54 protein-coding genes (1 of these 54 running past the window's edge) are annotated in these 56,579 nt (G+C 66.3%); 34 read left to right on the top strand and 20 right to left on the bottom strand.

Annotation, left to right across the window (positions count from 1 at the left end; genetic code table 11):
• On the bottom strand, positions 1–219 hold the 5' end (the start) of the coding sequence (locus ABNS06_RS06275) for a LysM domain-containing protein (protein WP_348673285.1). 552 nt of this gene lie to the left of the window's left edge; 219 of the gene's 771 nt are visible here — the first part of the coding sequence; the start codon lies at positions 217–219; the stop codon falls past the left edge of the window.
• 53 nt (positions 220–272) lie between these two features.
• Here ABNS06_RS06275 and wrbA point away from each other — a divergent pair, with 53 nt between their 5' ends.
• Together wrbA and ABNS06_RS06265 are read left to right on the top strand one after the other, a co-directional pair.
• Complete coding sequence (gene wrbA, locus ABNS06_RS06270; protein WP_348673284.1) at positions 273–869, top strand: NAD(P)H:quinone oxidoreductase; 597 nt, start codon at positions 273–275, stop codon at positions 867–869.
• Positions 866–1,261, top strand: a complete 396-nt coding sequence (locus ABNS06_RS06265; protein ID WP_348673282.1) for a DUF2069 domain-containing protein — start codon at positions 866–868, stop codon at positions 1,259–1,261. The genes wrbA and ABNS06_RS06265 overlap by 4 nt, the downstream gene beginning before the upstream one ends.
• Here the strand turns inward: ABNS06_RS06265 and ABNS06_RS06260 are convergent.
• The 3 genes from ABNS06_RS06260 to ABNS06_RS06250 are packed head-to-tail and all read right to left on the bottom strand — an operon-like array spanning position 1,224 to position 4,086.
• Positions 1,224–1,892: a DnaA regulatory inactivator Hda gene (locus ABNS06_RS06260; RefSeq protein WP_348673281.1), complete on the bottom strand. Its 669-nt coding sequence runs from the start codon at positions 1,890–1,892 to the stop codon at positions 1,224–1,226. The two genes, ABNS06_RS06265 and ABNS06_RS06260, sit on opposite strands and share 38 nt — an antisense overlap.
• Entirely contained in the window at positions 1,889–2,947 is a 1,059-nt protein-coding gene (locus tag ABNS06_RS06255; RefSeq protein WP_348673279.1) for an AI-2E family transporter, read from the bottom strand. The genes ABNS06_RS06260 and ABNS06_RS06255 overlap by 4 nt, the downstream gene beginning before the upstream one ends.
• Complete coding sequence (locus ABNS06_RS06250) at positions 2,944–4,086, bottom strand: DUF2066 domain-containing protein (protein ID WP_348673278.1); 1,143 nt, start codon at positions 4,084–4,086, stop codon at positions 2,944–2,946. Before ABNS06_RS06250 ends, ABNS06_RS06255 begins: the two co-directional genes overlap by 4 nt.
• 112 nt (positions 4,087–4,198) lie before the next feature.
• Between ABNS06_RS06250 and purM the strand changes: the two genes are divergently transcribed.
• The 4 genes from purM to ABNS06_RS06230 are packed head-to-tail and all read left to right on the top strand — an operon-like array spanning position 4,199 to position 7,851.
• Entirely contained in the window at positions 4,199–5,230 is a 1,032-nt protein-coding gene (purM, locus tag ABNS06_RS06245; protein WP_348673277.1) for a phosphoribosylformylglycinamidine cyclo-ligase, read from the top strand.
• Entirely contained in the window at positions 5,227–5,913 is a 687-nt protein-coding gene (gene purN / locus ABNS06_RS06240; protein ID WP_348673276.1) for a phosphoribosylglycinamide formyltransferase, read from the top strand. Before purM ends, purN begins: the two co-directional genes overlap by 4 nt.
• Positions 5,914–5,931: 18 nt before the next feature.
• The gene (locus tag ABNS06_RS06235; RefSeq protein WP_348673275.1) at positions 5,932–6,693 is read left to right on the top strand and encodes a DUF3108 domain-containing protein; all 762 of its coding nucleotides are present in this window, start codon (positions 5,932–5,934) and stop codon (positions 6,691–6,693) included.
• Positions 6,694–6,705: 12 nt separating this feature from the next.
• Entirely contained in the window at positions 6,706–7,851 is a 1,146-nt protein-coding gene (locus ABNS06_RS06230; protein ID WP_348673274.1) for an L-dopachrome tautomerase-related protein, read from the top strand.
• 23 nt (positions 7,852–7,874) lie between these two features.
• Here the strand turns inward: ABNS06_RS06230 and ABNS06_RS06225 are convergent, their stop codons facing one another.
• On the bottom strand, positions 7,875–8,171 hold the full coding sequence (locus ABNS06_RS06225; RefSeq protein WP_348673273.1) for a helix-turn-helix domain-containing protein: 297 nt from the start codon (positions 8,169–8,171) through the stop codon (positions 7,875–7,877).
• A gap of 89 nt (positions 8,172–8,260) precedes the next feature.
• Between ABNS06_RS06225 and ABNS06_RS06220 the strand changes: the two genes are divergently transcribed.
• A complete protein-coding gene (locus ABNS06_RS06220; protein ID WP_348673272.1) occupies positions 8,261–8,806 on the top strand; it encodes a carboxymuconolactone decarboxylase family protein in 546 nt (181 codons plus the stop codon).
• Here ABNS06_RS06220 and dcd read toward each other — a convergent pair.
• Together dcd and apbC are read right to left on the bottom strand one after the other, a co-directional pair.
• Positions 8,803–9,369 (bottom strand): dCTP deaminase, encoded by a 567-nt coding sequence (gene dcd, locus ABNS06_RS06215; RefSeq protein WP_348673271.1) that lies wholly within the window; start codon positions 9,367–9,369, stop codon positions 8,803–8,805. The genes ABNS06_RS06220 and dcd overlap by 4 nt on opposite strands.
• 45 nt (positions 9,370–9,414) lie before the next feature.
• The gene (gene apbC / locus ABNS06_RS06210; RefSeq protein ID WP_348673270.1) at positions 9,415–10,488 is read right to left on the bottom strand and encodes an iron-sulfur cluster carrier protein ApbC; all 1,074 of its coding nucleotides are present in this window, start codon (positions 10,486–10,488) and stop codon (positions 9,415–9,417) included.
• A gap of 176 nt (positions 10,489–10,664) precedes the next feature.
• Here apbC and ABNS06_RS06205 point away from each other — a divergent pair, with 176 nt between their 5' ends.
• From ABNS06_RS06205 to ABNS06_RS06190, 4 genes are read left to right on the top strand one after another with little or no spacing between them, the layout of a single operon-like run.
• On the top strand, positions 10,665–12,083 hold the full coding sequence (locus ABNS06_RS06205; RefSeq protein ID WP_348673269.1) for a HAMP domain-containing sensor histidine kinase: 1,419 nt from the start codon (positions 10,665–10,667) through the stop codon (positions 12,081–12,083).
• Positions 12,080–12,655 carry a hypothetical protein gene (locus ABNS06_RS06200; protein ID WP_348673268.1) on the top strand — a complete coding sequence of 192 codons (576 nt, stop codon included), beginning with the start codon at positions 12,080–12,082 and terminating at the stop codon, positions 12,653–12,655. The genes ABNS06_RS06205 and ABNS06_RS06200 overlap by 4 nt, the downstream gene beginning before the upstream one ends.
• Positions 12,652–13,974, top strand: a complete 1,323-nt coding sequence (locus ABNS06_RS06195) for a sigma 54-interacting transcriptional regulator (RefSeq protein WP_348673267.1) — start codon at positions 12,652–12,654, stop codon at positions 13,972–13,974. Before ABNS06_RS06200 ends, ABNS06_RS06195 begins: the two co-directional genes overlap by 4 nt.
• On the top strand, positions 13,971–14,933 hold the full coding sequence (locus ABNS06_RS06190) for a L,D-transpeptidase family protein (RefSeq protein WP_348673265.1): 963 nt from the start codon (positions 13,971–13,973) through the stop codon (positions 14,931–14,933). The genes ABNS06_RS06195 and ABNS06_RS06190 overlap by 4 nt, the downstream gene beginning before the upstream one ends.
• A 247-nt stretch (positions 14,934–15,180) precedes the next feature.
• Here ABNS06_RS06190 and ABNS06_RS06185 read toward each other — a convergent pair whose 3' ends face one another.
• The 4 genes from ABNS06_RS06185 to ABNS06_RS06170 form a co-directional block, all read right to left on the bottom strand.
• Positions 15,181–15,666 carry a hypothetical protein gene (locus ABNS06_RS06185; RefSeq protein WP_348673263.1) on the bottom strand — a complete coding sequence of 162 codons (486 nt, stop codon included), beginning with the start codon at positions 15,664–15,666 and terminating at the stop codon, positions 15,181–15,183.
• 2 nt (positions 15,667–15,668) lie between these two features.
• The gene (locus tag ABNS06_RS06180; RefSeq protein ID WP_348673261.1) at positions 15,669–16,205 is read right to left on the bottom strand and encodes a hypothetical protein; all 537 of its coding nucleotides are present in this window, start codon (positions 16,203–16,205) and stop codon (positions 15,669–15,671) included.
• Positions 16,206–16,286: 81 nt separating this feature from the next.
• Positions 16,287–16,565, bottom strand: a complete 279-nt coding sequence (locus ABNS06_RS06175) for an Lpp/OprI family alanine-zipper lipoprotein (protein ID WP_348673260.1) — start codon at positions 16,563–16,565, stop codon at positions 16,287–16,289.
• 114 nt (positions 16,566–16,679) lie between these two features.
• Positions 16,680–17,168: a glycine zipper 2TM domain-containing protein gene (locus ABNS06_RS06170; RefSeq protein ID WP_348673258.1), complete on the bottom strand. Its 489-nt coding sequence runs from the start codon at positions 17,166–17,168 to the stop codon at positions 16,680–16,682.
• A gap of 404 nt (positions 17,169–17,572) precedes the next feature.
• Here ABNS06_RS06170 and metG point away from each other — a divergent pair, with 404 nt between their 5' ends.
• From metG to ABNS06_RS06080, 18 genes are all read left to right on the top strand, one after another.
• Positions 17,573–19,582, top strand: a complete 2,010-nt coding sequence (gene metG / locus ABNS06_RS06165) for a methionine--tRNA ligase (RefSeq protein WP_348673257.1) — start codon at positions 17,573–17,575, stop codon at positions 19,580–19,582.
• A gap of 67 nt (positions 19,583–19,649) precedes the next feature.
• Positions 19,650–20,225 (top strand): electron transport complex subunit RsxA, encoded by a 576-nt coding sequence (gene rsxA, locus ABNS06_RS06160; RefSeq protein ID WP_348673255.1) that lies wholly within the window; start codon positions 19,650–19,652, stop codon positions 20,223–20,225.
• Positions 20,222–20,776, top strand: coding sequence for an electron transport complex subunit RsxB (gene rsxB, locus ABNS06_RS06155; protein WP_348673253.1), 555 nt, complete (start codon positions 20,222–20,224; stop codon positions 20,774–20,776). The genes rsxA and rsxB overlap by 4 nt, the downstream gene beginning before the upstream one ends.
• Positions 20,773–22,365: an electron transport complex subunit RsxC gene (gene rsxC, locus ABNS06_RS06150; protein ID WP_348673252.1), complete on the top strand. Its 1,593-nt coding sequence runs from the start codon at positions 20,773–20,775 to the stop codon at positions 22,363–22,365. Before rsxB ends, rsxC begins: the two co-directional genes overlap by 4 nt.
• Positions 22,362–23,348: an RnfABCDGE type electron transport complex subunit D gene (locus ABNS06_RS06145; RefSeq protein WP_348673251.1), complete on the top strand. Its 987-nt coding sequence runs from the start codon at positions 22,362–22,364 to the stop codon at positions 23,346–23,348. Before rsxC ends, ABNS06_RS06145 begins: the two co-directional genes overlap by 4 nt.
• 11 nt (positions 23,349–23,359) lie before the next feature.
• Positions 23,360–23,992 carry an electron transport complex subunit RsxG gene (rsxG, locus tag ABNS06_RS06140; protein ID WP_348673250.1) on the top strand — a complete coding sequence of 211 codons (633 nt, stop codon included), beginning with the start codon at positions 23,360–23,362 and terminating at the stop codon, positions 23,990–23,992.
• The gene (locus ABNS06_RS06135; RefSeq protein WP_348673249.1) at positions 23,989–24,672 is read left to right on the top strand and encodes an electron transport complex subunit E; all 684 of its coding nucleotides are present in this window, start codon (positions 23,989–23,991) and stop codon (positions 24,670–24,672) included. The genes rsxG and ABNS06_RS06135 overlap by 4 nt, the downstream gene beginning before the upstream one ends.
• 25 nt (positions 24,673–24,697) lie before the next feature.
• Positions 24,698–25,336: an endonuclease III gene (gene nth / locus ABNS06_RS06130; protein ID WP_348673248.1), complete on the top strand. Its 639-nt coding sequence runs from the start codon at positions 24,698–24,700 to the stop codon at positions 25,334–25,336.
• Complete coding sequence (locus ABNS06_RS06125; protein ID WP_348673247.1) at positions 25,333–25,785, top strand: GNAT family N-acetyltransferase; 453 nt, start codon at positions 25,333–25,335, stop codon at positions 25,783–25,785. Before nth ends, ABNS06_RS06125 begins: the two co-directional genes overlap by 4 nt.
• A 185-nt stretch (positions 25,786–25,970) precedes the next feature.
• A complete protein-coding gene (ggpS, locus tag ABNS06_RS06120) occupies positions 25,971–28,307 on the top strand; it encodes a glucosylglycerol-phosphate synthase (protein ID WP_348673245.1) in 2,337 nt (778 codons plus the stop codon).
• Positions 28,308–28,631: 324 nt separating this feature from the next.
• Positions 28,632–30,290, top strand: a complete 1,659-nt coding sequence (locus ABNS06_RS06115; RefSeq protein ID WP_348673244.1) for a phosphoenolpyruvate carboxykinase (ATP) — start codon at positions 28,632–28,634, stop codon at positions 30,288–30,290.
• 81 nt (positions 30,291–30,371) lie between these two features.
• Positions 30,372–31,016 carry a fumarylacetoacetate hydrolase family protein gene (locus tag ABNS06_RS06110; protein WP_348673242.1) on the top strand — a complete coding sequence of 215 codons (645 nt, stop codon included), beginning with the start codon at positions 30,372–30,374 and terminating at the stop codon, positions 31,014–31,016.
• Positions 31,017–31,058: 42 nt separating this feature from the next.
• Positions 31,059–32,519 (top strand): OmpA family protein, encoded by a 1,461-nt coding sequence (locus ABNS06_RS06105; RefSeq protein WP_348673241.1) that lies wholly within the window; start codon positions 31,059–31,061, stop codon positions 32,517–32,519.
• A gap of 57 nt (positions 32,520–32,576) precedes the next feature.
• Positions 32,577–33,467 (top strand): LysR substrate-binding domain-containing protein, encoded by an 891-nt coding sequence (locus ABNS06_RS06100; protein ID WP_348673240.1) that lies wholly within the window; start codon positions 32,577–32,579, stop codon positions 33,465–33,467.
• Positions 33,468–33,537: 70 nt separating this feature from the next.
• On the top strand, positions 33,538–34,410 hold the full coding sequence (locus tag ABNS06_RS06095) for an alpha/beta fold hydrolase (protein WP_348673239.1): 873 nt from the start codon (positions 33,538–33,540) through the stop codon (positions 34,408–34,410).
• Positions 34,411–34,420: 10 nt separating this feature from the next.
• A complete protein-coding gene (locus ABNS06_RS06090; RefSeq protein WP_348673237.1) occupies positions 34,421–34,903 on the top strand; it encodes a hotdog fold domain-containing protein in 483 nt (160 codons plus the stop codon).
• An 81-nt stretch (positions 34,904–34,984) separates the two neighbouring features.
• Positions 34,985–35,788 carry an outer membrane lipoprotein-sorting protein gene (locus tag ABNS06_RS06085; protein WP_348673236.1) on the top strand — a complete coding sequence of 268 codons (804 nt, stop codon included), beginning with the start codon at positions 34,985–34,987 and terminating at the stop codon, positions 35,786–35,788.
• On the top strand, positions 35,785–38,478 hold the full coding sequence (locus tag ABNS06_RS06080) for an efflux RND transporter permease subunit (protein WP_348673235.1): 2,694 nt from the start codon (positions 35,785–35,787) through the stop codon (positions 38,476–38,478). Before ABNS06_RS06085 ends, ABNS06_RS06080 begins: the two co-directional genes overlap by 4 nt.
• Here ABNS06_RS06080 and ABNS06_RS06075 read toward each other — a convergent pair.
• Positions 38,475–39,386 (bottom strand): acetyltransferase, encoded by a 912-nt coding sequence (locus ABNS06_RS06075; RefSeq protein ID WP_348673234.1) that lies wholly within the window; start codon positions 39,384–39,386, stop codon positions 38,475–38,477. The two genes, ABNS06_RS06080 and ABNS06_RS06075, sit on opposite strands and share 4 nt — an antisense overlap.
• A 112-nt stretch (positions 39,387–39,498) precedes the next feature.
• Positions 39,499–40,002 carry a protease complex subunit PrcB family protein gene (locus tag ABNS06_RS06070; RefSeq protein WP_348673232.1) on the bottom strand — a complete coding sequence of 168 codons (504 nt, stop codon included), beginning with the start codon at positions 40,000–40,002 and terminating at the stop codon, positions 39,499–39,501.
• Between the two features lie 135 nt (positions 40,003–40,137).
• Here ABNS06_RS06070 and ABNS06_RS06065 point away from each other — a divergent pair, with 135 nt between their 5' ends.
• Positions 40,138–41,931 carry a GspE/PulE family protein gene (locus tag ABNS06_RS06065; protein ID WP_348673231.1) on the top strand — a complete coding sequence of 598 codons (1,794 nt, stop codon included), beginning with the start codon at positions 40,138–40,140 and terminating at the stop codon, positions 41,929–41,931.
• Between the two features lie 19 nt (positions 41,932–41,950).
• On the opposite strand, the gene ABNS06_RS06060 is transcribed toward ABNS06_RS06065, so the two are convergent.
• From ABNS06_RS06060 to ABNS06_RS06050, 3 genes are all read right to left on the bottom strand, one after another.
• Complete coding sequence (locus ABNS06_RS06060; protein WP_348673230.1) at positions 41,951–43,006, bottom strand: Glu/Leu/Phe/Val dehydrogenase dimerization domain-containing protein; 1,056 nt, start codon at positions 43,004–43,006, stop codon at positions 41,951–41,953.
• A gap of 86 nt (positions 43,007–43,092) precedes the next feature.
• A complete protein-coding gene (locus ABNS06_RS06055; RefSeq protein ID WP_348673228.1) occupies positions 43,093–44,034 on the bottom strand; it encodes a hypothetical protein in 942 nt (313 codons plus the stop codon).
• Positions 44,034–45,182: a putative zinc-binding metallopeptidase gene (locus ABNS06_RS06050; RefSeq protein WP_348673227.1), complete on the bottom strand. Its 1,149-nt coding sequence runs from the start codon at positions 45,180–45,182 to the stop codon at positions 44,034–44,036. Before ABNS06_RS06050 ends, ABNS06_RS06055 begins: the two co-directional genes overlap by 1 nt.
• Positions 45,183–45,256: 74 nt before the next feature.
• On the opposite strand from ABNS06_RS06050, the gene ABNS06_RS06045 reads away from it, so the two are divergent.
• Positions 45,257–48,556: a transglutaminase family protein gene (locus tag ABNS06_RS06045; protein WP_348673226.1), complete on the top strand. Its 3,300-nt coding sequence runs from the start codon at positions 45,257–45,259 to the stop codon at positions 48,554–48,556.
• Here the strand turns inward: ABNS06_RS06045 and ABNS06_RS06040 are convergent.
• From ABNS06_RS06040 to ABNS06_RS06030, 3 genes are all read right to left on the bottom strand, one after another.
• On the bottom strand, positions 48,551–50,953 hold the full coding sequence (locus ABNS06_RS06040; protein ID WP_348673225.1) for an MMPL family transporter: 2,403 nt from the start codon (positions 50,951–50,953) through the stop codon (positions 48,551–48,553). The genes ABNS06_RS06045 and ABNS06_RS06040 overlap by 6 nt on opposite strands.
• Positions 50,950–51,798 (bottom strand): VacJ family lipoprotein, encoded by an 849-nt coding sequence (locus tag ABNS06_RS06035; protein WP_348673223.1) that lies wholly within the window; start codon positions 51,796–51,798, stop codon positions 50,950–50,952. The genes ABNS06_RS06040 and ABNS06_RS06035 overlap by 4 nt, the downstream gene beginning before the upstream one ends.
• Before the next feature lie 84 nt (positions 51,799–51,882).
• Positions 51,883–52,917, bottom strand: coding sequence for a phospholipase A (locus tag ABNS06_RS06030; RefSeq protein ID WP_348673222.1), 1,035 nt, complete (start codon positions 52,915–52,917; stop codon positions 51,883–51,885).
• A 157-nt stretch (positions 52,918–53,074) separates the two neighbouring features.
• Between ABNS06_RS06030 and ABNS06_RS06025 the strand changes: the two genes are divergently transcribed.
• Positions 53,075–53,926, top strand: a complete 852-nt coding sequence (locus ABNS06_RS06025; RefSeq protein WP_348673221.1) for a mechanosensitive ion channel domain-containing protein — start codon at positions 53,075–53,077, stop codon at positions 53,924–53,926.
• A gap of 25 nt (positions 53,927–53,951) precedes the next feature.
• Here ABNS06_RS06025 and ABNS06_RS06020 read toward each other — a convergent pair whose 3' ends face one another.
• Positions 53,952–55,169, bottom strand: a complete 1,218-nt coding sequence (locus ABNS06_RS06020) for an argininosuccinate synthase (RefSeq protein WP_348673219.1) — start codon at positions 55,167–55,169, stop codon at positions 53,952–53,954.
• 113 nt (positions 55,170–55,282) lie between these two features.
• Here ABNS06_RS06020 and rnt point away from each other — a divergent pair, with 113 nt between their 5' ends.
• Both rnt and ABNS06_RS06010 read left to right on the top strand, forming a co-directional pair.
• Positions 55,283–55,954, top strand: coding sequence for a ribonuclease T (gene rnt, locus ABNS06_RS06015; RefSeq protein WP_348673218.1), 672 nt, complete (start codon positions 55,283–55,285; stop codon positions 55,952–55,954).
• A gap of 131 nt (positions 55,955–56,085) precedes the next feature.
• Positions 56,086–56,579 (top strand): GNAT family N-acetyltransferase (locus ABNS06_RS06010; RefSeq protein WP_348673217.1); only part of this gene is annotated, 494 nt, incomplete at its 3' end.

Below are 56,579 nucleotides of genomic sequence, written 5' to 3'. Positions count from 1 at the left end.
CTCCGCATCACGCAGCGTGGCTTCCCGCACCGCGCGATGCGCCGCCGTCAGCGCGCCCCCGGCCTCCACCGACTGCACCGGGACGACAGCCGGTGCGGCCGGCTCGGGCGATACGACGGGCGCCGGCTGGCGCTGCCCGACACAGCCGGCCAGCAGCCCGCAGATCGCCAGGTGACGCAGCACTGTCGTGGACAGGATTCCGATTTGAGTTACCCGCATGGGCGGGTATTCTGCCGCACCCACGCCCTTGCCACCCCGTCCGCGCCGCTGCCATGAGCACCCGAATCCTGATTCTCTACTACTCCCGCCACGGCGCGACGGCCGCGATGGCCCGACACATCGCCCGCGGCGTGGACTCGGTGACCGGTTGCGAGTCCGTGCTGCGCACCGTTCCGAAGGTGTCCCCCGATTTCGACCCGTCAGCCGACGACCTCCCTGCCGACGGGCCGCCCTATGTCGACCCCGAGGATCTTGCCGACTGCGACGGCCTGCTGCTGGGCTCGCCAACCCGCTTCGGCAACATGGCGGCACCGCTCAAGTATTTTCTGGACACGACATCGGGCGACTGGCTGTCCGGCACGCTGGCCGGCAAGCCGGCGGGCGTGTTCACCTCGACCAGTTCACTGCACGGCGGTCAGGAAAGCACCCTGCTCGCGATGATGCTGCCACTGCTGCATCACGGCATGCTGATCTGCGGCATTCCCTACCAGGAGCCAGGCCTGACCCGAACAACCTCCGGCGGCACGCCCTACGGCGCCACGCATGTCGCCGGGGCCCAGGGCGACCGCAGCGTCGACGACATCGAAGCGGAACTGTGCCGCGCGCAGGGCCGTCGGATCGCCGAGCTGGCCAGGACGCTGGCCCGATGATGCGCTGGAGTCCGCTTGCCCGCGCCCTCGCCCTGCTCGGCTGGGCCGCGACGATTCTGACCCTGCTGCTGTGGTTCGGCTGGCTCTCGACCATGCCCTACGGCTGGGGCATCGCCATCGTGCTTTGTCTGCCGCTGTTCGCGGCCGGGCCGGGATTGTGGAAACGCCGCGGCTACACCTACGCCTGGTGCAGCCTGCTGTCGCTGGCGTACATGGCGCTGGGCCTGATGGAAGTGTTCGCGACATCGGTCGGGCGTACACCGGCGATGGCGCATCTGCTGGCCGCGGTGGCGCTGTTCCTGGGCTGCGTGCTGTACCCGCGATTGAGCAATCGCGAGCAGGGACCGGCGTCGGCTACCGCTCCAGAAGATCCCGCACCAGGGGAATCGTGACCTCGCGCTGCGCCGCCAGGCTGGCGACGTCGATCGCCTCGACCAGCGCGACGACGGCGGGCGCCGATCGCGAGACGCGACGCAGCACGTAGCGGGTCACCGACGCGGGGCAACGCAAGCCGCGGACCGCCAGGCGTTGTTCAAACAACGCGCCCAATCCGGTCTCGTCCAGCGATTCCAGCCGATGCAAGGCCGCCCAGCGCAGGCGCGAACGCAGATCGGGCGTGGCGAACTCCACCGCATCGGGATGCCGTGACAGGCTCGCCACCCAGCGCCCGGACTCGACCCTCGCCTGGTCGATCAGGCGCAGCAATGCCAGCTCCCAGTCCCGCTCGCCCGCCACCGCGTCCACGTCGTCCAGGCCGACGAAGTCCAGACCACCGAAGGCGTCGAGCATGTCCGGGCCATGGTCGATGAGCTGACGCATCGGCAACCAGGCCCGGCGACCGGGCTGGCGGCTGGCGGCCTGCAGCAGATGGGTCTTGCCGCTGCCGGGCGGGCCGACCAGCACCAGCGGCTGATCACCCTGGCGCAGCGCGTCGACCACGGCGGCATTGGCGCCGGGAACAAAGCTGGCGAACTCGGTAGCCTCGGCGAGTTGCAGACCCAGCGGAAGCTGGGGCGTGTTCATCCGTCGCCGCGATAAAGGCTGCTGGTGAGCCACTGCCGAGTCGCGAATCGGACCACGACCGCGATCGCGGCCGCCGCGGGCAACGCCAGCAACACGCCGACAAACCCGAACAACTGCCCACCGGCGAGCACGGCGAAGATCACCGCCACCGGGTGCAGGCCAATCCGGTCACCAACCAGCAGCGGGGTGAACACCGTCGACTCCAGCAGCTGCCCGACGCCGAACACGACCGCGACACCGACCAGCGGCAGCCATTCCGCGGATTCGATCAGCGAGGCCAGCACCGCCAGCAGAATCCCGACGATGAAACCGAGGTACGGCACGAAGCTGACCAGGCCCGCGATCAAACCGATCAGCAGCGCCAGATCCAGCCCGACGATCCACAGGCCGACGATGTAGACCACCGCCAGACACAGCATGACCAGCAGCTGTCCGCGGATGAAGGCCGACAGCACGTCATCGGTTTCCACCGCCAGCTCGCGCACCGTCGGCATCCAGCGGCGCGGAATCAGCTCGGCGATCCGCTCGATCAGGCGATCCCAATCGCGCAGCAGGTAGAAGGTGACGACCGGTATCAGCGCCAGATTGCCGATCAGCGCGATCGCCGCACCGCCCGACTTCGTCAGCGATCCCCAGAGCCCTGCCGCCATACCGCCAGCCTGGCTCCAGTGCTCGGTCACGAACTGGCGCAGACTGTTGATATCGAAACGGAAATCTTCCGGCAGCGTAATGCCCATCGCCGGCAGCCAGCGATTCTGGATCGCGTCGATCAGGTCCGGCACGCGCCGGCTCACGGTCACGATCTGCTCCTGCAGCATGGGCACCAGCAACAGCGCGAGAATCACCGCGGCCAGCGTCAACGAGGCGAACACGATCGCGACACCGGCCGTGCGCGGAATCCGCACCGCCTCCAGCCGGTCGACCAGCGGGTCGCCCAGATAGGCGAGCCCGGCGCCGAACACGAACGGCGTCAGAATCGGGCTGAGCAGCCAGACGCCGACCAGCACCCCGAGCAGGGCGCCGAATCCGACCATCATCCGAATCCGGGGCGTCATCGGTTGAGCGCGTAGCGCATCGGGGCACCGGGACCGAGCAGGTCATCATCCGGCGCGACGTAGTCGTCGGCGACCAGCACCCGACCGAGATCGATGGACTGCCGGAGCTGCTCGCGCGTGGCCGTGGTGTGCAGGCGGTAGATGATGCCGCCGGCACCGGCCTCGACCAGCGTGACGGCGGTCACCGGCGGCAGGTCGGTGAGGAAATTCAACACCCGCCCGTAGTCGTCCAGGGAACGCACACCGGTGACCGCCAGCTCCACACGGCTGTCGACACCATCCGCGGTCCCGCCGCCAATGCCGTATTGCGCCAGCAGCCGCCGGCCGAGCGTGCGCGCCCCACCGGCCAGCAGCGCTTCCAGCGAAGCGTCGGTTTCCTGCCAGCTCGTGGACTGCGAGCCGGCATCCAGCATCGCCCAGCGCGCCGACCACAGGCTGCCCTCGCGTTCCACCCGGCCGACCAGGACCTTGGCGGGGTCGTAGCGCCCGGAGGCCCGCATGATCTCGTCGGTGAACAGGCCCTGAATGTCAGCCGGCCGGATCGCCCGCTGATCGGACAAGTCCATGCTCGGGAACACTAGGGGCAGTCCCAACCTGCCGGCTTCCGACACGAAGGCCTCGGCCTGATCGCGCTGCTCGCCGCTGACGATCTCGCCACGATCCAGCGTCAGCCAGATCAGGGTCAGCGGACGCCGCGACGGCCACGGCGTGAATCCGGCGTCGCGCAGCAGCATCTGCACGGCGCGCGGATCGAAACGGGCGATGAAGCGATAGCGGGTCGGCGGCGGTTCCGCGGGCACCGGGTTCGTGATGGCGGCTTCCGGCGTCTCGGCGTCATCCTGCGTTTCCGGCTCCGGCATCTCCACCGGAATCGGCTCGAAGCGATAAAGCGTGACCAGTTCCTGAGCGCGGTCCAGCAGCAATTCCGACTGCGGCGACTGCATGACGCCGTCCGAGCCCATGGTCTTGACCAGCACCTTGGCGAACACCTGACGCAACGCGGCCTGGCGCGTGGCTTCGTCGCGGTCGGTGGTCACGACTTCGCCCTCGTAGAGATCGGGCACGACGACGGAAGCCGCGGGAGCGGCCATCGGAAGAGCCAGCCCCAGGGCCAGCACGGTCAGATAGATCAGGCGCATGGTTTACAATTGTACCCACTCCCCGCCGCGGACAGGCGCGTTGGTCGCGGATTCTCCGGCTCGCGACCATGCCGTCCGGCGGGTTCATCGTTTTGCTCACGAGAACCCTCCCATGTCAGGACTGACCTACCGCGACGCTGGCGTTGACATCGATGCCGGCAACGCCCTTGTCGACGCGATCAAACCGGCCGTGGCGGCCACGCAGCGTCCCGGCGTGCTGGGCGGCCTGGGCGGATTCGGCGCGTTGTTCGAACTGCCGGTGGACCGCTACCGCCGGCCGGTGCTGGTCTCCGGCACCGACGGCGTCGGCACCAAGCTCAAGCTCGCCATCGAACTGGGCGACGTGTCCGGCGTGGGCGTCGATCTCGTCGCGATGTGCGTCAACGACATCCTCGTCGGCGGTGCCGAACCGCTGTTCTTCCTGGACTACTACGCAACCGGCAAGCTGGACACCGAGCAGGCGGCCACGGTCATCCGCGGCATCGCCAGGGGCTGCGAGCTGGCCGGCTGCGCGCTGGTCGGCGGCGAGACGGCGGAAATGCCGGGCATGTATGCCGCCGGCGATTTCGACCTCGCCGGATTCTGCGTCGGCGTGGTCGAGCGCGATGCGATTCTCGACGGCAGCCAGGTCGGCGATGGCGACGTGATTATCGGCCTGGCGTCATCGGGCGTGCATTCCAACGGCTTCTCGCTGGTCCGCAAGCTGATCGAGGTCAGCGGCGTGGACCTGAACACCGCGCTTCCCGGCGAGACCCGCAGCCTGGGCGAAGTCCTGCTCGCGGCCACGCAGATCTACGTGCGCTGCGTGCTGGACATGCTGGCCCGTTCGACCGTCCACGGCATGGCCCATATCACCGGTGGCGGCCTGCTGGAGAACGTGCCGCGCTCGCTACCGGACGGCTGCCAGGCGATCATCGACACCAACGCCTGGCCGCGCAGCCCGCTGTTCCAGTGGTTGCAGGAGGCCGGCGACATCGCCCACGACGAAATGCACCGCACGTTCAATTGCGGCATCGGCATGACGTTGATGGTGCCGCAGCAGGCCGTGGACGCCGTGCTCGCCATCGCCGCTGAACACGACATCGACGCCTGGCGCATCGGCCGGATCGTCGCCGGCGAGCGCAAGGTACTGCTGGACGGATGAACCCGAGCCAACCGGCGCGGCTGGTCGTCCTGATTTCCGGCACGGGCCGTAACCTCCAGGCGCTGATCGATGCCGCCGAGCGCGACGACCTTCACGCCCGGATCGTGCTGGTCATCTCCAACCGGCCGGGCGTTCAGGGTCTGGCGCGGGCCGAGGCGGCGGGCATCGCCACGCAAACCATCGATCATCGCGACTACCCCACCCGCGAGGCCTTCGATCAGGTGCTCGGCGACGCCATCGCCGCGGTCGAGCCCGACATCGTCGCGCTGGCGGGCTTCATGCGCATCCTCACCGCGGAGTTCATCCGCCGATTCGAGGGGCGCATGCTGAACATTCACCCATCGCTGCTGCCCAAGTACCGTGGCCTGCAGACCCACCGGCGGGCGCTGGAGGCGGCGGATCACTGGCATGGGGCCAGCATCCACTTCGTCACCGAGGAACTGGACGGGGGCCCCGTGGTCCTACAGGGCCGGATCGCCGTCGAGCCCACCGATACCGAGGAGACGCTGGCCAGACGCGTGATGGAAAACGTGGAATTGCAGATCTACCCGGCGGCTGTCCGCTGGATGGCGGACGGGCGGCTGCGTCTGCGCGACCACGTCGCCTGGCTGGACGACACCCAGCTTCAGACGCCGGCCCTGTGGCCACTCGAGGAATCGACCGAGGATTCCCCCACCCCTTGACCGACAAGGACTCCTGCCATGACTCGAATCCTACTGATCGCCGCGAGCCTGCTGCTAAGCGCCCAGGCGCCGGCGCAAGACACCGACGCCACTGGTGCGAGCAACGCGGCATTCGCGCCCTGGAAGGCGTCCTACAGCCTGACCCGCGGCCCGCTGACGCTGGGCCACGCCGAATTCGAACTGGTCGACGATGACGGCCAGAACTGCCATGTCTATCGTTACGACGCCAAGCCGGTAGGGCTCGCACGCCTGTTCATCGGCCAGTTGCACGAGGTCAGCGAATTCTGCGTTCGCGACGGCGTCATCCGCACCCAGCGCTTCGAGTTCCGGCGTGACGACGAACCCGAGGACAACTTCGTGCTGAATTTCGACTGGGACGCTCTGACGGTCACCGGCCCGGGCGACAAGGAACGCCAGATCCCGGAGGATGCGATGGACCGGCTCGCGATCCAGCTCGCGGTGCGCGACCTCCTGGTCAGCCACCCCGACGCGCTGCCCACCGAACCGCGCAACTTCACCATGATCGAGGACGACCGCATCAAGACCTACACGATGCAGGTCAAGGGCCGTGAAGTGGTCAAGACGCCGGCGGGCGAGTTGCAGGCGATTCGCGTCGAACGCGTCAAGGACCCGAGCAAGACGACCATCTTCTGGGTCGCGCCGGAACTGGGCTACATCCCGGTCCGCGTCGAGCAGCGCAAGAACGACTCCGAGGTGCTGTCCATCGCATTGCGCAAGCTGCCGGAACTGCCTGTCTCAGTGTCCGCGAACGCGCCGTAAAGCCGTCCCTGCATGCTCCGATGGCTGCTCAGACTGACCGGCGCGCTGCTCGGTCTGCTCGCGGCGGCCGCGCTGGTCCTCAAGCTCGTCTACGGCGGTGGTGGAGCCTTTCCCGACCGGACCACGGCCGCGGCCCTGCCCGACGGCACCCTGGAGATCGTCGCGGAGCTGGACACGCCGCCCGGCAATGTCGCGGTCTCGCGCAACGGTCGGTTGTTCCTGACCCTGCACCCCGAGGCGCGGCCGGACATCAGCGTCATCGAATGGGTCGACGGACAGGCCAGGCCCTGGCCGTCCGAGGCGTTCCAGCATCCCAGTGGAGATGACGACGGCTTCCGCAACGTGCTGTCTATCCGCATCGACCGTCAGGATCGGCTGTGGGCCCTGGACAACGGCCATCACGGTCTCGACCACCCGGCCCTCTACGGCTTCGACCTGAGCTCCGGGGCACTCGTCCACCGCTACCGCTTCTCGCGCGAGATGGCGCCGCTGGGCTCACATCTCAACGATTTCCAGGTGAGTCCGGACGGTCGGACGATCTACATCGCCGATGCCAGCCTGTTCCGCAAAGACCCGGCGGTGCTGGTCTACGACATCGACGCCAAGCTGGCCCGCCGGGTCATCGAGCATCATGAAAGCGTCGTACCCGAACGCTACGTGTCGATGGTGCAGGGCCGGCGCATGGAGGCCTTCGGACTGGTCGCGATCCGGCCCGGTGTCGATTCGATCGCGCTGTCCCGCGACGGCCGCTGGCTGTACTTCGCCCCAATCACCAGCAACCATCTCTACCGCGTCGCCACGCGCTATCTCGACGATCAAGCGCTGGAGCCCGCCACCGTCGCCGGCCGCGTCGAGCGCTACGCGCTCAAGACCATGAGCGACGGCATCACCACCGACGACGCCGGCAACATCTACCTGTCCGACCCCGAGCACTCGGCCATCATCGAACTCGACACCGAACGGGAACTGACCACGCTGATCCGCGATGAGCGCCTGCGCTGGCCCGACGGCTTTTCATTCGGCCCCGATGGTTGGCTTTACGTCACCGGTTCAGCGCTCAATCAGGTCATTGCCCGCCCACCAGACTCGGTGGCCGAGCACGCGCCCTACCCCGTGTTTCGCTTCAAGCCCGGCCCATCGGCCGCGGCCGGGCACTGAGAGCTTGTCCGTGAATCGACGGTTCAGGGGTAGCCGCCGGTCGCCTCCACCCACCGCCCGGCCCATTCCGACAGCGGCTTGTAGACCTCCAGCAGATCACGCCCGAATGCCGTCAGCGCGTAGCCATCGGCCTGCCGCTCGACCAGACCGGTCGCGACCAGGTCCTTGATCCGCTGGTTCAGCACGGTGGGTGAAATGTCACCGCAGGCCTGTTGAAGCTGGCGGAAGCTCAGCGGATCACCACGCAGTTCCCAGATCACGCGCATCAGCCATTTGCGACCCAGCAACGCGACGATTTGAGCGATCGGTGGTGAGGACATGTCTCGATCCATGAGCGGACGAACGGTGCTTGCCTGGCCGCTACACATTGAGTAGCGTTTATCGCTACACTTCCAGTAGCAAAACTATCATGGACGCACCGAGACTCAAACCATTACCGCCACCCTATTCCGCCAAGGCCCAGGCCATGCTGGATGCGCTGCTGCCCGACGGCATGCCCGTGCTGAACATCTTCGCCACGGTGGCCCACAACCCGCGGGTACTGGAGCGCATGCTCGCCGGCGGCTTGCTGGACAAGGGGTCGATCAGCCTGGCCGATCGCGAACTGGTAATTCTGCGCAGTTGCGCGCGCTGCCGGGCCGAATACGAATGGGGCGTGCACGTCGCCGGCTTCGCCGCGGCGGCCGGCCTGAGCCGGGAGCAGGTGGAGGACACCGTGTGTCAGGCCATCGACCCGAACCTGTGGACCGACAAGCAGCGCTGCCTGATCGGCTGTGTCGATGCCCTGCACGAGCGGCAGTCGATTCCGGACACCCTGTGGGCCCGGCTCGCCGAGCATTATGCCGATGATCAACTGGTGGAGATCGTCATGCTCGCCGGGCTTTATCACGCCGTGAGCTTCGTGGTGAACGCATTGCGCGTGGACCACGAACCCTCGGCACCGCGGTTTCCCTAGGTCTTCGGCAGCGTCACGCCGCGCTGGCCCTGGTACTTGCCGGCGCGGTCCCCGTAGGACACATCGCAGATCTCGTCGGATTCCAGGAACAGCATCTGCGCCACGCCCTCGTTGGCGTAGATCTTCGCCGGCAGCGGGGTGGTGTTGGAGAACTCCAGCGTCACGTGGCCCTCCCACTCGGGTTCCAGCGGCGTAACGTTGACGATGATGCCGCAGCGCGCATACGTGCTCTTGCCCAGGCAAATCGTCAGCGTGCTGCGCGGGATGCGGAAGTACTCGATGGTCCGCGCCAGCGCGAAGGAATTGGGAGGGATGATGCAGCAGTCACCCTGAAAGTCGACGAAGCTTTTCTCGTCGAAGGCCTTGGGGTCGACGATGGCCGTATTGATGTTGGTGAAGATCTTGAACTCGTCCGCGCAGCGCACGTCGTAGCCATAGCTGGACACGCCATAGGAGACGATGCGCTGCCCGTCGACGGCGCGCACCTGCGTGTCCGCGAACGGCTCGATCATTCCCTGCTCGGACGCCATGCGCCGGATCCAGCGATCGGACTTGATGCTCATCTTCCCCTGCCTGCCTCGGTTGGTCGTTGAATCACGAACGTCGCTCTAGTCGTCGACGATGACGATGTCCGGAAAGCGCGAGCCCTGACCCTGCACCCGCCCGGCCAGCCCGGCCGCGGTTCGGCGTGCGATCTCGCGGTAGGCCTGCGCGTTGTCCGACGCCGGCTCGGCGATCACGGTCGGCCGCCCGCCGTCGGCCGCGAGCTGAATCGCGGCATCCAGCGGCAACTGGCCCAGCACCGGCACGCCAGTGGCCTCGGCCAGCCGCTGGCCACCGCCTTCGCCAAAGATGTGGCTGACCTCGCCGCAGTTGCCGCAGCGGTGGTAGGCCATGTTCTCGATCACGCCCAGCACCGGCACCTGCACCTTGCGGAACATTTCCAGGCCCTTGCGGGCGTCGAGCAGCGCGATGTCCTGCGGCGTGGTCACGATCACCGATCCGCTCACGGGAATCCGCTGCACCAGCGAGAGCTGAGTGTCGCCGGTGCCCGGCGGCAGGTCGATGATCAGGTAGTCCAGCTCCGGCCACTGGGTTTCGGTCAGCAGTTGCTGCAGGGCCTGGGTCACCATCGGGCCGCGCCAGATGGTCGGCTCCGAGGCATCGATCAGGTAGCCGATGGACATGGTCGCCAGCCCATGCGCCATCACCGGCAGCATGGTCTTGCCGTCCGGCGACTGGGGCCGTTCGCTGGTGCCCATCATCCGTGGCTGGCTGGGGCCGTAGATGTCGGCGTCCAGCAGCCCCACACGGCCACCATCGGCGAGCAGCGCCAGCGCCAGGTTGGCCGACACGGTGGACTTGCCCACGCCGCCCTTGCCGGAGGCGACAGCAATGATGTTGTGAATCCGCGCCAGCGGACGCAGGCCGGCCTGCACCGCGTGCGTGCCGATCTCCGTGCTCAGACTGACATTGACCGGACGACCGGCGGCCCGCGAGCAGATGGCTCGCAGGTGCTCCAGCGTCGCCTCGTGACGGTCGCCGAGATGAAAGCCCAGCACCAGATCCAGCCGCTGGCCGTCGTTGACGCGGACGGCTCCGGCACTGATCCAGTCACTGTCGAGATAGGGAATCCGGTCGGCCGCCAATGCGGCGGCAATGGCCTCGGTGGAAATGGTCAAGACTCCTGGGTTGCTGCCTGAGCGCGGCCGGTCGGTCCGCCGACCGCGGCTGGCGCGCGAGTGTATCACCCGGTCGGACCGTTCCCTGGCTCGGGTAGACTTGCCGGTATGCATCGAGCGACTGATTGCGCCGAAAATCCCGCGTTCCCGACCCTCCGGCGACGGGCACGCCCCTGATGTTCCGCTTTCGTCCGCGGTCCATGCTCACGCTGGTCGCGACGGGCTACCTGCTCGTCGCGATGCCGCTGATGGTCGCGATTCCGGTCGCCTACCGGTCGGTGGGCGACCTGACGCAGCAGTCCCAGCGCCTGGTCGCGGACACGGCCTCGCTGGTGGACCTGGGCGCGGCGTTGGGCGACCAGCTGGACGCGCTGGACCGAGCCGCCCGTCAGTACGCCATCCTGCAGGACGACGAGGGTCTCCAGGTCGTCCGGGAGCGCATCGCCACGGTCGAGACCACGCTGGATGCGCTGGGCCTGTTCCCCGACGCGATTTCCCTGCTGCCGCTGATCACCATCCGCGAGACCATCGAGCAACTGCCCGAGGAGCTCCAGGGTGGTCTGCCCGATGCGCGCGGAGCGCTGGCGGATCTCGGCAACCTGAACCTGCACCGGCGCAGTGTGGTTCGCGAGATCAACGACTACGTCGACCAGGAAGTCCGCGCCGTCAACGAACAGGCCGACCGGGCAAGGCGGCAGCTGGCCCTGCCAACCGTGGCACTGATTCCCGCGTCCATCGCGCTGGCGATCATCTTCACCTACCTGACCGTGCGCCCGATCCGGCAGTTCTCCGTGGCGATTCGTCGCATGGGCCGGGGCCGGCTGGATCGGCCGGTCGAGGTGGAGGGGCCGGCCGAACTGGTGGAACTCGCCCGCCAGCTCGACTGGATGCGTCAGCAGCTGCTGGCGATGGAACAGGAAAAGGATCGCTTCCTGCAGCACATGTCGCACGAGCTGAAGACGCCGCTGTCCAGCTTCATGGAGGGCCTCGCGCTGCTGCATGACGGCGTGATCGGCACGCCGAGTCCGGAACAGCTGGAGGTGCTGGACATCCTGTCCGTAAGCGCGGACCAGCTGAAGCGGCTGATCGAGAACCTGCTCAAGTTCCACGCCTGGGCCGACGCCACGCAAACCCCGGAGATGGAACCGATCCGCCTGCGCGCGCTGGTGGACAAGGTTCTGACGGGCCATCGGCTCGCCGCCCGGGCCAGCCAGTTGAAAATCTCCAACGAGACCCGAGATATCGGCATCCTGGGTCATGCCGACAGTTTGCAGCTCGCAGTGAGCAATCTCGTGTCCAATGCCATCAAGTATTCGCCCGAGGGCGGCGAGGTAATCGTCCGTGGAGGCGAGAACGAAGATGCCTGGTGGCTGTCTGTGGAAGACAGCGGCCCGGGCGTGGATCTGGCGGATCGGGACACGATCTTCCAGCCGTTCGTCCAGGGCTCCCGCAGCGGTCGCGGTCCGCTGGCCGGAAGTGGCATCGGTCTTGCCGTGGTCGCAACCTGCATGCGTAGGCATGGCGGGATTGTCCACGTAGACTCCGGCCCGAACGGCGGGGCCTTGTTCACCCTGCAGGCACCAAAAACACTATGAAAGCAGGCTTGGTCGGACTCGCGCTGGCGGGCAGTTTGTTGATGGTCGGATGTGGCTTGCTGCCGCAGAAATACCCGGGCGCGACCCCGCCCGGTGCCAGCGGACCCATCATCAGCACGTCGGACGCCAAACCGCGCGACGGTGTCTACGGCTGCCCCGGCCTGTTCACCTTCGCGGCGACGATGGCGAGCTACACGCCCACGCAGCTGGAAGCGGCGGCCGATGGCCTCCGATTCGCCGAGGACAGCGGCATGCCGCCCTGCGATCACGCCCGCCTGGCGCTGCTGACCGCCCGGCCCGGACACCCGGCGTTCGACGCCACGCAGGCCGAAACGCATTTCGCGGCCTTGCTGGACGACGACATCCAGCTGGACAACTGGAGCGAGCGCCTGCTGATTTCGGCGCGGGATACACTGAGGGCCTGGAACGCGGAACAACAGACGCTGCACACCCGTGTCACCCGACTGGAAGCGGAAGCCACCGCCAAGGACCGGACGATTCAGAACATGAAGGAACAGATCAACGCCTTGACCTCCATCGAGCGATCCACCGACCGGGACTACGCGGAATGAGTGACCCGACAATCCTGCTGGTCGATGACGATGACGGGCTGCGACGGCTGCTGGCGATGCGCCTGGGCTCCGCGGGATTCGAGGTTCAGCAATCGGAAAGCGCCGAGGCGGCGCTGGCGAGCGTACGCCGTGAGCGGCCCTCGATCGTCGTCACCGACCTGAAGATGGACGGCATGGACGGCATGGGCCTGCTGGAGCACCTGCGCGAGCACTATCCCGGCCTGCCGGTGATTCTGCTCACCGCCCACGGCACGATTCCGGACGCCGTGGAAGCCACGCAATCCGGCGCCTACGACTTTCTGACCAAGCCCGTCGATCACGCCGAACTGATCGATCGTGTGCGCAGCGCGGTCGCGCAGTCATCGGCCGATGGCGACCAGGAATGGGCCAGCGACATCATCACCGCCAACCCGGGGATGCTGCAGGTCCTGGAAGACGCGCGCCGGGTCGCCGAGACCGATTCCAGCGTGCTCATCCAGGGTGCCAGCGGCACCGGCAAGGAAGTGCTGGCCCAGGCGCTCCACAACGCCAGCCCACGTGGCAAGAAACCGTTCATCGCGATCAACTGCGGAGCGATTCCGGCCGACCTGCTCGAATCCGAGCTGTTCGGGCACACCAAGGGTTCGTTCACTGGCGCGACCCGCGACCACACGGGCCTGTTCCAGTCCGCCGAGGGCGGTACGGTGTTCCTGGACGAGATCGGTGACATGCCGATGGAGTTGCAGGTCAAGCTGCTGCGCGTGTTGCAGGAGCGGCAGATCCGCCCGGTGGGCAGCGCCCGGTCGATCAACGTCGACGTGCGCGTGCTCTCGGCCACCCATCAGGACCTGGGCAAGGCCATCAGCGAGGGCCGGTTCCGCGAGGATCTGCTGTACCGGCTCAACGTCGTCACGCTGCACTTGCCGCCGCTGGACGAACGCCGCGAGGACATCCCGCTGCTGGCCGATCATCTGCTGGTCCGGCTGACGCGCAACACGCGCCGCAAGGTGCTGGCGCCCGAGGCGCTGGAGTGGCTGGTCGGCGCCGACTGGCCGGGCAACATCCGCCAGCTGTCCAATGTGCTGGAGCGCTGTGTCGCGCTGGCGCCCGGGCGGGTGATCGATGCCGAACTGGTCCGCCGCGCGCTGGGACAGGCCGCGCATCGCATCACCCCGCTGGCGGAGGCGCGCGACGAGTTCGTGCGCGACTATCTGGTCAAGCTGCTGAAGATCGCTGGCGGCAACGTGTCGCAGGCCGCGCGGATGGCCGAGCGCAACCGCACCGAGTTCTACAAGCTGCTCGCCCGCCACGACGTGGATCCGGGCGACTTCAAGGAATGATCAGCGGACTCTGGCTGCTCGGCGCGGCGGCCGTCAGCTTTCCTCCCAGCATCGGTCAGCCGATCGAGCGGATCGTCACCGCCGAGGACACCGTCGTCGACATGGCGCGCCGCTTTCGCGTGGGCTTCCAGGAAATCCGCCTGGCCAACCCGGGCATCGATCCCTGGCTGCCCGGCACCGGGCGCACTGTGATCCTGCCGGCCCAGCACCTGCTGCCCCGCTGGTCGGCGCCGGACCCGGTCCCCGGTGAAACTCGCCTGCTGATCAACGTGGCGGAGATGCGGCTTTACGCATTGTTCGCCGACGAGTCGATTCCGGAGCGCGCCCGGGTAGTGAGCTTTCCGATCAGCATCGGCCGCCAGGACTGGCGCACTCCGCTGGGCACGACCCGCATCATCAGCCGGATCAAGGACCCGACCTGGACGCCACCGGAATCGATCCGGCAGGAGGCCCTGGAGCGCGGTGAGACCCTGCCGGACGTGGTTCCGGCCGGCCCCGACAATCCGCTCGGCCAGCACGCCCTGCGCCTCGGGTTGCCGGGCTATCTGATCCACGGCACGAACAAACCCGCCGGCATCGGCATGCAGGTCACCCATGGCTGCATCCGCATGTACCCGGCCGACATCGCCTGGCTGTACGACAACGTCAGCGTCGACACCCGCGTGGATCTGGTGAACCAGCCCTACAAGTTCCGCTGGTCCGGCGATCAGCTGTGGATGGAAGCGCATTCGCCGTGGGTGCCCGGCGCACCGGACGCGACCACGCTGGAGACGCTGGATGCCGCACTGTCCGCGGCCATCGGTGAACGGCCTGGCGTGGTGGTCGACCTGGACCGGGTGCGCGAGATCGCGACGTCCGCAGTCGGCATGCCCGCGCAGATCCCACTGCTTGCGCAACCGGAACGCATTGTTCCGGTCAACGGCGCGGAATCGGCGACCGCGGGCGACGAACCGCTCTAGCGTTTTCCACGGCCCGCCAGCGGAACCCCGGCCTGAGCCGTACCCAAAAAAGAGAGGCGGCCCGAAGGCCGCCTCGATTCATCCGGGGCTCTCAACCAGCGAACGTGACGTTCGACGGTTTGCGGGGAGGGGGGAGTGGCAATCGAACCTCCGGATGAAACCTGACCGACCCCCGATACGGCGGCCGCTAGGGAAGCACTGATTTATTCACACCACCAATTGGCGGCGTGAATAAATCAGTGCTTCCCTAGGAGCGGGAACCGCCGAACGGGGAGTCGGAATTCCAGTGACTGCCGTGCGATTGCTCGCCCAGCATGAGTCGCAGGCCGCTGACGATGCCGCGCCCGATGAGCCAGTAGACGGCGATCGCCAGCACCACGCTCAGATCCACGGCTGCGCCGAGCACGTCGACGGACGGCAGCAAACCCGAGAACGGCGTGGCCAGCGGAGCGGACAGCGTGGCGATCCATTCGACCAGCGAAGCCGGCCCCACCTGCAACGGCAGCACGAACAGCCGCGCGATCAGCAACCCACAGGCAAGGCCGACGCCGAAGCGGACGAAGCTCTCGGACGCCCGGCGAAGCCGGCCGCGCCGCGCATCATGCACGGCGCGACGAATCCGCTCCTGATGCTCGGGCCGTCCGTGCATCGACGCGTGACGCCGCTCACGCGCCCGCTCCTTGCGGTCGTGCGCGTCGACATCCGTGCGCAGCGTTTGCTCTCGGACCGCCATGATCAGAACTCGAAGCGAGCCCCGGCGGACACCGTGTCGGCATCATCGGCGAATTCCATCGCCGCCTGAAGCTTCACGCGCGGGGTGATGCCGTAGAGGCCGGCAAGACGCAGCGCGGTGTCTCCGTCATCGTAGAGATCGACATAGCGCAGACCCGGCGACAACTCGAACCGCGAATTCGGGACCAGCCAGCGCAGGTCGGCACGCAGGCCGATTCCGGTGTCATCGCTGTTTCCAATCTCGATCGACTCGAAAGAGGCTCCCGCGACCAGGTCCAGACCCGGTTGCAGGTTGTGGTTCAGGGCCAAACCCGCGGTGAGACGCTCCAGTTCGTCCTGGTCGGAAATCTGACCGAACAGGTGCAGATCCGGGCTGATCGCCGCCGCGCCGCCGATGCCAAAGCCGTCGTAGTCGTCGCCGACGTCGGGGTCGGTGTTCAGATACAGCGCGTCGATGTAGGTGTAGTTGTGTGCCAACGCGGTCGCGGAGCAACCCAGCGCCACGATCCCCGTCAGCTTGGCAAGACGCGAAATCATCATTGTTATGTCCTTGTCGTTCAGGTCGGGAGGGGGTTCCGCGGCCGACGGTGCCGGCCGCGGATCAACGCCTTTCGCTGCCCGTTACTTCTGCATGGTCTTTTCGAACATGCGGTTCATGCGCTCGGTATTGGCCTGGCAGCACTTCTGGGAAGCGGCAGCAGCCTCTTCGGCGCGAGCAGCGCGCGCATTGGCTTCGGAGGCGGTGCTCTGAGCGGCCACGGCCTTGCGGTCCGCCGCGTCAGCGGTCTGCTGCGCCTGCTCCGCCATCGCGCGGATTTCTTCCAGGTCGCTGGTCGTCACACAGCCCGACGCACCTACGGCCAGCAGCGCTGCGCCCCCAAGCATGGCGATTTTCTTCATGGTTATTCCCTTCACGTTGTTACTCCTGAGTTGAATGATTCACGCAGTGGCGCGGTCTCCGACCGGGCCGGCCACGCGTGCCGCTTAGATCAAACGGCACGCCATACGTTCTATCTAGATGTGGACGAGACGGTCACCCGACACCTGCACCTCGTCGCCGACACTGAAGCCGGTCGCGGAGGCCAGACTCACGGTGCGATCACCACCGGATTCCATGTCGATGGTCACCTGGTACACCATGCTGGAGTTGCGACGTTTCTCGACCTCGTTTCCGGCGACGGCACCGCCTACGGCACCCGCGGCGGTGGCGGCATCGTTACCCGATCCGCTACCGAACTGATGGCCAACCACGCCACCGATGATCGCGCCGGCCACGGCGCCCGCGCCGGTGGTCTCGCCATCCACCTTCACCGGCGTGATCGCGGTGATGGTTCCGCAGCTCGAACAGGCTTCGGCCACTTCAGTGGACGGAGACGTTTCATCAACGCCGCCCGTGTTCGAACCATCCACGTCACCACAAGCCTGGAGGGAGACGGCACAGGCGGACATCAGACCGACGGCCACCCAGCGCTCCCAACGCGTTGTCTTGTTCGACTGGTTCATTGTTCGTTCCCTTTTGTTCATGACGAATGCCAGCGGCGGTACTCGTTGGACGACGTCCATCAGTGCCGCTTTGCCAGCCTTGTTGCCAGCGCCGTGCCATTTCATTTTTCTTCTTTTAATTCAATGATTTGATAACGTTCACGGTCACTTTCTTACCGGCACAAGGTGAAAAACACCCCCAATCTGTCTCCTGTGGGCGACAAAACACCCCGACAAGCAGTTTTAGTGCTTTCTCGACAAGAACTTATGTTGTATCGGATCAACGACATTTCGCTTGGCTGCCGCCAGAGACCGACCACTTGAACCCGGTGAAACGCCCCGTTGGCGCTGACCGGAGCCGCGGACGGAAGGGGGCCGCCCCTGTGGCATAATCCGCCGCCCTTTTTGAGCGGAGCCCTGGGGCCATGTCCCGCACCCTGTTCGTCACCAGCGCATTGCCGTACGCCAACGGTCCGATTCACCTCGGCCACATGGTGGAACATGTCCAGAGCGACACCTGGGTGCGGTATCAGCGAATGGCTGGCAACCGGGTCATCTACTGCTGCGCGGACGACGCGCACGGCTCGGGGATCATGCTCAAGGCCGAGGCCGAAGGGGTGTCACCGGAGCAGCTGATCGCCCGGTTCAAGAACGAGCACCTGCGTGACTTCGTCGACTTCGGCGTCGCCTACGACAATTACCACTCGACCCATTCCGACGAGAACCGGGAACTATCCGCGCTGATCTACACCCGCCTGCGTGACGCGGGGCTGATCGAATCGCGGGACGTCGAGCAGGCCTACGACGCCAAACGCGGCATGTTCCTGCCCGACCGTTTCATCAAAGGCAGCTGTCCCGTGTGCAAGACACCGGGGCAGTACGGCGACAACTGCGAGGCCTGTGGCGCGACCTATCGACCCACCGATCTCATCGATCCGGTGTCGGTCGTCTCGGGCGAGCCGCCGGTGCAGAAATCCTCGGAGCACTTCTTCTTCCGCCTGCCGGCGATGGAGAGCTATCTTCGGGACTTCCTGAAATCCGGCGTGGTCCAGGACTCGGTCGCCCCGAAGCTGGCCGAATGGTTCAAGGCCGGCCTCAAGGACTGGGACATTTCCCGCGACGCGCCTTACTTCGGCTTCGAGATTCCCGACGCGCCGGGCAAGTATTTCTATGTCTGGGTAGACGCACCGGTCGGCTACATGGCCAGCCTGAAGCATCTGGCGGCCCGCGACGCGGATGTAGACTTCGACGCGATCTGGAGCAAGGACTCCGACGCCGAGGTGTACCACTTCATCGGCAAGGACATCATCTATTTCCACGCGCTGTTCTGGCCGGCGATGCTGGAGGCCTCGGGCTTCCGCTCGCCTACCGGCGTGTTCGCCCACGGCATGATCACGCTCAACGGCGAAAAGATGTCCAAGTCTCGCGGTACGTTCATCACCGCGCGGACCTGGCTGGATCACCTTCCGGCGGAGCCGCTGCGCTATTTCTACGCATCGCGCATCACCGGCTCGATCGAGGACATGGATCTCGGCCTGCAGGATTTCATGCAGATCGTGAATGCGGACCTGGTCGGCAAATACGTGAACATCGCCAGCCGCACGGCGAATTTCATCACCAAGCGCTTCGACGGCGAGCTGGGTTCGGAGGTCGACCAGGCACTGCTGTCGCAGGTTGCCGGCGCCGCCGACGAGATCGCCTCTGCCTTTGACGCCCGCAACTTCGCCAAGGCCACGCGACTGACGATGGCGGCCGCCGACGCGGTCAACGCCTACATCGCCGAACAGCAGCCGTGGGTGATCGCCAAGGACGCCGAACGCGGCGCCGACCTGCACCGGGTGTGCACGACGGCGCTCACCGCATTCCGCGACCTGACAACCTATCTCAAGCCGGTGGTGCCGAAGATGGCAGCCGATGTGGAGGCCTTCCTGAATCTGGCACCGCTGCAATGGTCGGACATCGGCCGGCCGCTGGCCGGACAGCGAATCAACAAGTTCAAGCCGCTGATGACACGAATCGAGGACAAGCAGGTGACCGCGATGCAGGATGCCGCGAAACAGATGGCCGAGGCCGCCAAGGCTCCGGCAGCACCGGCGACGAAGGACGACGACGTGATCGCCATCGACGATTTCATGAAGGTGGACCTGCGCGTGGCCCGCGTGGCCGAGGCCGCCCCGGTGGACGGTGCCGACAAGTTGATCCAGTTGACGCTGGATGTCGGCGAGCTGGGCACGCGGAACGTCTTCGCGGGCATCAAGTCCGCCTATGCGCCGGAAGATCTGGTCGGCAAGCTGGTCGTGCTGGTGGCCAATCTGGCACCTCGCAAGATGCGGTTCGGCGTGTCGGAAGGCATGGTGATCGCGGCCGGCGACGGCCAGGGCATCTTCGTCGTCAGCCCGGATGCGGGCGCGACGCCGGGTTCACGCGTGAAGTAGACCGCTGCCCCGGCCCGTTTCGGCGGGCGGGACCGGTCACCGAGCACTCGCCAGAGAAGCACGGCCCATGAACGAATACCTGCTGATTCTCGTTGGCACCGTTTTGGTCAACAACTTCGTGCTGGTGCAGTTCCTGGGCCTGTGCCCGTTCATGGGCGTGTCCAACAAGCTGTCCGCGTCCATCGGCATGGCCGGAGCGACCACCTTCGTGCTCACTCTGTCGGCGATCAGCGCCTATCTGGTCGAGACCTATCTGCTCGACCCGCTGGGCCTGGGCTACCTGCGCACCATCAGTTTCATCCTGGTCATCGCCGCGGTCGTGCAGTTCACCGAGATGGTGGTACGCAAGTCCAGCCCGCTGCTCTACGAGGTGCTGGGCATCTACCTGCCGCTGATCACGACCAACTGCGCGGTGCTGGGCGTGGCCTTGCTCAACGTGCGGCAGGCCAATGGCTTCATCGAATCCGCCCTTTACGGCTTCGGCGCCGCGGTCGGGTTCTCGCTGGTGATGATCCTGTTCTCGTCGATCCGCGAGCGTCTCGCCGTCGCCGACGTGCCGGAGGCGTTCAAGGGCGCCCCGATTGGGCTGATCACCGCCGGCATCATGTCGCTGGCCTTCATGGGCTTCACCGGGCTGGTGTGACCATGATCGCGGCCATACTCGCGCTGACCGCGCTTGCCGCGGTGTTCGGGCTGGTGCTCGGCTTCGCCGCCGTGCGCTTCAAGGTCGAGGGCGATCCGCTGGTTGACCAGATCGACAAGATCCTGCCGCAAACCCAGTGCGGCCAGTGCAACTACCCGGGCTGCCGACCCTATGCCGAGGCGATCGCCGGCGGCGAGGCGGACATCAACCAGTGCCCGCCCGGCGGCGAGGACGGCGTGATCAAGCTCGCCGAACTGCTGGGCCGCGAGCCCAAGCCGCTGAACCCGGACAACGGTACGGCCAAGCCGGTGCCCACGGTGGCGTTCATCCGCGAGGACGAGTGCATCGGCTGCACCCTCTGCATTCAGGCCTGCCCGGTGGACGCGATCCTGGGTGCCCGCCAGCAGATGCACACGGTGATCGCCGAGGAATGCACCGGCTGCGATCTCTGCGTGCCGCCCTGCCCGGTGGACTGCATCGACATGCTGCCGGTCGAGGACACGGTGTCGACCTGGCGCTGGCCCACACCCGACCGCAGCCAGGCCGCGTGAACGCCGTGGTGAAACCATTGGGGCACTTTCCGGGCGGCCTGCATCTGGAAGCCCACAAGCTGGATGCCCCGATCCGCGACGCCGACATCCCGACCCGGCTGATCGTGCCGGTGTCGCAGCATGTGGGACAGCCGGCCAAGGTCATGGTCGAGGTCGGCCAGCGGGTGGTCGGCGGACAGATGCTGGCGGCGGCCGAAGGCTATGTCTCCACCCCCGTGCATGCGGCCACGTCGGGCAGCATCGTGGCGATCGAGGAACGACCGGTGCCGCACCCGTCCGGGCTGTCCGCGGCCAGCGTGGTGATCGAAACGGACGGCCTCGATGAACACACCCCCGACGATCCCGCGGACGGTTTCGCGATGGATGCGACGACGCTGCGCAATCGCGTGCGCCAGGCCGGCGTGGTCGGTCTCGGCGGCGCGGCGTTTCCCAGCTTCATCAAGCTCAATCCGGGAAGCAGCGTGGTCGACACACTGGTGCTCAACGGCGCCGAGTGCGAGCCCTACATTTCCTGCGACCAGGCGCTGATGAGCGAGCGGCCCGAGGCCATTCTCCAGGGTGCGCAGCTGATCCTGCACGCGCTGGGTGCCCGCCAGTGCCTGTTCGGCGTCGAGGACAACAAGCCCAAGGCCATCGCGGCGCTGCGACAGGCCGCCGATACCCTGGGCGACGAGCGCATTCGCATCGTCACCGTGCCGACGCGCTATCCGCAGGGTGGCGAAAAGCAGCTGATCCAGACACTCACCGGCCGCGAGGTGCCCAGTCACGGGCTGCCACTGGACATCGGCATCGTCTGCCACAACCCGGGCACGGCGCTGGCGGTTCGGGACGCGGTGACCCGCGGCCGGCCGCTGACCGAGCGCGTCGTCACCGTCACCGGCCCCGGCGTCGCGAGCCCCTGCAACCTGCGCGTGCGCATCGGCACGCCGGTGAGCGAGTTGCTCGAGCAGGCCGGCGGACTGGTCGATCCGGATTGCCGCCTGATCATGGGCGGGCCGATGATGGGATTCGCGCTCGCCAACGCCGATGTCCCGGTGATCAAGGCGACAAACTGCATTCTCGCGCTACGCCCGCAGGACCTGCGCCCTGAAACGCCAGCCATGCCCTGCATTCGCTGCGGCGCTTGCGCGGATGTCTGCCCCGCCGGACTGCTGCCGCAACAGCTCTACTGGCATGCCAGGGCCGAGGAGTTCGACAAGGCGCAGGACTACAAGCTGTTCGACTGCATCGAGTGCGGCTGCTGTGCCCAGGTCTGCCCTAGCCATATCCCGCTGGTGCAGTACTACCGCTTCGCCAAGACCGAGATCTGGGCGGACGAGCGCGCCCGCCGCAAGGCCGACGTGGCACGCCAGCGGCACGAATCTCGGCTGGCACGGTTGGAGCGCGAAGAGGCCGAGAAGAAGGCCGCCCGCGAGGCGAAGAAAGCGGCTCTGCGCGCCCGCGCTGAACAGCAGGCGCAAGCCTCCGAGGCCAAACCCGCGGACAAGCCGGCCGACGACCCGGTCGCCGCGGCGATCGCCCGCGCCAAGGCCAAGGCCCAGGCGAAACAGGACGGCGCACCACCTCCCGCCGAGGGCACGGACCCGTGAACCAGCCGCTGAGCTCTCCGCATCTGCCGGTGCGCCCAACGGTCGGCGGCCTCATGCGTCGGGTGCTGCTGGCGATGATTCCCGGCGCCGCGGCCATGGTGATCTGCTTCGGGATCGGCGTGCTGATCAACCTGCTGGTCGCGCTGGCCGCCGCGCTGGCGACCGAGGCGGCGCTGCTGCGGCTGCGCGACCGGCCGCTCAAACCCTTTCTCACCGACTGGACCGCGGTGCTGACGGCCGCCCTGTTCGCGCTGGCGCTGCCGCCGCTGGCGCCGTGGTGGCTGACCGCCATCGGCGCGGCCATCGCCATCGCCCTGGGCAAGCAGCTCTACGGCGGGCTCGGCCAGAACCCGTTCAACCCGGCCATGGTCGGCTACGTCGTCGTGCTGATCTCCTTCCCCACGGAGATGACCTACTGGACACAGCAACCCACCGGCATCACCGCGACCTTGCAGGCGCAGTTCGGCCAGCTCGGCGCCGCGGGGCTGGACGGGCTGACCGGCGCGACGCCGCTGGACGCGCTGCGCAGCGGGCTGGCGCAGGAACGAATCGTCGACGAAGCCGTCGGCGGGCTGGCAGGGCGCGGCGGCTGGGCCTGGATCAACGGTGGCTTTCTGCTCGGCGGGCTCTGGCTGGTCTTCCGCCGCGACATCAGCTGGCGCATCCCGGCAGCCGTGCTCGCGGGCATTGGCGCGATGGCGCTGCTGTTCTGGCTGATCGACGGGGACCGCCACGCCTCGCCCTGGTTTCACTGGACCAGCGGCGCGGCGATGCTCGGCGCCTTCTTCATCGCCACCGACCCCGTCTCCGGCGCGACCACGCCTCGCGGCAAGCTGATCTTCGGCGCCGGTATCGGCGTGCTGGTCTACCTGATCCGCACCTGGGGCGGCTACCCGGACGGGATGGCCTTCGCGGTGCTGCTGATGAACCTGACCGTGCCGCTGCTCGACGCCCATACCCAGCCGCGCGTGTACGGCCGATGAGTGGCGACGCCATGAGCATCCGCCGCCAGATGGCGGTGAGCGCCGGCCTGCTCGCGCTGTTCGCGGTGATCGGTGGCGTGCTGGTGGCCGGTACCGAGACCCTGACCCGCGACCGGATCATCGAACAGCAGCGGGCGGCACTGCGTGCCACGCTGAACGAGGTGCTGCCCGCCGACCGGTATACGAACACCCTGCTGGACGACACCGTCACGCTGAGCGACCCCGACCTGCTGGGCACCGATGAGCCGGTGATCGGTTACCGCGCCTGGCTGGGCGATGAGCCCGTCGCCCTGCTGTTTCCGGTCGTCGCGCCCGACGGCTACAGCGGCGACATCCGTCTGCTGATTGGCGTCGACGCCGACGGCGTACTGACCGGCGTCCGCGTGCTGGATCATCGCGAAACCCCGGGGCTGGGCGATGCCATCGAAACCCGCCGCGGCGACTGGATCCGGCAGTTCGCCGGTCTGTCGCTGGACCAGCCACCGGCCGCGCAGTGGAAGGTGCGCAAGGATGGCGGCCAGTTCGACCAGTTCGCCGGCGCCACGATCACGCCGCGTGCGGTGGTCAAGGCCGTGCGCAAGGCGCTGGTATTCTTCGAGCAGAACCAGAACCTGCTGTTCACCCAGCCGCCCACGTCTCCATGAGCGCGACCTCCGACATCATCCGCAATGGCCTATGGACCAACAATCCAGGGCTGGTCCAGTTGCTGGGCCTTTGTCCGCTGCTCGCGGTCAGCAACTCGGTGGTCAACGCGCTGGGACTCGGACTGGCCACGCTGCTGGTACTGACCGCGTCCAACATCGCGGTCTCGGCGATCCGCGATGTGGTGCGCGACGAGATCCGCATTCCCGTGTTCGTGCTGGTGATCGCGGCGTTCGTGACCACGGTCGAACTGGCGATGAACGCCTGGCTGCACGAGCTGTACACCATCCTCGGCATCTTCATTCCGCTGATCGTCACCAACTGCGCCATCATCGGTCGCGCCGAAGCCTTCGCCTCGCGCAACCCGGTGGCCCACGCGGCGCTGGACGGTTTCATGATGGGCCTCGGTTTCGCGCTTGCGCTGCTGGCCCTGGGCGCCCTGCGGGAACTGCTGGGCGCCGGCACGCTGCTGGCCGATGCGGAGCTGCTCTTCGGCCCGGTCGCCGAATCCTGGACGATCACCGTGATTCCGGAGTTCCGCGGCTTTCTGCTCGCGATCCTGCCGCCCGGCGCATTCATCGGTCTGGCCCTGCTGATCGCGGCGAAGAACGCCTGGGAGCGGCGCCAGCCGAAACCGGCCGCACAGCCAACCACGGCGGGCGCCGAACCCGACGCCGCCTGAATCCACTCACCCCGTCAGGACTCCCGTGAACGCCGCCAAGCGGATCGAGATCTTCGAGCGTCTGAAGGCGCAGCGCCCCAAGCCCGAGACCGAGCTGAACTACAACTCACCGTTCGAGCTGCTGGTCGCGGTGGTGCTATCGGCGCAGGCCACCGATGTCGGGGTCAACAAGGCCACCACCCGGCTGTTCCCGGTCGCCAACACGCCGGAGGCCATCGCCGCGCTGGGCGTCGAAGGCCTCAGTGAGTACATCAAGACCATCGGCCTCTACAATTCCAAGGCGCGCAATGTCATCGCGTTGTGCCGCCAGTTGATCGAACACCACGACGGCGAGGTGCCAAACGACCGCGCGGCGCTGGAGGCGCTGCCCGGTGTCGGCCGCAAGACCGCCAATGTCGTGCTCAACACCGCATTCGGCCAGCCGACGATCGCGGTGGACACCCACATCTTCCGCGTGTCCAACCGCACCGGGATCGCCCGGGGCAAGACCGTGCGCGAGGTCGAGGACCGGCTGGTCCGCCTGGTGCCGAAGGAGTACCGCCTGGATGCACACCACTGGCTGATCCTGCACGGACGCTACACCTGCAAGGCGCGCAAGCCGCTGTGTGGCGAATGCGTGATTCGCGATCTCTGCGAGTTCAAGGGCAAGGAGGCCGTCACATGACCGCCGTCGCCATCGTGCGCGTGAGCATCGACCAGGTGCTGCCGGTCCGGCACGCGCTGCTGCGGTCGCATCAGCCACTGAGCAAGGCGCAGTTTCCGGGAGACGACAATCCCCGTGTCGGTCACTTCGCGGCGATGCGCGATGGCCGCATCGTCGGCGTGGTGTCGATCTTTCCCGAGGCCGATCCACGCTGCAGTCAGTGCGATCCGGCTCAGCAATGGCGCATTCGCGGCATGGCCACGGCACCGGAGATCCGCGGGCTGGGCGCCGGCGCCAGCCTGCTGCTGTCAGCCATCGACCATGCCGTCGACGGCGGTGCCCGGACCATCTGGTGCAACGCCCGGCAGCCGGCGATCGGTTTCTATGCCCGCTTTGGTTTCCGCGGTGTCGGTCCGATCTTCGACATCCCGGAAATCGGTGACCACCAGTACATGGAACGCCCCTGCTGAACCACGTCCCGGTCCGCACGCGAATGGTGGCCGGTTTGAGATGCGGCAGCGCACAAGGCAGACTGATAGAACGGTTCAACAGCACGCGCCACGCGGCTGACATTGGTCTGGCGGATGGGTTGCCGCCGCACTCACGGTCGTTCGCGGCGTGCCACGAACCCCCAATCCGCACCCTCAAGGAATGAATGCTTCTAGCGACTGATCTCGACGGGACGTTCCTCGGCGGACGGCAGTCCGACCGTATGCGTCTTTACCGCTTTCTACCCCGACAACCGGAGGTGGCGCTGGTTTTCGTCACCGGTCGCGGGTTCGAACACGTCCTGCCGCTGATCTACGATCCGACCATTCCGACGCCCAAATACGTGATCTGCGACGTCGGCACGACCATCGTGCACGGCGACACGCTGGAGCCGGTGCAGCCGATCCAGTCCGAGATCAACCAGTGCTGGCCGGGCGAGCCGGCGATCCTGGATGCCATCGAGGGCATTGCCGGCCTGGAGCGCCAGGAGGTTCCGCAACAGCGCCGCTGCTCGTTCTTCGTGCCGCCGGATTTCGACGCCGAACCGGTGCGTCAGCGCGTCGAGCCGCTGGGCTGCGAGGTGCTGCATTCGGCCGATCGCTACCTGGACATCCTCCCGAAAGGCATCAACAAGGGGACGACTCTCAAGAAACTCGTCGCCCTGCTGGAGATGGACCCGGATCGGGTGCTGGTCGCCGGCGACACGCTCAATGACCTGCCGATGTTCGAGACCGGCTTCAAGGGCGTGGTGGTCGGCGCCGCCGAACAAAAGCTGGTCGATGCCACGCAGCGCATGTCCCAGGTGTTCCACTCGGAGCACACCGGCGCCGGCGGCATCCTGGACGCATTCAGCTACTTCCAGTTCCTCGGCCCCAAGGCCATCGAGGAACTGACGCGCTCACGCCAGGAGCGCGGTTCGTCCCAGCTGATCATGGTCTACCACCGACTTCCCTATGAGGAGCACGAGGTGGACGGCCGGATCGAGCATCGCCGGCCCAAGAGTCCCAACGGGATCATGCCCAGCCTGCTGTCGCTGTTCGAAGGCGGGCGCACCGGCATGTGGATCGCCTGGTCGCAACAGGACACGCGCGCTCCCAAGGGGTTCCAGGATCACACGGTGGTCGACGAGGACGCGTACCCGAACCTGATCGTCTCCCGCGTGCCGCTGACCGCGCATGACGTCCAGCGCTTCTACAAGACCTTCTCCAAGGAGGCGCTGTGGCCGACGATCCATACCTTCATCGAACGCACGCGCTTCAACCACGAGGACTGGCACCACTACGTCGAGATCAACCGGATTTTCGCCGAGCGCACCGCGGCCGAGGCCGACGAGGGCGCGGTGATCTGGATTCACGACTACAACCTGTGGATGGTGCCGGCGCATCTGCGCCGCATGCGCCCCGACCTGCGCATCGCCTTCTTCCACCACACCTATTTCCCGTCGTCGGAAATCTTCAACGTGATTCCGTGGCGGCGGCAGATCGTCGGCAGCCTGCTGCAATGCGACTACGTCGGCTTCCACATCCCGCGTCATCTGGAAAACTTCGTCGACGTCGTCCGCTCGAACTTCCCGGTGGAGGTGCTGGAGCGGCAGAACTGCGCACCGCGTTTTCTGACCTACGACTGCGCCCTCGGTCTGGACGAGATGACCACCGGCATCAAGGTGTCGGACGATCACGTCGTCCACATGGGCGCGCACCCGATCGGCGTCAGCGCCAACCGCATCCGCGGCCTGATCGAGAGCGAGCAGGTTCAGCAGCGCATGGCCGGGCTGCGCGAGGAACTCAAGGGCAAACGCGTCGTCCTGTCCGTGGAACGGCTCGACTACACCAAGGGGCCGCTCGCCAAGCTGGAAGCCTTTGAGCGACTGCTGGAGGAGAATCCGGAGCTGCACGGCAAGGTGACCTTTGTCGACGTCGTCACCCCCGCCGCACGCGGCATGAAGATCTACGAGGAAATCCAGCAACAGGTCGAGCTGTCGGTCGGCCGCATCAACGGCCGGTTCGCCAAGCTGGACTGGACGCCGGTGCGCTTTTTCTTCCGGTCGCTGCCGTTCGAGGACGTGCTGGCCTACTACGCGGTCGCCGATGTCGGCTGGATCACGCCGCTGCGTGACGGCCTGAACCTGGTCGCCAAGGAGTACGCGGCCGTGCAGGGCCTGACCCGCGGCAAGGGCGTGCTGGTGCTGTCCGAGTTCGCCGGTGCCGCGGTGGAATTGCAGGGCGCGCTGCGCACCAATCCCTACGACGAAGTCGACATGATGAATCAGCTCTATCGCGCACTGACCCTGGGCGATGCCGAGCGCCGCGATCGCATCGCGCAGATGGCCGATGTCGTCATGCATCACGACCTGGAAACCTGGGGCCAGGACTTCATCCAGGCCGTCAAGCAGGCGGCGCGACGGCGCCAGCGCGCGAAGAACGATCCCGGCGCGAAGATGGCCCGGGTTTACGCCGCGCATGCCGTGGTCGGCTCGGACAAGGAACGGGTCACGCCCGCGTAGCTGCGGTCCCGGTCAGGACCACGACCACCGAGGGTCAACACGGCGCGAGCGCACCATTCTTGAGTAGCTTGCCCCGACGCCTCGGTTGCGATATGGGCCTCCCGACGTTACCCTCTCCGTCCGATTTTCGCGGTGATGACACGAATTTCTTGGCCGTGTCCTCACCCACTCGAGACACCCCCCCGCGACGCGACTGCCGACCCCCCGGTCGTCACCGGCGGCGCCGAGGGCATGAGCCGTTGACGATGATCCCCTCTTCGATGGCAACCGAACTCAACCCGCCGTTGGCGGGTCTTTTTGTTGGCTTTTCTATGGACACGACGCATGGATTTCCGGAGCACGCTGAAAGATAAATTCGGGCTCGACACCGTTGACTACCACTACCAGCTCTCCAAGGATGAGCTGTTCAACGAGGCGCTGGCCCACGATCGTGGTCGCATCCGCGCCGATGGTCCGGATGACGAACCCAAGGCCTACGCCACCAAGCTGGGCGTGAACGGCCCCCTGGTCTACTACACCGATCCCACCTGCACCGGTCGCCCGGTTCAGGACACCTTCGCCGTCGCCTGGCCCGAGGTCGAAGACAGCGTGTGGTGGAAGAAGGACTTCAAGAAATTTGACCCCAAGCATTTCGGGCCCCTGCTCGAACGCGTGGTCGCCCACCTGAACGCGAAAAACGCCCGCCTCTACGTTGAGGATGTGTACTGCGGCTGGGACCCGGCCTACGCCGTGCCTTATCGCTTCGTCGGTGAATACGCCACCCACGCGATGTTCGCCAAGAACATGTTCGCCCACGATATCGAGGGCGTCGAGGACGAGGAAACCAAGCGCTGGACGCTGATCAACGTTCCGTCCTTCCACTGCGATCCGGAACGCGACGGCACGCTGTCCAAGCGCGCGGTCATCATGGACTTCAAGAACCAGGTCGGTCTCGTGCTCGGCCGCGCCGACTACTGCGGCGTCAACAAGAAGACCATGTTCACGGTCATGAACTACCTGATGCCGGGCATGGGCGAGCTGTCGATGCACAGCTCCGCGAACGTCGGCAAGCGCGGCGACGGCGCCGTGCTGTTCGGCCTGTCCGGCACCGGCAAGACTACGCTGTCGGCCGACCCGGACCGCGAACTGATCGGCGACGACGAACACGCCTGGACCGCCACCGGCGTCTCGAACTTCGAAGGTGGCTGCTACGCCAAGCTGATCGACCTGGACAAGGATGCCGAGCCGATCATCGCCGCGGCGCTGTCCATGCCGGGCACGATCATCGAGAACGTGCCGCCGCTGCCGGGCAAGCCGCTTGAAGAAACCGATCCGCAGGATCTGGACCTGACCGACGGCTCCATCACCGAGAACACCCGCTTCTCCTACCCGCTGGAATGCAACCCGAACGTCGCCGACGGCGCGCGCGGCCCGCATCCGGAAACCATCATCTTCCTCACCGCGGACGCCTTTGGCGTACTGCCCCCGGTGTCGGTGCTCGACCCGGAACAGGCGATGTACCACTTCGTCTCCGGCTTCACCGCCAAGCTGGGCGGCACCGAGGTCGGCGTGACCGAACCCACCGCGGCGTTCTCCGCCTGCTTCGGGGCACCGTTCATGGCGCGGCCACCGAGCGTTTACGCCGAGCTGCTGGCCAAGAAGATGAAGGAGCACAACTCGCGCTGCATCCTGCTCAACACCGGCTGGTCCGGTGGCGTCTATGGCGTCGGCAAGCGCATCTCCATCAAGCACACCCGCGCCCTGCTCAACGCGGCGCTGGAAGGCGAGCTGGACGCGGGCAAGGTCGACTACATCACCCACCCGATCTTCAAGCTGCGCATCCCGACCAGTTGCCCGGATGTTCCGTCGGACATTCTCGATCCGCGCGACACCTGGGAGGACAAGGACGCCTATGACGCGCAGGCCGAGAAGCTGCGGCAGATGTTCCGTCAGAACTACGAGGCCAAGGGCCTGGGCGAACTCGGCATCCCCGCGGTGATGTAACACGCCCGACGCGGTATTTCGCGACAAGCCGGCGTACCCTTCGGGTCGCCGGCTTTCTCGTATTCAGGGCCTGGAGCCTTCATGGACCCAAGAATCTTCTGCATCGGTCGCAACTACGCGGAGCACATCCGTGAGCTGGGCCATCCCGAGGACGGCGACTGCGTCGTCTTCATGAAACCCGCCTCCTGTCTGGTCGCACCGGATCAGCCGGTCGTGATCCCCACGGACCGCGGCGCCGTGCACCACGAGGCCGAGCTGGTTGTCCGCATCGGCTGCGAGGCAAGCCATGTCGATCCCGACGCAGCGACGGCCGCCGTCGACGCCCTGGCGCTGGGCCTGGATCTGACCCTGCGCGACGAGCAGAATCGGCTGCGCAAGGACGGCAAACCCTGGGAACTTGCCAAGGCATTCGACCACGCCGCGCCGCTGGGGCCGTTCACGCCCTGGAACGGCGAGGTGCCGCTGAACGCGATCACCTTCACCTGCCGCGTCAACGGCGAGTTGCGGCAACAAGGCGATACGCGGCAGATGATTTTCTCCGTTCCGCGGATCATCAGCATCCTGTCGCGAACCTGGCGGCTGCGCCCCGGCGATCTGATCTACACCGGAACACCGGCGGGCGTGGCGGCGCTGCAACCCGGAGACATCGTCGAGCTGGACAGTTCCGTGTTGCAGTCCGCACGTTGGGCTATCCACGGGTATGACGCGCCGCAAAAACTTGGCTAATGTATGCATCCCTCTTCATTTGAACCCTTGGGGACATCACAAATGATCTATGGACGTCTGGCGCGGCTGACTGGGATTGCCGCCATTTCGTTATGCGCATCCAACACCTTCGCGGCAGACGACGCACCCGGCTGGTACACCAACATCGGCATCGGCATCACCGCTCCCGCCGACGCCGACGTGTCGGCGAACCATGTGTCCACGGTCGGCGCGCCCACGAACTTCACCAATTCCTTCGATGCGGGCTTCGCCTTCGAATCACGGCTGGGCTATGACATGGCCGGCGTGATGCGCCCCGAGGTCTCGCTGGGTCTGGGTCAGGCCGACGTGAACAGCAGCAACGCCACCGGCGAGGTGGAGACGGCCAAGCTGTTCGGCAACCTGTGGTTCGACCTGGGTACAACGAATCTCGGTACCACCAAGACGCTGCTGCCCTACCTCGGATTCGGTATCGGCTTCCTGAACTACTCGCTCAAGGACTACGCGGTGGGTGCCAACCCGCGATTCGGCGAAAGTGATCGCGTGACCGCCTTCCAGCTCGGCTCCGGCATCACCATGCCGCTGACCTCGGCGCTGGCCCTGTCACTGGACTATCGCTATGTCATCGGCGGTGACCCGGACCTCGGCTCCAGCGCCGGCAGCTTCGACACCGAATACAACGCTCACAACCTCTACGTGGGCCTGCGCAGCGCGCTGGGCTTCGGCACGCCGGACGCCGACCATGACGGCGTCGCGGACGCAAACGATGCCTGCCCCAGCACGCCGAAGAACATCCCGGTTGGCGCCAGTGGCTGCCCCTATGACACGGATACCGACGGTGTCGCGGACTACCTCGACAGCTGCCCCGGCACCCTGCCGAACTCCTCCGTCGACGAGCGCGGCTGTGTGTTCGACAGCGACCGTGATGGCGTCGGCGACAACGTGGACCAGTGCCCCGGCACGCCGAACGGCGTTCCGGTCGACGACACCGGCTGCGAGATGGATTCCGACGGTGACGGCGTTCCGGACACGCGCGACCGCTGTGCCGCCACGCCGAGCAACATCGCGGTTGATGCCTCCGGCTGCGCGGCCGATGCCGACCGCGATGGTGTCAGCGACAAGCTGGACCAGTGTGCCGACACGCCGGCCGGTGCCCAGGTCATGAGCAACGGCTGCGCCGCTGATCAGCGCCTCGTGCTCCGCGGTGTGAACTTCGAGACCAACTCGGCGAAGCTTGCGCCGAACGCCACGCGCATCCTGGATGCCATCGCGGATACCCTGCGAGAGTCACCGGCGTTCTCGATCCAGATCAACGGCCACACGGACAGCGTGGGCGCGGCAGCGTACAACCGGACGCTTTCGCAGAAGCGTGCCGATTCCGTGCGCAACTACCTGATCTCGTCCGGCATCGAAGGCTCCCGTCTGAAGGCCACCGGCCTCGGCGAGACCAGCCCGATCGCCTCCAACGACACGAGCCAGGGTCGCGCGCTGAACCGTCGCGTCGAAATCCGCGTCCTGCAATAGGACGGAGCAGGCCCGGCAGCATGATGCTGCCGGGCCGCTGACCCCGATCGGCGTTGCGTGAGCAGACAGCGGACTCCACCGCTGCACCTGCTTCGGACGCTTTGCGCGGTGGCCGAGCACGGATCGTTTCGTGCCGCGGCTGCAGCGCTGCATCTGACCCCGTCGGCGATCAGCCATCAGATGCGCGATCTGCAACAGCGGCTGGGCACGCCGTTGTTCGTTCGTGAAAGTCGGGGCGTGCGTCTTACCCCCGCCGCGCTCTCATACAGCGAGCGCTGCCTCGAGGCGCTGGCGACCCTGGACGCGGCCACTGGCCAGATCTGCCGAAGCGACGAAAGCCGCAGCCTGCGGATTACGCTGGGGCCCTTCATCGCCAGCGAGGTGGTGATTCCCGCGCTGCCCGATTTTCATCGTCAGCACCCGACGCTGGATATCCGGGTGGAGACATCGATGCGTCTGGCAAAGCTGGAGTCCGATGAAGCGGACGTGGCGTTGCGCTTCGGTGGACAGGCCACCGACCAGATCGCGCTCGAACCGCTGATGACCATGGTCGCCCGACCCGTCTGCGCTCCCACCCTGGCAGCCTCGCTGCCCGAGGATCCACTGTTGGCGGTTGGCCAGGCCACCCGCCTGCACTCGTCCGCCGTGCCGGATGCCTGGGCGGACTGGGGACGGCATGCCGGCATCGCACCCGAGGCACTGGAAGGCGGGATCTGGTTCGACAGCTACCTCTCGCTGCTGCGCGCCTGTGAGCAGGGGCTGGGTGTCGCGCTCGGCCTGTTCCCGGCGGCCGGCGCCTGGGTGGACCAGGGTCGACTGCAACCACTCGGAACCATCGAGCTACCCATCCAGCAGCACTACAACATTCTTTACCGACGCGCTGACACCGGCTGGCAGACCCTGCGCGCGTTTCTTCAGTGGCTTCGCTCACTGCCCGCTTTCAGTTGAACAATCTTCACCAGACTGACGACAAAATCTCGTTTGTCGCTCATGAGCAAGCGCTCTACGCTGCGCAACCATGAGCACGTTTCAACTGACGACACGCGACGGCACGGCGCTGGCGGCCACCGAGTTCGGCAGCGGTTCCGCCTGGGTCATCATTGCCGGTGCGACCGGGGTCCCTCAACGCTTCTATGCGCGTTTCGCGGCGTTCCTCGCGGAGCGCGGCGTGTCCGTGCTGACATTCGACTACCGAGGCATCGGGGCATCCCGCCACGCGCCCCTTGGCCCCTTTGGCATGACCACCTGGGCGGAGCAGGATCTCGCCGCCGCCATCGACCACGCCGGTGACCGTGGCACGACGACCGCGGTGCTGGGTCATTCCTTTGGCGGTCAGGCGCTGGGGCTTTGCCCGAACAACACCCGCGTTCAGGCGCTGCTGGGGCTGTCCGCACAGTCTGGACATTGGCGACTCTGGGACTGGCCGCACAAAGCTCGGATGTGGACGATGATGCACATCGTTCTGCCCGGCATGCTCGTGGCACGCGGCAATATTCCCGCTGGCCTGTTCGGCGCCGACCCGTTGCCAGGTGGCGTCGCGCGTGAATGGGCACGCTGGTGCCGCGGCCCGCACTACATCGCGGACGGGGACGGACAACCGGTCCGCGATGGCTTCAAGCGTTGGCAAGGCCGGGCACGTTTCTACCAGATCAGCGACGACCGCCAGTACGGCCCACCCCGGGCGGTCCGCGAACTCGCCGCGTTCTACGCCAACGCGGATTGCGAGATCGCAACCCGCTCGCCCGCCGACTGGGGTGTCAGCCGCGTTGGGCACTTCGACTTCTTCCGCCCTGCCGTGGAGCACGGTTGGCGCGAAGCCGCTGACTGGCTCAGCGCTGCGCTGGCGCAGCCGCAGCTCGCGCAAGCGGATACCGATTCCTCCGTTCTTTGAGCACGCAACCATGTCTGCAACCCCTCCGACACTGGCACTCTGGAATCGCCTCCAGCAAAAACCCGCCGGATCATGGCTTTTCACCCTCGGTGTATGCCGCAAGGCGCCTTACTTCTCATCGATCAAGCCCCGTGTCAGCGAACTGGACACCGGCCGATGCGTGGTACGGAGCAGACTGCGGCGCGCCGTCACGAATCACATCGGTACATTCCACGCGATCGCGATGTGCAACATGGCCGAGCTCGCCGGGGGCCTGGCGGCCGAGGCCACGGTGCCGACCACCCACCGATGGATACCCAAGGGCATGACGGTCGAGTACCTCGCAAAGGCCGAAACGGATCTCTCGGCGACGTGCCAGCTGGTCATCCCCGATCAGTGGGAAGACCGGTTCAGCCTGCTGACTCCCGTTGAGGTCACGGACACCCGAGGGACGGTTGTCTTCCGCGCGGAGATCACGATGTACGTGTCACGCAAGCCGGCACGCGACCGCTGACAAGCCCTGCGCGGTGGCCGTCTGTCCAGGACTGGCCACCGCCGACTTGACACCCGGATGCCGGACGCTACCGTCCGCAGCATGAAACTCTTCGCGTGTCAGTTCGGCGGATGGGCGCTGGCCCTGTCCGTCATCACCCCGGCGCTGGCCGATCCGGACACGGCGCCGAAATCCGCCGCCGAACTCGTGGCCTGTGCCCGCGCCAACGCGCCACAGCAGACGTTCAAGCAGGACGCCGAGCTCGAGACCATTCGCGCCGACGGCGACTCGCGCACGCTTTACATCCGCGTTGCCGCTCGCAAGGGGGAATCGGGCATCGACGCGAATCTGAAGGTGCGCAACCCGCCGGACCTGTCCGGCATGGCGTTCCTGGTACTCGCGAACGAAGGCGATCAGGACACCATGTTCACCTACGTGCCCGCCCTGAACCGATCCCGACGCGTCACCGGCAATGCTTCCACGCAAAGCCTGTGGGGAACCGACTTCACCTATGCGGATATCCGTGGCCTGCTCGGCGCGGTCGACGGCGGCGAGGCCAGCCGGGGCGATGACGAAACCGTCGCCGGTCACCCGGTCTACCGGCTGAACGTCATCCCGGATCAGGCCTCCGAGGCGGACTATGCCCGTGTGGAACTGGCGCTGGAGCAGGCGCATTGCGTGCCGCTGCGCGCACGGTTCTACGACGCCTCGGACACCGTGGTTCGCGAGCTGGACGTCGATCCGGACAGCATCGAGCAGTCCGGCGATCACCATTTCGCGCGGAAGATGACCATGCACAACCGCCAGACTGGCAGCCGAACCCGAGTCGAGTTGTCGCGGGTCGAATTCGATGAGTCGATTCCGCGCCGGGCCTTTCATCCCCGCGGCTTCGAGACGGTGGATTGAACCACGGCGGCAGGTTCGGCGCGCCCACCACCGGCGTGCTCGCCACCTTGCTGGCCGCGTGCGCCGCCTGCATCTGGCTGGCCTGGGCCGAGCTCGGCGGCCTGCGCTTCGATCCGAGCACGGAGGCGCTAATCGACCCGGCGGACCTGGGCCCCGCCACGGTGCAGCGCGACGAACTGATGATCCTGCTGAGCGCCGACACCGCACTAAGCCCCACCCACCTCGCGCAGGTCGATCGGGTCACATCGATCCTCGAACAGCAGGCGGACGGCGCGAAGATCCGGTCGCTGACCAACATCCAGATCCCGGTCAGCTTTGACGACAGCGTGGAGCTGATGTCGATCGGGGGCTGGCTGGACGACCCGGACGCGCAAGCCCGTGTGGCACTGGACACGCTGCTGACCCATCCGCTGCTCAGGGGACGCCTGGTCTCCGCGGACCGCCACGCCGCGGGCATTCACATCACGCTGGATGCCGCCTCGGCCGCCCCGCCCGAACGCGCCCGCGCACTGGTAGACCTCGCCCGGGCTGCCATGAGCGACACCGACCTGACGCTCGCGGCGACGGGCGGGCCGCTGGTCAGCCATGCCATTTCGTCCAGCCTCCAGCAACAACTGCAGCAAGTGCTGCCACTGCTGGCGCTGGCCTTCGTACTGGTCCTGCTGATCGCGTTCCGCTGTATCCGGCTGGTACTGGTCGCGGTGATCTCCATCGCGCTGTCGGTCATCGCCGCCCTGACCGCGCTGGCGGCAATCGGGGGTACGCTGAATCTGGTCACGACCCTGATCGTGCCGCTGGTCGCGACCCTGACCGTCGCCTACCAGATGCACCTGCTGTCGGCGACCGAACATCACGACGACGCCACCCGCGGTGCGCAAACGATCGCGCTGCCGCTGATGGTCACCGCGCTGACCACCGCCGTCGGCCTGCTGGCGCTGGCCGTGCATCCGACACCCGCGATCCGCAGCTTCGCGCTGGCCTCGGCGCTGGGTGTCGCCGCCAGCGCACTGGTCACGCGTTACTGGTCGCCAGCCGCCATGGACATGCTGGGGGCCTGCCCACGCGCGGGGCGCCCGCTGGATCGCATCCTCGACGCGCTGACCACGCGCCTCGCGAGATGGAACGCCCGGTTCGGTCGCTGGGTGCTGCGATTCTCCGTGTTCTGTCTGCTGGTCGGTGTGCTCGGGGCGCTGCGCCTGCAAACGGAAGCCAATCTGGTCGATGACCTGCCGGACCACGACATCGTGCGCCAGGACTACGCGACCGTCACCGACGCGTTGTGGAGCACGACCGGGTTTTCGGTGCTGGTCCGCACGTCCACACCCGGCGCCGTGCTGCAACCGGACCTGCTCCAGGCCCTGGCCCGGTTGCAGGACTGGCTGGCCGAACAGCCGGAAATCCAGGGCAGCTACGGTCTGACCAACATCCTGGAAGAACTCAACATCCGCTTCGGTGACGCTCCACGCGACGCGGCCCTGCCGACGAATCCGACGCTCGCCAAGCAGTTGATCATCGCCGCCGCGCCGGATGACGTGTACGACTACACCAACCTGCAGTTCTCGGAGACACGGGTGCACGTCGGCACGCCGGTGCAGAACACCCGCGAGATCACCGAACTGGTCGAACGCGTGGAACAGCGCCTGCAAAGCTTTCCGCCCGGCCTGGACATCCAGCTCACCGGCAACGCCGTGACCTTCGCGCGAACGGTGAACAAGCTCACCAGCGGACAGGCCTTTTCGTTCCTCGCCGCCTTCGCCGCGATCTTCGCGATTCTCTCCATCGTGTTCGCCTCGGTCCGCGCGGCCGCGTTCGCGATGCTGCCGAACCTGGTGCCGGTGGCGCTGTTCTTCGGCCTGATCGGCTGGAGCGGCCTGCCGCTGGGACCGACCACGGCGCTGGTCGCCTGCATCGTGCTGGGCATCGCGGTGGACGACACCCTGCACTACCTCGTCCGCTTCAATCACCATGCCCGTGAACGGGCCAATGCCCGGGAAGCCACCCGGCTGGCGCTGCGCGACGTCATCCGCCCGGTGACACTGACCACGCTGGCGACCTGCATCGGCTTCCTCACGCTGACGGTAAGCCCGTTCCACTCTCAGGTCCTGTTCGGCTGGCTGGCCGCATCCACACTGGCCATCGCCTGGCTTTGCGACCTCACCGTGGCCCCCGTGGTCGGCCTGCGTGCCGATGTGGTCACACTGTGGGACGTGCTGCGCGTGGACCTGGGCGAAGCCCCGCAGAAGAGTATTCCGCTGCTGGCGGACATGTCACCGCGACAGGCCCGGGTTTTCGCGCTGCTGTCCAATCTGCGCACGATTCCCGCCGGCACCCGCTTCATCCGCGAGGGCGATCTGGCACGGGACATCTACGTCATCGTCGAGGGCACCGCCCGCGTCTGGGTGGACAGCCAGGGTGAGGAAGTCGACATCAATCGGGTCGGTCGCGGCACCACGCTGGGTGAAACCGGCTACTTCTCCACGCGGCGAACCGCCAACGTCACGGCACTGACGGATCTGCGCGTGCTGGACTTCGACACCGACGATCTGGAGCGGCTGCGACGCCGCCATCCGCGGGTGGCGTCACTGGTCTATCGCAATCTCAACAGCATCCAGGCCGAGCGGCTGGCGCGGGCGACGCGGCAGATCGCCGAACACCCTCGGGACGAGCCCGTTCGAGGACCGGCGCACTAGACCCGCGCACGGTCGCCGTGCTCGGCGGCCAGCTGCTCCAGCAGAGCGTCCTTGTCATTCCAGATCTCGGTGATCCAGGCCTGCGCGGCCTCGCGGGCCGCGTCATCGGTGCTGTAGTCGCCTTCGGCAATCGCGGCCGGCGGCTGAATCTCGCGCACATCGACGATCACCTCCGGCACCAAGCCGCAGAACAGGTCCCAGAACGACCACGGCCCACCAACGTAGTAGAACGTCACGTCCAGCACCGCATCCAGCTTGTCGCCGATGGCGCGGATGGCATAGGCCACGCCACCCGCGCGCGGCTTGAGCAGATGCCGGTAAGGCGACTGCTGCGCCGCGTGCTTGGCCGGGGTGATCCGCGTGCCCTCGACGAAGTTGAAGATCGTGACCTGACGGTCACCGTAGCGGGCGAACATCCGCCGCGTGGTTTCCACGTCCCGGCCCTTGAGGCCAGGGTCGGCTTCGATCTGCTCACGCGTGAACCGCTTCATGAACGGAAAATCCAGCGCCCACACCACCTGACCGACGATGGGCAGCCAGATCAGCTGCTGCTTGATGAACACCTTGTATGGCGGCACGTGATTGGTGAACGCCACCATCATCGCGAACAGGTCGTTCCAGCTCCGGTGATTGGCCATGAGCAGATAAGTCCGCCCTCGCGTCACATGCTCGTCCCCGCGGATGGTCCATCGCGTCGGCAGCAGGTGACGCATGATCCAGCCGTTGAACGCGCACCAGCCACGGTGGGCAATTCTCTCCAGCACGCCAACCACGCGGGAGCGCCAGCGGCCCCAGGTGACGAATTTCAGCGGGGTAATCAGGAAGATCAGTGTGCCCAGCACGATGGTCTGGGCCGCGACCAGCAGCATCACGCAAACGCCGCGCAACTGCGCAAACAGTCGGTACATGGTGTTGTCCTCGCGCCCGCGCCGGAACTCCCGCCGCGGTCGTGTCCCCTCAGGTTGGTGATCGGCCGTCCGCGTGATCCTGCGTGGTCGCGCGGTTCGGCCCGAACATGCCCTAGCTCAGATCCAGGCTCGAGCGCAGCTCCTCATTCTGATCAATGATCCGGAACCCGCGGTAATCACGGGGCGGAATGGACAGCAAGACGCAAGGGCTGGTCAGCATCTGCGTCACCATCCGGTCCTTGCCAGGCTTGATCCATTCACCGGCTAGCCACATCACCCGGTCCCGGTCGATCGTGGCATCGGTCTTGGGCTCGATGAAATAACCACCGGTCCGGCGCTGCCCCATCTCCAGCAGCAGCAGCGGCCCATCCGGCAGCTTTTCCGGCGGCACGATTTCCAGACCCCGATCCGCCTGCCAGCCCTGCCACTCCTCCGGAGTCGCGAAATACGACAGCGCAGCATGACGCTGCTCGGTTCCGCAGTGAATGGACCGGCGGATTTCGGAGACGCGGACGTCTTCCGGCTCCGGGACTTTCTTCATCAGGCCACACCCGCCGACGCCCGCCAGCAGCAACGCCAGCAGGCCGACACGCGCCAAGGCACATGGAAAGATCATTCGCATAAAAAAACGTTAACCGACACACCCTTCGATTTCCACCGAAAATCCCGCCGTTTCGGTGATTTTCGGGCTTAAAACAGACACGAATTGCGCAACATAGGCAGATCGTCCGGGCGATGGTAGCGTTGCGCCATGAACAGTTCAGTTGCCCGCCGCGCCCGCTACGACCGTTCCGAGCTCCAGAACACGCTGCGCGCCCTGGTCGACGACGGCATCCTGACCCGAGCGGACGCCGAACAGGTGCTGCGCGCCGAAGCCGGCGCGGAGCAGCCCCGGCATCCGCTGTCCGCGGTCGCCGCCGCCGGCCTCGCCCGCGCGGATGATCCGGAACGCGTGCTCACGCTGGAAGCGCTGACCCACTGGTCCGCCGACCGCCACGGACTGGAGTACTACCGCATCGATCCGCTGCGCATCGACAGCCGCCAGGTCACCTCGGTGGTGCCCTACGCCTACGCGGCGCGGGCGGGCATTCTGCCCATTCGCGTCGACGACGAGTACATCACCGTGGCCACCGCCACCCCCGGCGAACGGGACTGGGAGAGCGACCTGGCCAAGGTTTCGGGCCACAAGGTGCGTCGCGTGGTCGCCAACCCGGAGGACATCGAGCGCTATCTGGTCGAGTTCTACGCCTTGTCCCATTCGGTGACGGCCAGCGAACAGGAGCGTTCCGGCCAGGGCACGAGCCCCTCCTTCCACAGCCTCGAACAACTGATGGATCTGGGCCGCCGCGGGCAGCTCGACGCCAACGACAGTCACGTCGTGAACATCGTCGACTGGCTGCTGCAATACGCCTTCGAACAGCGCGCCAGCGACATCCACATGGAGCCGCGCCGCAACGGCGGCCGGATCCGCTTCCGCATCGATGGCGTGCTCCATGCCGTGTACGAGATTCCGCCGTCGGTCATGACCGCGGTGACCAGCCGGGTGAAGATCCTCGGCCGCATGAACGTCGCGGAGAAACGCCGCCCGCAGGACGGCCGGATCAAGACCCGCAGCCCCGAGGGGCGCGAGGTCGAGCTGCGGCTTTCGACCATGCCCACGGCCTTCGGCGAAAAACTGGTGATGCGGGTATTCGATCCCGACATCCTCGTGCGCGATTTCGATGCGCTGGGCTTCGAGCCGCAGGACCGGGAACGCTGGACGCGCATGACCACGCGGCCGAACGGCATCGTCCTGGTCACCGGCCCCACGGGCTCGGGCAAGACCACGACGCTTTACTCGACGCTCAAGCACCTGGCGACGCCCGAGGTGAACATCTGCACCATCGAGGATCCGATCGAACTGGTCGAACCGAGCTTCAACCAGATGCAGGTGCAGGCCAACATCGACGTGACCTTCGCCTCCGGTGTGCGCACGGTGCTGCGCCAGGACCCGGACATCGTGATGGTCGGCGAGATCCGCGACCTGGAAACGGCCGAGATCGCCATCCAGGCGGCGCTGACCGGCCATCTGGTGCTGTCGACGCTGCACACCAACGATGCGCCATCCGCCATCACGCGGCTGACCGAACTGGGCATCCCGGCCTATCTGATCCGCGCCACGCTGCTGGGCGTGGTGGCGCAGCGGCTCACCCGCCAGCTCTGTCCGGAGTGCAAGCGCGCCACCGATCTCGACACGGAGAAATGGGCGGCGCTGACCGTGGGCCACAGCATCGACGCGCCAACCTCGGTATTTGAGCCCGTGGGCTGCCCGGAATGCCGCAAGACGGGTTACCAGGGCCGCGCCGGCCTCTACGAAGTGATGGAAATGAACGACGCGCTAACCGAGGCGGTGCGCAACGACATGGACCTGGAGCAACTGCGTCGGCTGGCCGTCCGCGAAGGCACCCGCCCGCTGCGCATCAGCGGCGCGATCAAGGTGGCGCAGGGCGCCACCAGCCTGGACGAGGTGCTCAAGGTCGCGCCCACCGCCCTGCACAGCGGCTGACGCGCCCGGCCGGGGACGGTCAGCCGCGCCGGAAGCGCGACTCCGCGATCAGGTCCGCGACCCGGCCGGTCGGAATGCCATCCCGTCGCGAGCGTTCGAACACCTCGGTCACGGTGTCGCCAATGCCGCGCAGGTGGCGTTCCACCTTGTCCCAAGTGTAGCCGGTCCGCTCGTAGAAGATGTCGATGATGCCGCCGGCGTTGATCACATAGTCCGGCGCGTAGAGGATGCCGCGATCCAGCAACGCCTGATCATGCTCGGGTCGATCCAGCTGATTGTTCGCGGCCCCGGCAATCACCCGGGCCTTCAGCCGCGACAGTGTCAGCGCGTTGATCGCCGAGCCCAGCGCGCAGGGCGCGAACACATCCACGTCCTGGGCATCGATCTCCGACACGGGCACGACCTCGGCTCCATAGGCCTCCACCGCCCGGTCGATGTTCGGCTGATGGATGTCGGCGACGACCAGCTTCGCCCCGGCCGCATGCAGGTGGCCGGCCAGCCGGTAACCGACGTTCCCCACGCCCTGGATCGCGACGCGGACACCGTCGAGGTCGTCGCGCTGCAGCTGGAACCGCACCGCTGCCGCCAGTCCGTGAAACACACCCAGCGCGGTCGCCGGTGACGGGTCGCCGCTGTGCGGCTCCCCACCCGGTCCCGGACGTTCGATCACGCCGCCGACATGGGCGGTGACCTCGCCCATCAGGCGCAAGTCCGCCACCGAGGTGCCGGAATCCTCCGCGGCGACGTAGAGCCCGCCGAGACGATCCACGGCGCGACCCATTGCCCGTACCAGCGCCTCGGACTTCATCTGGCGCGAATCGCCAATTATCACGGACTTGCCACCGCCGAGATCGATATTCGCCATCGCCGACTTGTAGGTCATGCCGCGAGACAGCCGCAGCACGTCGGTCAGGGCATCGGCACTGGACGCATACGGCCACATCCGGCAGCCACCCAGGGCCGGCCCGCGCGCCGTGTTGTGCACGGCGATAATCGCCCGCAATCCCGATGCCTCGTCATGAACGAAGTGCACGCATTCGTGCTGATCGAACTCGGGATGGTCAAACACGGACATGACGGATTCCTGCGCCAGGCGAAAAAATGGGGCGCGGATTATCGCATGGCTGGCCGGGATGTCCCGGCGGCAGGCGCCGATGCGCCCTAGTCGGCCTGACCCAGCGCTTCGTGCAGGTCATCCACCGCCTGCTTGACCGCCAGCCGGTCACGCAGACGGCTGACCCGGCCCATGGCGTGATCGCGCAGTGACGCGCCGCGCTCGGTGAGAACCAGGCGCAGCGGCCTGGCGTCCGCAACCTCGAAGTAGCCGCGCTTGAGCAGCAGCTCACAGCCCAGCACCAGCCAGTCGCGGTGCAGACCCTCCTGCTCCCACAGCGTGCTGAGGGTTTTGAAATCGAAGACCGTTTCCGGCCCATGGATGCGGGTGATCAGGTGGCGTGTCAGCGCGCGGTCCTGCAGCCGCGGGCAGCGGCTGATCAGCGGATCGGCCGGCCGCATCTGCGCAACCAGGGCGTCCGGCGCCGGTGGTCCGTCCATGTAGGAGGCGCCCGCCGTGGTGAGCCGGAACTGGGTGTCGAACTCGCGCCGGACGATTTCCAGGTAGCCGTCACGCACCAGGATGTCCAGGGCCAGACGCAGGTCCTCGGAACGGCGATCCGCCTCGCGCCAGAAGCGGGCCAACGTGGATGACGGCACCTGGCCGTGCCGGGCCAGCGACAGCTCGCGGTAGATGTCCAGCACGGCCTGGCGCAGCTCGTACTCGGTCAGCGGGCGCTCGGCGGGGTCGTTCACGCGCTCCGGCAGCTCGTTGACCATTTCGCCGTACACGTTGTTGCGGACGAAATCCTCGTAGGCCCTCGGCGAGAACCGCAGCATCGGCTCGTCGCGGGGGTGATGAATTTCCAGCCACTCGTCATCCAGCAACTGTGTCAGCGCATCCGCCAGCGATCGATCGTCAAAACCCGCCTGACCCCATTTGTACTTGAGCAGCGTGGCCTCGATCCCTTCGCCGATGGTGCGGCTCGCGCTGTTGATCATGTTGAGCGCAAGGGTTTGCGCGGGGGCGTCGACGAACTTGAACAGCATCAGGTCTCCGCGGCGGAAATCGCCTGATCCCGTGCGTTGCGGGCATCGAACAGCGACATCTGGTCAACGCCGCGATGCGAGGATCGCGCGTGAATCACTTCATGCACGAAGCGTAGCTTCTCCTTCGCCGGGGCGCACAGTACGAACGGATACAGGTCGGCCACGCCCATGGAGCGGCTGATCGCATTCAGGCCGATGCTCAGATGCACGAACAGGTCGAGAATCTCGTCGAAGGGCGTGTCCGCGGCGAGCACCGCATCCGGGTAGGGAGCCGGTGGAATCTGCCGACCCTGCACGACGAAGCCAAAGTCGTTGGCCGTGCCCAGCGTGTCGATCATGTGCAGATAGTGGGCGAAGGATTCGGCCCAGTCCTCCCAGGGATGGGAGCTCGCGTAGGGGCTGATGAACCGTTCGTTCCAGTCGCGTGGGGCGCCGCGCTTGTAGTAGCGCTGAAGCACCTTGGCGTAGTCCTGGCGCTCGTCCCCGAACAGGTCGCGATAGCGCGCATGCATGTCGGTACCGTCGACCAGCAGCGCCCAGTAGTAGTGACCGATCTCGTGCCGGAAGTGGCCGAGCAGCGTGCGATACCGTTCCTTCATCTGAACGCGCATGCGCTCGCGCGCCACGTGATCGGCTTCGGCCAGATTGATGGTGATCGTGCCGTTGGCATGACCGGTCCAGACCGCTTCGGCGTCTTCCACCGGGTGGACGAACTCGGTATCCGGATCACGGTCCGTCTCGAAACGGAACGCCAGCCCCCATTCCGGATCCTCCGCCTTGGTGCGCACCGGCAGACCCAGCTGGAGGATGGTGTAGAGCAAATGCCGCTTGGCCGACTCCAGGCGATAGACGTACAGCGACTGGCGCGGGTCGTTCAGATCCGGCGCATGCTCGGTCAGCCGGCAGGACAGGCAGTGCGGATTCGGGTCCTCCGCCGGCACCATCCAGTTGCAGATGTCGTACTTGCGATAGTTGCGGCAGCGGCGATACTGCCGGCCTTCCGGCGACTTCCAGCGTCCACCGCCAACGCTTTCCACCGCGGACATGCGACGTTCGTCCGGGAGAAACGCGAGTCTGCGCTCACACGCCTCGCAGCGCGTATTCTTGAAGAAGATGGTGTTACCGCAGACGCAGTGAAAGGTTTGCATGGGTGCAGATTGTGCATCATGTTGCCGGCGTGTAGATCATCATTCTTGTCGTCTTTCCCTCGATTGGATTGTCCATGAGCATCGTCGTCGCGCTGAACCATCGCACCACCTACCGCTACGATCGCCTGGTCAACCTGACCCCCCAGATCATCCGGCTGCGCCCCGCGCCGCATGCCCGCACCCCCGTCCAGAGCTACTCCCTCAAGGTTCGGCCCGAGCCGCACTTCCTGAACTGGCAGCAGGACCCGCACAACAACTGGCAGGCGCGGGTCGTGTTCCCGGACAAGGTCGATCATTTCGAGGTCGAGGTGGACCTGCTGGCCGATCTGGCCGTATTCAATCCCTTCGACTTCTTCATCGAGGACTGGGCCGAAGAGGTCCCGTTCGTCTATCCGGATGCGCTGGCCGAGGATCTCGGCCCCTACCTGGACACGCCGCTGCCTGCATCGCATCTGGGCCGCCGTTTCGCCGGGCTGCTCAATGCGATGGAACCGCGCAAACCCATGCGCACCGTCGATTTCCTGGTGATGCTGAACCAGCGCATCGCCGACGAGGTCGACTACGTGATCCGCATGGAGCCCGGCGTGCAGACGCCGGAGGAAACCCTGACCAAGGGCCGGGGCTCCTGCCGCGATTCCGCCTGGCTGCTGGCGCAGCTGCTGCGCCACATGGGCTACGCGACCCGGTTCTGCTCCGGCTACCTGATCCAGCTCAAGCCGGACGTGAAGTCGCTGGACGGTCCGAGCGGTACCGATGTCGACTTCACCGACCTGCATGCCTGGTGCGAGGTGTTCATCCCCGGCGCCGGCTGGGTCGGGCTGGATTCCACCTCCGGCCTGTTCTGCGGTGAGGGGCACATACCGCTGACCGCGACGCCCGAGCCATCGATGGCCGCGCCGGTGACCGGCGGTGTCGACCCCTGCGAGGTCACGTTCGAGCACGACATGTCGGTGCAGCGGATCATCGAAACGCCGCGAGTGACCAAGCCGTACACCGACGATCAGTGGTCGGCCATCGACGCCCTGGGTCAGTCCGTCGACGAGATCCTGTCGGAGAACGATGTGCGCCTGACCCAGGGCGGCGAGCCGACCTTCGTGTCCATCGACGACTTCGAATCCGCCGAATGGAACACCGCGGCGGTCGGCCCCACCAAGGAGGCCCGGGCCCGGCAACTGATCGGCCGGCTGGCCGAGCGCGTCGCGCCGGGCGGGCTGATGACCTTCGGCCAGGGCAAGTGGTACCCCGGCGAATCGCTGCCGCGCTGGGCCTACTCGCTGCATCTGCGCCGCGACGGCGAACCGATTCTGGAGCACGACCTGCCGGACACCCCGTCCGACAAGCCGCCGGAAGCGCTGGTCACCGATGCGCGGGCGCTAACCGAGCATCTGGCGGAACAGATCGGCCTGAAAACCGACTTCGTCCAACCCGTCTACGAGGATCCTTGGCACTACATCCGCAAGGAGCGCGGGCTGCCGGAGAACGTCGATCCGCTGGATTCCAAGCTGGACGACCTGGAGGAACGCACGCGGCTGGCCGCCGTGTTCGAGCGCGGCCTGAACACGCCGCGCGGCTTCGTGCTGCCGGTGCAGCGCCAGAACTCCAAGGCGGGCAAGCCGTGGATTTCCGAGCTGTGGAAGACCCGGACCAGGCATTTGTTCCTGCTGCCGGGGGATTCACCCATCGGTTTCCGCCTGCCGTTGCAATCGCTGCCCTGGGTGGAGGAAGGCGCCTATCCCCAAGTGATGCAGGACGACCCGACCGAGCCGAAGCCGCCGCTGGAACGCCCCCCCCAGATCATGCATCCCTCGCACCGCGCCACCCCGGTGGACGCCGCGCCGGCGCCGCAGCCGGCCGCCAGCGAGTTCGGACCGGTGCGCACCGCGCTGACCGTGGAACCGCGGGACGGACGGCTGCATGTGTTCATGCCGCCAACCCAGAACGCCCAGGACTACCTCGACCTGGTCGCGGCCATCGAGCAGGGCGCCCAAACACTGGGGGCCCCGGTGCGCATCGAGGGCTACCCGCCGCCATCCGATCCGCGACTGGACAAGCTATCCGTCACCCCCGACCCGGGCGTGATCGAGGTGAACGTGCAGCCGGTCGCGGACTGGGATGCGATGAAGGAGCAGACCTTCGGCCTCTACGAGGACGCACGCCAGTGCCGACTGGGCACGGAGAAATTCCTGATTGACGGCCGCGCCGTCGGCACCGGCGGCGGCAACCATGTCGTGCTCGGCGGGCCAACCACCAACGACAGCCCGTTCCTGCGCCGGCCGGACGTGCTCGGCAGCCTGATCCGCTACTGGCAGAACCATCCCAGCCTGTCGTACCTGTTCTCGGGCCTGTTCATCGGTCCGACCTCGCAGTCGCCCCGCGTGGACGAGGCCCGCGACGATGCGCTGTACGAACTGGGCATCGCGCTGTCGGAACTGCCGCGCAAGGGCCAGGATGCCCCGCCGTGGCTGGTCGATCGCATCCTCCGCCACCTGCTCACCGACCTGACCGGCAACACCCACCGCAGCGAGATCTGCATCGACAAGCTCTACTCGCCGGATTCGCCAACCGGGCGCCTCGGACTGATCGAATTCCGCGGTTTCGAGATGCCGCCGCATGCGCAGATGAGCCTGGTGCAGCAACTGCTGCTGCGTTCGCTGGTCGCGTGGTTCTGGGAGACGCCCTACGAGGCGCCGCTGAACCGCTTCGGCCGGACACTGCACGACCGCTTCCTGCTCCCGGAATTCTGCTGGCAGGATTTTCTGGACGTGATCGCCGACCTGGACGCCGCAGGGTTCGCATTCCGGCCCGACTGGTTCGCGCCGCATTTCGAGTTCCGCTTCCCCGCCCACGGCACGGTGACCTATCGGGGCATCACCCTGGAGCTGCGCCACGCACTGGAGCCCTGGATCACGCTGGGCGAGGAACCCGGCGCCGGGGGCACCGCGCGCTACGTGGATTCCTCCACCGAACGCGTCCAGATCAAGGTCAACGGTCTCACCGGCGACCGCTTCGCCATCGCCTGCAACGGCCGGCAGGTCCGGCTGACGCCGACCGGTCGCACCGGCGAATCGGTAGCGGGCGTGCGCTTCCGTGCCTGGAAGCCGTGGTCCGCCCTGCACCCGACGCTGGGCGCGGACACCCCGCTGATCTTTGATCTCGTCGATACCTGGAACAACCGATCGCTGGGCGGGCTGACCTACCATGTCGCCCACCCCGCCGGGCGCAGCTACGACACCTTCCCGGTCAACGCCTACGAGGCGGAATCACGCCGACTGTCCCGCTTCGAGACGGTAGGCCACACCCCCGGTCCGTTCCGGTTCACGCCGGCTGGCGAGAATCCGGATTTTCCGACCACCCTGGACCTGCGCCGGTCATGACCGCGCCTCGGACGCGAAGCGCCGCAACATCACCGGCAACAGGGTCAGATCGGTGATCAGCGCGACCAGCATCGCCAGCGCGGACAGCAACCCGAACAGCACGCTGGGCACGAAATCGGAGAAGCCCAGCAACGCGAAGCCGCAGACGATGATCAGCGTCGTATAAAGCAGAGCGGCGCCGATGCTGCGATGCGAGGCCCGCACCGCCGCTACCGCATCGCCGCCGCCGCGCCGCTCTTCCAGGAAGCGGTGGACGTAGTGGATGGTGTCATCCACCGCGATACCCATGGCCACCGCCGCGATGGTGATGGTCATGAAGTCCAGCGAAATGCCGGCCCAGCCCATCACGCCCAGGACGACGAAGGCCGACAGCACGTTGGGAATCACCGCGATGACGGCGATGCGCAACGAACGGAAGATCAGCGCGAAGGCCAGCGCCAGCGCGACAAACACCACGCCCAGGGTCATCGCCTGCGAGCTGAACAGCCGTTCCAGCAGATCCTGGTAGAGCACGAACAGCCCGGTGATCAGATAGTCATCCGGCGTCAGCCCCTGGTCCTCGAAGCCCTGACGCAGGGATTGCAGCAGGTCGCCGCGATCCAGACCCTCGGTGGTGTCGACGATGCGCGCCGACAGCCGCAGATGCCCGGCGGATTCCGAAAAGTAGCTGCGCACCAGGTTCTTGCGCATCGACTCGTCCAGCATCCAGTAGACCGCCGTCAGTTCGGTTTCGGTCAACGGACGATCGCCGTTGAGCGCGCGCGCCAGCTCGGTGAAGTTGACCAGCGACAGCACGGTGCCCATCGCCGGCTGCTCATCCATCACCGCCTGCATCCGTTGCAGCATCTGCACCGTCTCGGCGCGGATCACCAGATTGCCACCGTCCGGTCCACCGCCAGGCATGTGGTAGATCACGTCCAGCGGCGTGGACCCGCCGAACTCGCGGTCGATGAACGTCAGTTCCTCGTGAATGCGCGTGGACTCGTCGAAGTAGTCGATGAAGCTGTTCTCCACGTCCAGCAGCAGGGTGCCCGCCACCGCCAGCACGAAGGTCGCGATCGCCGCCATCATCACCAGCGCGCCGCGTCGGATCGACAATCCGGACAGGCCATTCACCGTGCCGCGCACCCAGCGATCGTCACCCGAACCGCTGACCCTCCGCAGCATCAGCATCGTCGCCGGGAACAGGATCAGGCTGGTCAGGATCGACACCGCCATCGCCAGAATCATCATCAGCCCGAAGGCGCGAACGGGCTCGATGTCGGTGAGGATCAGCGACGCGAAGCCCACCGACGTCGTCAGCCCGGCGTACAGGCACGGGCCCAGCTTGCGTCGCAGGGTCCGCGTCACCAGCGCCCGCTGATCGGCGCCCGCATCCGCCTCGGCCTCCTCGCGGTACTGCACGATCAGATGCACCACGACAGCCAGCGTGAGCACCAGCTGCAAGGCGATGAAATTGGCCGAAATCACCGTCGCCTTGAGACCCAGCAGGCCAAACAGGCCCAGCGTCATGATCACGCTGACGCCGCAGCAGACCAGTGGCAGCAGCACCCAGCGGATCCGGCGGAAGACCAGCAGCAGCACCAGGCTGATCATTCCGAGCACGGCAAGCCCGAACACGCGCAGGTCGTTGCGCACCATGCGGATCAGATCGACACCCAGTACCTCCGCGCCGCCCAGATAGAGATTGGCGCTGTCACGGTAGCGGTCGGCAATCTCGCGCATCGCGGCGATGTCTTCCGACCGCGCTCGCCGCTGCGCCTTCTCCAGGGGACTGGCCTGCTCGCGCAGCCGCTCCAGTCGCGTCAGTTGCTCGTCGGTCAGCCGGCCTTCCAGCCGGCCCGACTGGATGTCGATGATCCGTCGTTGCAACTCGTCCAGTTCGGGGTCGCTGCGGAACATGACCTGCAGGGCGGTGGCGGTCATCGCCTCGTTCACCAGCAGTCCGTCGTAAATCGGATGGCCATCCAGAATCTTCCGCAGCTCCCGAGGCCCGGGCGACAGGTTGTCCAGCAGCCAGGCGTCGGGATCGACATCCGATGACAGCCGCACCGACGCGTCCGCGGGAATCAGCGGCACGTTGATCAGCGAGCGGACCGATTCCACCGTCTCCAGCCGGCCGATCTCGCGCGTCAGCGCGCGCAGGTCATCGATCGACTGCGCACCGAACAGGTCGTGCCCCGCCGGCTCGTAGGCGACGAGCACGAACGCCTCGGACGCGAAGCGCTGCTGGACCAGACGCGCCTGGATGTAGTCGCGATTGCCCTCCGAAATCAGCGTCTCGGCGGAGGCATTGATCTCGAACCGGGGCGCATAGACGGCCAGACCTGCCGCCACGATCGCGAACAGAGCGAGCACCCAGCGATTGTGGCGAACCAGCCGTTCCGCCCAGCTCATTCACGCGCCTCGTCGGGCAGATTCGGCGACTTGCGCGGATAGTCCTCGTCGCGCTGCACGCCCTGCATGTACAGGTTGCGCATGAAGATGTACGGGTCCTCGGCCTCCTTCTGCAGCTTCTTGTACTGCTGGGCGCTGGGCCCGTATTCCTGGAACAGGTCGAAGCCGTTGATCAGCGTCGCTTCCGGCTGGTCCACCAGATACGGAATCGGATTGAGGAAATAGTCGACGATCAAACCCGAACCGCGTCGCAGGTCCGCCGGTCCGTAGAACGGAATGACGATGAACGTGCCCTGCCCGGCCCCGTAGCCATCCAGCGTGTCGACAAAGCCGGTGTCCTCCTGCTTCAGCCCCAGCCAGGCCTCGGCGGGATCGAACAGGCCCGCCAGCCCCACGGTGGAATTGACCAGGAATCGGGTGGTATCGATGCCGGCGGCCCGAAACCGCCCCTGCAACAGGAAATTGACGGTGCGGATCGGCATCTTGATGTTGTCGAACGCGTTGCCGATGCCCGTACGCACCGGCCGCGGGACGACGAACTCGTAGCCCTTGGACAACGGCGCGAACACGTAGCGAAAGGTCACGTCGTTGAACGCGAAGATGGCGCGGTTGACGCGGATCAGCGGATCGGGCGGCGGCTCGTAGGCCACCACGGTGGGCTCGATATCCTTGGCGGTGGCCGGCGGTGCCTGTTGCGCCGAGGGTTCGGCGGTCGCGTCCGCCTCGGGTTCGACGGGCCGCGAGGCGCAACCGGCCAGCACGACCAGCAGCACCAGTAGCAGGCCTCTCAACAGGCCCGCGGTCAGACTGTCCGACGACTCAGGCCTCGCGAACTCGGCCAGCATCGCATCTCCTTGGCATCAGGGACACCGCATCCTGCGACGTCTGTTCCGCCCCCGCATTCACAGACCCCAGACGGGCGCCCGGGTTCACAACCAGTCGGTGAGCAGGATGCCAATGCTGATCCGGTTGTGGTGATCCTGGTAGTCGATCAGGCTCTCGGCGTAGCCGGTGAACAGCTGCACATAGCCCCTGGCGCGGCCGGTGAACGGAAAACTCCAGCCCAGTTCCAGACTGCCGCGATTGTCGGCCCTGGCGTTGTTTCGCCAGACCGCCGAATAGGTGTCGTTGTCGTTGCGCCAGGCGACGACCATCTCAAACTGCCCGGCGTAACGCTCGATGTTCGGGTTGTCGTCGCCACGCGGATCGTCCGGCGTTTTCTTCTCCCGGTCCGGGATGCGAATCCATGGCCGGAACGCCACAATCATGTCCTCGACTTCCCAGATGAAGGTCGAATAGATGCGGTTCCAGCTCCGCGACTCCGGCAAATCGCGACCATTGGACTGGTGATTGATGCCGACCTGGATCTGATTCAGGTGACCAAACAGGGACCAGTCCACATCGAAACTGAGAAAGGCCTCCGGTTCGTGGTTGGTTTCACGAAACGGTCGCGACTGCGAGGCGTCGTAGGCCTGCCAGAACGACAGCCCGGTATAGGCAATCGACAGGTCGGCGCCACTGCCAAGCACATCCCGCAGGACGGGAATCCGGAAGCTCAACTGGAATTTCACCTCCAACCGCTCGGAAATCCCGTTGCCGTTGGTGCTCGCCAGGTTGGGGCTGTCCTGATACGCCAGCGGCAGCACGTAGTTCGGCCGATACGGCGTGAGCACGAAGGGGTTGAGCTGCGTCACTTCCTCGAACCGCAACCGCCGCTCCAGCGCCGTCCCGTTGCGATCCTGCTCCGCATCGGCGGCCTGTTGCGCCGACAGCCCGCTGCGCAACTGGTCCTCGCAGACCTGGCGCAAGGTTCCCACCTCGACCTCGGGCGGCGCGGTCGCGACCAGTTCGCGCGCGCAGGCCTCGATGTCATCGGGATCGACGACCTCGGCTTCCAAACCCTGCGCCCATGCCGCCGGCGCCACGCAAAGACACAGGAAGGCGATTCCCGCCCTGGACATCATCGTCTTGACACCCCTTCAGTCGCGAATGGTGATGCGTGGCCACCGGAATCGCGTCCCCGCTACGGCTTCTCGCATCCGTTCAAGTTGCACGCGATTGTGCGAAGCAATCCGCGTTCCCTAAACTTCCGGGCATCTTAACGACATGGACGAATCGCGCATGGAATTCACGAAGGAGATGTTGAACGACCCGCAAGCGTTGCTGCTGCTGGGCATTCCGATCGCCAAGGGCCTCATATCGGCCATCGCCATCTTCTTCATCGGGCGTTGGGTCGCGCAGCTCGTGGTCAAGCTCGCCAGAAAGGCGATGACGCGCGCCAAGCTGGACGAAACACTGATCACCTTCCTGGGCAACGTGTCCTACGGCCTGTTGCTGGCGATCATCATCATCTCCGCGCTGGGACAGCTGGGCGTGGACACCACCTCCGCCGCCGCCCTGCTCGGTGGCGCCGCGCTGGCCATTGGCCTCGCGTTGCAGAATCAACTGTCCTCGTTCGCCGCCGGCGTGATGCTGATCCTGTTCCGCCCCTTCGCCAAGGGCAACGTCGTCGACATCGGCGGGCAGATGGGCATCGTCGAGGAAATCAAGATCACCTCGACCATCCTCAAGACCTTCGACAACCAGCTCGTCTGGCTGCCGAACGCCAGCGTCTGGGGCAACAAGATCACCAACTTCAGCGCCCTGCCCACCCGCCGCGTGGACCTGGCAATCGGGATCGGCTACGGATCGGACCTGAAGAAGGCCAAGGACCTGCTGGTGGACATGCTCAAGGAGGAACCGCGCATCCTCGACGATCCCGCCCCCAGCGTCGTCGTCACCAACCTGGGCGACAACTCGGTCGATTTCGCCGTGCGCGGCTGGGCGGCCTCGGCCGACTGGTGGGCGACCCGCTGCGACCTGATCGAGCGGATCAAGCTGACCTTCGACGAGAACGACATCGAGATTCCGTTCCCGCAGCGGACGGTGCATCTGGTCAGTGAAGCACCTGCACCGGATTCCTCAGCGGCATAACCTTTCGCCCTGCCGGGCGGGTCGCTCAGTCCCGCCCGGTCAGGTGCGCGCCCAGGCGTAGCCGCAGCGCGTTCAGCTTGATGAACCCGGCCGCGTCGGCCTGCGAGTAGGCGCCGGCATCGTCCTCGAAGGTGGCGATGCGCGGATCGAACAGGCTGTCGGATTCGGAGCGGCGCCCCAGCACCTCGACGTTGCCCTTGTACAGCCGCAGCCGCACTTCGCCGTTGACCGGGCGCTGGCTGTCGTCGATGACCTTTTGCAGCAGCTTGCGCTCCGGCGCGAACCAGTAGCCGTTGTAGATCAGCTTGGCGTAGCGCGGCATCAGTTCGTCCTTCAGATGCGCGACTTCGCGGTCCAGGGTGATCGACTCGATGGCGCGGTGCGCCTTGAGCAGGATGGTGCCGCCGGGCGTCTCGTAGCAGCCGCGTGACTTGATGCCGACATAGCGGTTCTCGACGATGTCGATCCGGCCGACGCCATGTTCGCCGCCCACCGCGTTGAGCTTGGCCAGCACCTGGTAGGGCGTCATCGCCTCGCCGTCGATCGCCACGACATCGCCGTGGGCGAAGGTCAGCGTCAGTACCAGCGGCGTGTCGGTGGCCTCGCGTGGGTCCTTGGTCCAGCGCCACATGGCGGGTTCCGGCTCGACCCAGGGATCCTCCAGCTCGCCGCCCTCGTAGGAGATGTGCAGCGCGTTGGCGTCCATGGAGTACGGCGATCCGCCGTCCTTCTTGCGCGCGATGGGAATGCCGTGGCTTTCCGCGTAGGCGATCAGCTTTTCCCGGGAATTCAGGTCCCAGAACCGCCACGGAGCGATGACCTGGATGTCCGGCTTGAGCGCATAGGCACCCAGTTCGAACCGCACCTGATCGTTGCCCTTGCCGGTCGCGCCATGGGCGATGGCATCGCCGCCGGTCTGCTCGGCGATCTCGACCAGGCGGCGCGCGATCAGCGGCCGCGCAATCGACGTGCCCAGCAGGTATTCGCCCTCATAGATCGCGTTCGCCCGGAACATCGGGAACACGTAGTCGCGCACGAAGGTCTCGCGCAGATCCTCGATGAAGATTTCCTCGACACCCAGCGCCTCGGCCTTCGGTCGCACCGATTCCACCTCCTCGCCCTGGCCGAGGTCGGCCGTGAACGTCACGACGGGGCACTGGTAACGGTCCTGCAGCCATTTGAGGATCACCGAGGTGTCCAGGCCGCCAGAATAGGCGAGAACGATCTTGCTGGGTTGACTCATGGTCCGTGCTCGATAGCTGCGACCCCGGAGGGCCGGTCGTTTGGGAAACGCGGGGGCGCGTGAGTATAGCCTGATAGACTGCCGATTCCTTCGCCGCCCCACCCGGTCCCAACGTGTCCGAGAACCCGGCCGCCAACCCGGCCATCGCAAAACGCTTCCGTGGATTCCTTCCCGTGGTCGTCGATGTGGAAACCGGCGGTTTCAACGCCGCGACCGACGCCCTGCTGGAAATCGCCGTGGTGCTGGTACGAATGGACGAGACCGGACGCCTGTACCGCCATGAAACGGCGGCCTACCACGTCAAGCCCTTCGAGGGTGCCAACATGGAACCGGCCTCGCTGGAGGTCAACGGCATCGATCCGCATCACCCGCTGCGGCCGGCGGTGAGCGAACAGGATGCCCTGTCCCGGCTGTTCAAGGAGATTCGGGCGGAGATCCGGGCAACCGGCTGCACCAAGGCCATCCTGGTGGGCCACAACGCGCATTTCGACCTCGGCTTCCTGAACGCCGCGATCACCCGCACCGGGATCAAGCGCAATCCGTTTCATCCCTTCTCGGCCTTCGACACCGCCACGCTGGGTGGCGTCGCCTACGGGCAGACCGTGCTCAAGCGCGCATTGCTGGCGGCGGGGCTCGATTACGACGATGCCTCGGCGCATTCCGCGCGCTACGACACCGAGCAAACCGCCGATCTGTTCTGCCAGATCGTCAACCAGTTTCAGCCGATTTTCGACGGCGCGGTCGGTGCCGTAACCGGGGCCGCGGAGTCCCCGGATCTGTCATAGAAGCTTCACGATGCGTTAATGTCGCGACAATAGACCGGTCCTAGACTTCGACCATTCGATCTGCCGGCAGGTGAAGCATGGCTGTTACTTCGCGAGAGACGCGCCCACAAGTCGAACCCGCATCCAGGTTCGTGCACGAATTCGCCGTCAATGACGCCGATGTGAAAGCCTGCCAGCAGCTGCGCTACCGGATCTTCGCCGAGGAGATGGGCGCCCAGATCGACGGCGGCCCGGACAAGCTCGATGTCGACCGTTTCGATGCGCACTGTCATCACCTGATCGTCCGCGACACGCTGAACGGTCGCATCATCGCCTGCACCCGCCTGCTGACCTGCGAGGCGGCGGCGCGAACCGGTGGCTTCTATTCCTCCGGCGAATTCGAGATGGACATGATCGCCGCCCTGCCGGACCGCAAGGTGGAGGTCGGCCGGACCTGCGTGGACGCCGAATTCCGCTCCGGCGCCATCATCTCCAAGCTGTGGCAGGGGCTGACGGTGTTCATCACCCAGCACAACTACCGCTACCTGTTCGGCTGCGCGAGCATCGGCCTGGAGGATGGCGGCGATCAGGCCAGCGCCATCCTCGACAAGATCGAACGTCGCTACATGGCGCCCGAAGCCATCCA

The sequence above is a fragment of the uncultured Abyssibacter sp. genome (assembly GCF_964000955.1).
In the GTDB taxonomy this organism is placed as follows: Bacteria; Pseudomonadota; Gammaproteobacteria; order Nevskiales; family OUC007; genus Abyssibacter.
This window is presented reverse-complemented; position numbering and strand designations above follow the sequence as displayed.

Bases quoted from the DNA above. Each gene is read 5' to 3' on its own strand.
- ABNS06_RS06260 (WP_348673281.1), bottom strand. From the start codon at position 1,892: ATGAACACGCCCCAGCTTCCGCTGGGTCTGCAACTCGCCGAGGCTACC.
- metG (WP_348673257.1), top strand. From the start codon at position 17,573: ATGTCCCGCACCCTGTTCGTCACCAGCGCATTGCCGTACGCCAACGGT.
- ABNS06_RS06020 (WP_348673219.1), bottom strand. From the start codon at position 55,169: ATGAGTCAACCCAGCAAGATCGTTCTCGCCTATTCTGGCGGCCTGGAC.
- ABNS06_RS06135 (WP_348673249.1), top strand. From the start codon at position 23,989: ATGAGCGCGACCTCCGACATCATCCGCAATGGCCTATGGACCAACAAT.
- ABNS06_RS06075 (WP_348673234.1), bottom strand. From the start codon at position 39,386: ATGTACCGACTGTTTGCGCAGTTGCGCGGCGTTTGCGTGATGCTGCTG.
- ABNS06_RS06095 (WP_348673239.1), top strand. From the start codon at position 33,538: ATGAGCACGTTTCAACTGACGACACGCGACGGCACGGCGCTGGCGGCC.
- ABNS06_RS06190 (WP_348673265.1), top strand. From the start codon at position 13,971: ATGATCAGCGGACTCTGGCTGCTCGGCGCGGCGGCCGTCAGCTTTCCT.
- ABNS06_RS06125 (WP_348673247.1), top strand. From the start codon at position 25,333: ATGACCGCCGTCGCCATCGTGCGCGTGAGCATCGACCAGGTGCTGCCG.
- ABNS06_RS06220 (WP_348673272.1), top strand. From the start codon at position 8,261: ATGGACGCACCGAGACTCAAACCATTACCGCCACCCTATTCCGCCAAG.
- ABNS06_RS06060 (WP_348673230.1), bottom strand. From the start codon at position 43,006: ATGTCCGTGTTTGACCATCCCGAGTTCGATCAGCACGAATGCGTGCAC.
- dcd (WP_348673271.1), bottom strand. From the start codon at position 9,369: ATGAGCATCAAGTCCGATCGCTGGATCCGGCGCATGGCGTCCGAGCAG.
- ABNS06_RS06115 (WP_348673244.1), top strand. From the start codon at position 28,632: ATGGATTTCCGGAGCACGCTGAAAGATAAATTCGGGCTCGACACCGTT.
- ABNS06_RS06180 (WP_348673261.1), bottom strand. From the start codon at position 16,205: ATGATGATTTCGCGTCTTGCCAAGCTGACGGGGATCGTGGCGCTGGGT.
- ABNS06_RS06025 (WP_348673221.1), top strand. From the start codon at position 53,075: ATGGAATTCACGAAGGAGATGTTGAACGACCCGCAAGCGTTGCTGCTG.
- ABNS06_RS06235 (WP_348673275.1), top strand. From the start codon at position 5,932: ATGACTCGAATCCTACTGATCGCCGCGAGCCTGCTGCTAAGCGCCCAG.
- ABNS06_RS06045 (WP_348673226.1), top strand. From the start codon at position 45,257: ATGAGCATCGTCGTCGCGCTGAACCATCGCACCACCTACCGCTACGAT.
- ABNS06_RS06250 (WP_348673278.1), bottom strand. From the start codon at position 4,086: ATGCGCCTGATCTATCTGACCGTGCTGGCCCTGGGGCTGGCTCTTCCG.
- ggpS (WP_348673245.1), top strand. From the start codon at position 25,971: ATGCTTCTAGCGACTGATCTCGACGGGACGTTCCTCGGCGGACGGCAG.
- ABNS06_RS06105 (WP_348673241.1), top strand. From the start codon at position 31,059: ATGATCTATGGACGTCTGGCGCGGCTGACTGGGATTGCCGCCATTTCG.
- ABNS06_RS06195 (WP_348673267.1), top strand. From the start codon at position 12,652: ATGAGTGACCCGACAATCCTGCTGGTCGATGACGATGACGGGCTGCGA.
- ABNS06_RS06185 (WP_348673263.1), bottom strand. From the start codon at position 15,666: ATGGCGGTCCGAGAGCAAACGCTGCGCACGGATGTCGACGCGCACGAC.
- rsxG (WP_348673250.1), top strand. From the start codon at position 23,360: ATGAGCATCCGCCGCCAGATGGCGGTGAGCGCCGGCCTGCTCGCGCTG.
- ABNS06_RS06225 (WP_348673273.1), bottom strand. From the start codon at position 8,171: ATGTCCTCACCACCGATCGCTCAAATCGTCGCGTTGCTGGGTCGCAAA.
- ABNS06_RS06035 (WP_348673223.1), bottom strand. From the start codon at position 51,798: ATGCTGGCCGAGTTCGCGAGGCCTGAGTCGTCGGACAGTCTGACCGCG.
- ABNS06_RS06090 (WP_348673237.1), top strand. From the start codon at position 34,421: ATGTCTGCAACCCCTCCGACACTGGCACTCTGGAATCGCCTCCAGCAA.
- purM (WP_348673277.1), top strand. From the start codon at position 4,199: ATGTCAGGACTGACCTACCGCGACGCTGGCGTTGACATCGATGCCGGC.
- ABNS06_RS06265 (WP_348673282.1), top strand. From the start codon at position 866: ATGATGCGCTGGAGTCCGCTTGCCCGCGCCCTCGCCCTGCTCGGCTGG.
- ABNS06_RS06030 (WP_348673222.1), bottom strand. From the start codon at position 52,917: ATGATGTCCAGGGCGGGAATCGCCTTCCTGTGTCTTTGCGTGGCGCCG.
- ABNS06_RS06070 (WP_348673232.1), bottom strand. From the start codon at position 40,002: ATGATCTTTCCATGTGCCTTGGCGCGTGTCGGCCTGCTGGCGTTGCTG.
- ABNS06_RS06170 (WP_348673258.1), bottom strand. From the start codon at position 17,168: ATGAACCAGTCGAACAAGACAACGCGTTGGGAGCGCTGGGTGGCCGTC.
- ABNS06_RS06200 (WP_348673268.1), top strand. From the start codon at position 12,080: ATGAAAGCAGGCTTGGTCGGACTCGCGCTGGCGGGCAGTTTGTTGATG.
- ABNS06_RS06050 (WP_348673227.1), bottom strand. From the start codon at position 45,182: ATGCAAACCTTTCACTGCGTCTGCGGTAACACCATCTTCTTCAAGAAT.
- ABNS06_RS06085 (WP_348673236.1), top strand. From the start codon at position 34,985: ATGAAACTCTTCGCGTGTCAGTTCGGCGGATGGGCGCTGGCCCTGTCC.
- wrbA (WP_348673284.1), top strand. From the start codon at position 273: ATGAGCACCCGAATCCTGATTCTCTACTACTCCCGCCACGGCGCGACG.
- ABNS06_RS06230 (WP_348673274.1), top strand. From the start codon at position 6,706: ATGCTCCGATGGCTGCTCAGACTGACCGGCGCGCTGCTCGGTCTGCTC.
- ABNS06_RS06055 (WP_348673228.1), bottom strand. From the start codon at position 44,034: ATGCTGTTCAAGTTCGTCGACGCCCCCGCGCAAACCCTTGCGCTCAAC.
- ABNS06_RS06110 (WP_348673242.1), top strand. From the start codon at position 30,372: ATGGACCCAAGAATCTTCTGCATCGGTCGCAACTACGCGGAGCACATC.
- rsxA (WP_348673255.1), top strand. From the start codon at position 19,650: ATGAACGAATACCTGCTGATTCTCGTTGGCACCGTTTTGGTCAACAAC.
- ABNS06_RS06040 (WP_348673225.1), bottom strand. From the start codon at position 50,953: ATGAGCTGGGCGGAACGGCTGGTTCGCCACAATCGCTGGGTGCTCGCT.
- purN (WP_348673276.1), top strand. From the start codon at position 5,227: ATGAACCCGAGCCAACCGGCGCGGCTGGTCGTCCTGATTTCCGGCACG.
- ABNS06_RS06205 (WP_348673269.1), top strand. From the start codon at position 10,665: ATGTTCCGCTTTCGTCCGCGGTCCATGCTCACGCTGGTCGCGACGGGC.
- ABNS06_RS06255 (WP_348673279.1), bottom strand. From the start codon at position 2,947: ATGACGCCCCGGATTCGGATGATGGTCGGATTCGGCGCCCTGCTCGGG.
- ABNS06_RS06175 (WP_348673260.1), bottom strand. From the start codon at position 16,565: ATGAAGAAAATCGCCATGCTTGGGGGCGCAGCGCTGCTGGCCGTAGGT.
- ABNS06_RS06065 (WP_348673231.1), top strand. From the start codon at position 40,138: ATGAACAGTTCAGTTGCCCGCCGCGCCCGCTACGACCGTTCCGAGCTC.